55 protein-coding genes and 2 tRNA genes are annotated in these 53990 nt (G+C 40.7%); 33 read left to right on the forward strand and 24 right to left on the reverse strand.

Annotated elements, in window-relative coordinates; genetic code table 11:
* Nucleotides 1-430: SPOR domain-containing protein (locus tag ACHSBP_RS09135; protein ID WP_395388668.1), on the forward strand; the 430-nt coding region annotated here is incomplete at its 5' end.
* 77 nt (nucleotides 431-507) lie between these two features.
* Nucleotides 508-1344, forward strand: coding sequence for a Dam family site-specific DNA-(adenine-N6)-methyltransferase (locus ACHSBP_RS09140; protein WP_010562134.1), 837 nt, complete (start codon nucleotides 508-510; stop codon nucleotides 1342-1344).
* On the opposite strand, the gene ACHSBP_RS09145 is transcribed toward ACHSBP_RS09140, so the two are convergent.
* Together ACHSBP_RS09145 and ACHSBP_RS09150 are read right to left on the reverse strand one after the other, a co-directional pair.
* Nucleotides 1341-1511, reverse strand: coding sequence for a DUF2970 domain-containing protein (locus ACHSBP_RS09145; RefSeq protein WP_010562133.1), 171 nt, complete (start codon nucleotides 1509-1511; stop codon nucleotides 1341-1343). The genes ACHSBP_RS09140 and ACHSBP_RS09145 overlap by 4 nt on opposite strands.
* Nucleotides 1512-1522: 11 nt before the next feature.
* Nucleotides 1523-1834 (reverse strand): hypothetical protein, encoded by a 312-nt coding sequence (locus ACHSBP_RS09150; RefSeq protein WP_010562132.1) that lies wholly within the window; start codon nucleotides 1832-1834, stop codon nucleotides 1523-1525.
* A 229-nt stretch (nucleotides 1835-2063) separates the two neighbouring features.
* On the opposite strand from ACHSBP_RS09150, the gene rpe reads away from it, so the two are divergent.
* From rpe to speD, 10 genes are all read left to right on the forward strand, one after another.
* Nucleotides 2064-2738, forward strand: coding sequence for a ribulose-phosphate 3-epimerase (gene rpe / locus ACHSBP_RS09155; RefSeq protein ID WP_010562131.1), 675 nt, complete (start codon nucleotides 2064-2066; stop codon nucleotides 2736-2738).
* A gap of 96 nt (nucleotides 2739-2834) precedes the next feature.
* Nucleotides 2835-3839, forward strand: a complete 1005-nt coding sequence (gene trpS, locus ACHSBP_RS09160) for a tryptophan--tRNA ligase (protein WP_010562130.1) — start codon at nucleotides 2835-2837, stop codon at nucleotides 3837-3839.
* A 65-nt stretch (nucleotides 3840-3904) separates the two neighbouring features.
* A complete protein-coding gene (locus ACHSBP_RS09165; protein WP_395388669.1) occupies nucleotides 3905-4489 on the forward strand; it encodes an anthranilate synthase component II in 585 nt (194 codons plus the stop codon).
* A gap of 11 nt (nucleotides 4490-4500) precedes the next feature.
* Nucleotides 4501-5661 (forward strand): HDOD domain-containing protein, encoded by a 1161-nt coding sequence (locus tag ACHSBP_RS09170; protein WP_010562128.1) that lies wholly within the window; start codon nucleotides 4501-4503, stop codon nucleotides 5659-5661.
* Nucleotides 5662-5973: 312 nt separating this feature from the next.
* A complete protein-coding gene (locus tag ACHSBP_RS09175) occupies nucleotides 5974-7179 on the forward strand; it encodes an aspartate aminotransferase family protein (protein WP_010562127.1) in 1206 nt (401 codons plus the stop codon).
* Between the two features lie 60 nt (nucleotides 7180-7239).
* Complete coding sequence (astA, locus tag ACHSBP_RS09180; protein WP_010562126.1) at nucleotides 7240-8262, forward strand: arginine N-succinyltransferase; 1023 nt, start codon at nucleotides 7240-7242, stop codon at nucleotides 8260-8262.
* 19 nt (nucleotides 8263-8281) lie between these two features.
* A complete protein-coding gene (gene astD, locus ACHSBP_RS09185) occupies nucleotides 8282-9748 on the forward strand; it encodes a succinylglutamate-semialdehyde dehydrogenase (RefSeq protein ID WP_010562125.1) in 1467 nt (488 codons plus the stop codon).
* A 321-nt stretch (nucleotides 9749-10069) separates the two neighbouring features.
* Nucleotides 10070-10408, forward strand: coding sequence for a DUF3802 family protein (locus ACHSBP_RS09190; protein ID WP_395388670.1), 339 nt, complete (start codon nucleotides 10070-10072; stop codon nucleotides 10406-10408).
* 91 nt (nucleotides 10409-10499) lie between these two features.
* A complete protein-coding gene (locus tag ACHSBP_RS09195) occupies nucleotides 10500-10904 on the forward strand; it encodes an OsmC family protein (protein ID WP_010562123.1) in 405 nt (134 codons plus the stop codon).
* Between the two features lie 97 nt (nucleotides 10905-11001).
* Nucleotides 11002-11814 (forward strand): adenosylmethionine decarboxylase, encoded by an 813-nt coding sequence (gene speD / locus ACHSBP_RS09200; RefSeq protein ID WP_010562122.1) that lies wholly within the window; start codon nucleotides 11002-11004, stop codon nucleotides 11812-11814.
* Between the two features lie 42 nt (nucleotides 11815-11856).
* Here speD and ACHSBP_RS09205 read toward each other — a convergent pair whose 3' ends face one another.
* The 7 genes from ACHSBP_RS09205 to cutA all read right to left on the reverse strand — a co-directional run bounded on the left by ACHSBP_RS09205 (nucleotide 11857) and on the right by cutA (nucleotide 17201).
* Complete coding sequence (locus tag ACHSBP_RS09205; RefSeq protein ID WP_157813512.1) at nucleotides 11857-12009, reverse strand: hypothetical protein; 153 nt, start codon at nucleotides 12007-12009, stop codon at nucleotides 11857-11859.
* 304 nt (nucleotides 12010-12313) lie between these two features.
* Nucleotides 12314-12390: transfer RNA gene (locus ACHSBP_RS09210), tRNA-Ile, on the reverse strand.
* Between the two features lie 193 nt (nucleotides 12391-12583).
* The gene (accC, locus tag ACHSBP_RS09215; RefSeq protein WP_010562121.1) at nucleotides 12584-13924 is read right to left on the reverse strand and encodes an acetyl-CoA carboxylase biotin carboxylase subunit; all 1341 of its coding nucleotides are present in this window, start codon (nucleotides 13922-13924) and stop codon (nucleotides 12584-12586) included.
* A 21-nt stretch (nucleotides 13925-13945) separates the two neighbouring features.
* Entirely contained in the window at nucleotides 13946-14404 is a 459-nt protein-coding gene (accB, locus tag ACHSBP_RS09220; protein WP_395388671.1) for an acetyl-CoA carboxylase biotin carboxyl carrier protein, read from the reverse strand.
* Nucleotides 14405-14444: 40 nt separating this feature from the next.
* Complete coding sequence (aroQ, locus tag ACHSBP_RS09225; protein ID WP_010562119.1) at nucleotides 14445-14885, reverse strand: type II 3-dehydroquinate dehydratase; 441 nt, start codon at nucleotides 14883-14885, stop codon at nucleotides 14445-14447.
* A 193-nt stretch (nucleotides 14886-15078) separates the two neighbouring features.
* Nucleotides 15079-16884, reverse strand: coding sequence for a protein-disulfide reductase DsbD (locus ACHSBP_RS09230; RefSeq protein WP_395388672.1), 1806 nt, complete (start codon nucleotides 16882-16884; stop codon nucleotides 15079-15081).
* A complete protein-coding gene (gene cutA, locus ACHSBP_RS09235; protein ID WP_100914188.1) occupies nucleotides 16884-17201 on the reverse strand; it encodes a divalent-cation tolerance protein CutA in 318 nt (105 codons plus the stop codon). Before cutA ends, ACHSBP_RS09230 begins: the two co-directional genes overlap by 1 nt.
* A gap of 180 nt (nucleotides 17202-17381) precedes the next feature.
* Here cutA and ACHSBP_RS09240 point away from each other — a divergent pair, with 180 nt between their 5' ends.
* From ACHSBP_RS09240 to ACHSBP_RS09265, 6 genes are all read left to right on the forward strand, one after another.
* Entirely contained in the window at nucleotides 17382-17885 is a 504-nt protein-coding gene (locus ACHSBP_RS09240; protein WP_395388673.1) for an FxsA family protein, read from the forward strand.
* Between the two features lie 121 nt (nucleotides 17886-18006).
* Complete coding sequence (locus ACHSBP_RS09245) at nucleotides 18007-18294, forward strand: co-chaperone GroES (protein WP_010562115.1); 288 nt, start codon at nucleotides 18007-18009, stop codon at nucleotides 18292-18294.
* Nucleotides 18295-18344: 50 nt separating this feature from the next.
* Nucleotides 18345-19991 (forward strand): chaperonin GroEL, encoded by a 1647-nt coding sequence (groL, locus tag ACHSBP_RS09250; RefSeq protein WP_010562114.1) that lies wholly within the window; start codon nucleotides 18345-18347, stop codon nucleotides 19989-19991.
* A 943-nt stretch (nucleotides 19992-20934) separates the two neighbouring features.
* A complete protein-coding gene (gene ltrA / locus ACHSBP_RS09255) occupies nucleotides 20935-22593 on the forward strand; it encodes a group II intron reverse transcriptase/maturase (protein ID WP_395388674.1) in 1659 nt (552 codons plus the stop codon).
* Between the two features lie 64 nt (nucleotides 22594-22657).
* Entirely contained in the window at nucleotides 22658-22864 is a 207-nt protein-coding gene (locus tag ACHSBP_RS09260; protein WP_395388675.1) for a hypothetical protein, read from the forward strand.
* A 290-nt stretch (nucleotides 22865-23154) separates the two neighbouring features.
* Nucleotides 23155-25530, forward strand: coding sequence for a PAS domain S-box protein (locus tag ACHSBP_RS09265; RefSeq protein WP_010562113.1), 2376 nt, complete (start codon nucleotides 23155-23157; stop codon nucleotides 25528-25530).
* A 9-nt stretch (nucleotides 25531-25539) separates the two neighbouring features.
* On the opposite strand, the gene ACHSBP_RS09270 is transcribed toward ACHSBP_RS09265, so the two are convergent.
* The gene (locus ACHSBP_RS09270) at nucleotides 25540-27954 is read right to left on the reverse strand and encodes an EAL domain-containing protein (RefSeq protein ID WP_395388676.1); all 2415 of its coding nucleotides are present in this window, start codon (nucleotides 27952-27954) and stop codon (nucleotides 25540-25542) included.
* A 294-nt stretch (nucleotides 27955-28248) separates the two neighbouring features.
* Here ACHSBP_RS09270 and ACHSBP_RS09275 point away from each other — a divergent pair, with 294 nt between their 5' ends.
* Nucleotides 28249-28743, forward strand: coding sequence for a DUF3016 domain-containing protein (locus ACHSBP_RS09275; RefSeq protein WP_010562111.1), 495 nt, complete (start codon nucleotides 28249-28251; stop codon nucleotides 28741-28743).
* 30 nt (nucleotides 28744-28773) lie between these two features.
* On the opposite strand, the gene ACHSBP_RS09280 is transcribed toward ACHSBP_RS09275, so the two are convergent.
* Nucleotides 28774-29088: a hypothetical protein gene (locus ACHSBP_RS09280; RefSeq protein ID WP_010562110.1), complete on the reverse strand. Its 315-nt coding sequence runs from the start codon at nucleotides 29086-29088 to the stop codon at nucleotides 28774-28776.
* Nucleotides 29089-29129: 41 nt separating this feature from the next.
* Entirely contained in the window at nucleotides 29130-29423 is a 294-nt protein-coding gene (locus tag ACHSBP_RS09285) for a hypothetical protein (protein WP_010562109.1), read from the reverse strand.
* 69 nt (nucleotides 29424-29492) lie between these two features.
* Here ACHSBP_RS09285 and ACHSBP_RS09290 point away from each other — a divergent pair, with 69 nt between their 5' ends.
* Nucleotides 29493-29699 carry a hypothetical protein gene (locus ACHSBP_RS09290; protein WP_010562108.1) on the forward strand — a complete coding sequence of 69 codons (207 nt, stop codon included), beginning with the start codon at nucleotides 29493-29495 and terminating at the stop codon, nucleotides 29697-29699.
* A gap of 102 nt (nucleotides 29700-29801) precedes the next feature.
* Here ACHSBP_RS09290 and epmB read toward each other — a convergent pair whose 3' ends face one another.
* Nucleotides 29802-30821: an EF-P beta-lysylation protein EpmB gene (epmB, locus tag ACHSBP_RS09295; RefSeq protein ID WP_395388677.1), complete on the reverse strand. Its 1020-nt coding sequence runs from the start codon at nucleotides 30819-30821 to the stop codon at nucleotides 29802-29804.
* A gap of 42 nt (nucleotides 30822-30863) precedes the next feature.
* On the opposite strand from epmB, the gene efp reads away from it, so the two are divergent.
* Nucleotides 30864-31433: an elongation factor P gene (gene efp / locus ACHSBP_RS09300; RefSeq protein ID WP_010562106.1), complete on the forward strand. Its 570-nt coding sequence runs from the start codon at nucleotides 30864-30866 to the stop codon at nucleotides 31431-31433.
* Between the two features lie 75 nt (nucleotides 31434-31508).
* Nucleotides 31509-32480 (forward strand): elongation factor P--(R)-beta-lysine ligase, encoded by a 972-nt coding sequence (gene epmA / locus ACHSBP_RS09305; protein WP_395388678.1) that lies wholly within the window; start codon nucleotides 31509-31511, stop codon nucleotides 32478-32480.
* 68 nt (nucleotides 32481-32548) lie between these two features.
* Here epmA and ACHSBP_RS09310 read toward each other — a convergent pair whose 3' ends face one another.
* The 5 genes from ACHSBP_RS09310 to ACHSBP_RS09330 all read right to left on the reverse strand — a co-directional run bounded on the left by ACHSBP_RS09310 (nucleotide 32549) and on the right by ACHSBP_RS09330 (nucleotide 36372).
* Nucleotides 32549-33769, reverse strand: a complete 1221-nt coding sequence (locus ACHSBP_RS09310; RefSeq protein WP_395388679.1) for a methyl-accepting chemotaxis protein — start codon at nucleotides 33767-33769, stop codon at nucleotides 32549-32551.
* 28 nt (nucleotides 33770-33797) lie between these two features.
* Entirely contained in the window at nucleotides 33798-34307 is a 510-nt protein-coding gene (locus ACHSBP_RS09315) for a hypothetical protein (RefSeq protein WP_395388680.1), read from the reverse strand.
* A 42-nt stretch (nucleotides 34308-34349) separates the two neighbouring features.
* Nucleotides 34350-35045: a glycerophosphodiester phosphodiesterase family protein gene (locus tag ACHSBP_RS09320; protein WP_105170285.1), complete on the reverse strand. Its 696-nt coding sequence runs from the start codon at nucleotides 35043-35045 to the stop codon at nucleotides 34350-34352.
* 269 nt (nucleotides 35046-35314) lie between these two features.
* Nucleotides 35315-36187, reverse strand: a complete 873-nt coding sequence (locus tag ACHSBP_RS09325) for a DMT family transporter (protein WP_395388682.1) — start codon at nucleotides 36185-36187, stop codon at nucleotides 35315-35317.
* A 109-nt stretch (nucleotides 36188-36296) separates the two neighbouring features.
* A tRNA-Ala gene (locus tag ACHSBP_RS09330) sits at nucleotides 36297-36372 on the reverse strand.
* A 141-nt stretch (nucleotides 36373-36513) separates the two neighbouring features.
* Here ACHSBP_RS09330 and ACHSBP_RS09335 point away from each other — a divergent pair.
* The 3 genes from ACHSBP_RS09335 to ACHSBP_RS09345 are packed head-to-tail and all read left to right on the forward strand — an operon-like array spanning nucleotide 36514 to nucleotide 38181.
* Nucleotides 36514-37302: a class I SAM-dependent methyltransferase gene (locus tag ACHSBP_RS09335; RefSeq protein WP_395388683.1), complete on the forward strand. Its 789-nt coding sequence runs from the start codon at nucleotides 36514-36516 to the stop codon at nucleotides 37300-37302.
* Entirely contained in the window at nucleotides 37302-37700 is a 399-nt protein-coding gene (locus ACHSBP_RS09340; RefSeq protein WP_395388684.1) for a hypothetical protein, read from the forward strand. The genes ACHSBP_RS09335 and ACHSBP_RS09340 overlap by 1 nt, the downstream gene beginning before the upstream one ends.
* Entirely contained in the window at nucleotides 37693-38181 is a 489-nt protein-coding gene (locus ACHSBP_RS09345; RefSeq protein WP_395388685.1) for a prolyl-tRNA synthetase associated domain-containing protein, read from the forward strand. The genes ACHSBP_RS09340 and ACHSBP_RS09345 overlap by 8 nt, the downstream gene beginning before the upstream one ends.
* On the opposite strand, the gene ACHSBP_RS09350 is transcribed toward ACHSBP_RS09345, so the two are convergent.
* Nucleotides 38167-39309, reverse strand: coding sequence for an MFS transporter (locus ACHSBP_RS09350; RefSeq protein WP_395388686.1), 1143 nt, complete (start codon nucleotides 39307-39309; stop codon nucleotides 38167-38169). The genes ACHSBP_RS09345 and ACHSBP_RS09350 overlap by 15 nt on opposite strands.
* A gap of 158 nt (nucleotides 39310-39467) precedes the next feature.
* On the opposite strand from ACHSBP_RS09350, the gene ACHSBP_RS09355 reads away from it, so the two are divergent.
* The 6 genes from ACHSBP_RS09355 (at nucleotide 39468) to ACHSBP_RS09380 (ending at nucleotide 45016) form a co-directional block, all read left to right on the forward strand.
* The gene (locus tag ACHSBP_RS09355) at nucleotides 39468-40010 is read left to right on the forward strand and encodes a DUF2058 domain-containing protein (protein WP_010562096.1); all 543 of its coding nucleotides are present in this window, start codon (nucleotides 39468-39470) and stop codon (nucleotides 40008-40010) included.
* Nucleotides 40011-40308: 298 nt separating this feature from the next.
* On the forward strand, nucleotides 40309-40581 hold the full coding sequence (locus ACHSBP_RS09360) for a c-type cytochrome (protein ID WP_394228488.1): 273 nt from the start codon (nucleotides 40309-40311) through the stop codon (nucleotides 40579-40581).
* Between the two features lie 82 nt (nucleotides 40582-40663).
* Nucleotides 40664-41848, forward strand: a complete 1185-nt coding sequence (locus ACHSBP_RS09365) for an NAD(P)/FAD-dependent oxidoreductase (protein ID WP_395388687.1) — start codon at nucleotides 40664-40666, stop codon at nucleotides 41846-41848.
* A gap of 164 nt (nucleotides 41849-42012) precedes the next feature.
* The gene (locus tag ACHSBP_RS09370; protein WP_395388688.1) at nucleotides 42013-42951 is read left to right on the forward strand and encodes an HlyD family secretion protein; all 939 of its coding nucleotides are present in this window, start codon (nucleotides 42013-42015) and stop codon (nucleotides 42949-42951) included.
* Nucleotides 42948-43877, forward strand: coding sequence for an ABC transporter ATP-binding protein (locus ACHSBP_RS09375; RefSeq protein WP_010562092.1), 930 nt, complete (start codon nucleotides 42948-42950; stop codon nucleotides 43875-43877). The genes ACHSBP_RS09370 and ACHSBP_RS09375 overlap by 4 nt, the downstream gene beginning before the upstream one ends.
* Nucleotides 43874-45016, forward strand: a complete 1143-nt coding sequence (locus tag ACHSBP_RS09380; protein ID WP_010562091.1) for an ABC transporter permease — start codon at nucleotides 43874-43876, stop codon at nucleotides 45014-45016. The genes ACHSBP_RS09375 and ACHSBP_RS09380 overlap by 4 nt, the downstream gene beginning before the upstream one ends.
* Here ACHSBP_RS09380 and ACHSBP_RS09385 read toward each other — a convergent pair.
* The 4 genes from ACHSBP_RS09385 to recQ form a co-directional block, all read right to left on the reverse strand.
* The gene (locus ACHSBP_RS09385) at nucleotides 45013-46737 is read right to left on the reverse strand and encodes a BamA/TamA family outer membrane protein (RefSeq protein WP_010562090.1); all 1725 of its coding nucleotides are present in this window, start codon (nucleotides 46735-46737) and stop codon (nucleotides 45013-45015) included. The genes ACHSBP_RS09380 and ACHSBP_RS09385 overlap by 4 nt on opposite strands.
* 120 nt (nucleotides 46738-46857) lie before the next feature.
* The gene (locus tag ACHSBP_RS09390) at nucleotides 46858-48126 is read right to left on the reverse strand and encodes an amidohydrolase family protein (RefSeq protein WP_395388689.1); all 1269 of its coding nucleotides are present in this window, start codon (nucleotides 48124-48126) and stop codon (nucleotides 46858-46860) included.
* Between the two features lie 61 nt (nucleotides 48127-48187).
* Nucleotides 48188-48463: a DUF3630 family protein gene (locus ACHSBP_RS09395; RefSeq protein WP_010562088.1), complete on the reverse strand. Its 276-nt coding sequence runs from the start codon at nucleotides 48461-48463 to the stop codon at nucleotides 48188-48190.
* Nucleotides 48464-48478: 15 nt separating this feature from the next.
* Nucleotides 48479-50302: a DNA helicase RecQ gene (recQ, locus tag ACHSBP_RS09400; protein WP_010562087.1), complete on the reverse strand. Its 1824-nt coding sequence runs from the start codon at nucleotides 50300-50302 to the stop codon at nucleotides 48479-48481.
* Between the two features lie 158 nt (nucleotides 50303-50460).
* On the opposite strand from recQ, the gene rarD reads away from it, so the two are divergent.
* A complete protein-coding gene (gene rarD / locus ACHSBP_RS09405; protein WP_010562086.1) occupies nucleotides 50461-51351 on the forward strand; it encodes an EamA family transporter RarD in 891 nt (296 codons plus the stop codon).
* Here the strand turns inward: rarD and ACHSBP_RS09410 are convergent.
* On the reverse strand, nucleotides 51338-52570 hold the full coding sequence (locus ACHSBP_RS09410; RefSeq protein WP_010562085.1) for a response regulator: 1233 nt from the start codon (nucleotides 52568-52570) through the stop codon (nucleotides 51338-51340). The genes rarD and ACHSBP_RS09410 overlap by 14 nt on opposite strands.
* Before the next feature lie 291 nt (nucleotides 52571-52861).
* Between ACHSBP_RS09410 and ACHSBP_RS09415 the strand changes: the two genes are divergently transcribed.
* Nucleotides 52862-53797, forward strand: a complete 936-nt coding sequence (locus tag ACHSBP_RS09415; protein WP_010562084.1) for a porin — start codon at nucleotides 52862-52864, stop codon at nucleotides 53795-53797.
* Nucleotides 53798-53990 lie beyond the last annotated feature (193 nt).

Genomic DNA, 53990 nt, shown 5'->3' on the forward strand with positions numbered 1-53990 from the left:
GCAGCCAGAGCAGCAGCCAGAGCAGCAGCCAGAGCAGCAGCCAGAGCAGCAGCCAGAGCAGCAGCCAGAGCAGCAGCCAGAGCAGCAGCCAGAGCAGCAGCCAGAGCAGCAGCCAGAGCAGCAGCCAAAAAACTTAACCGGTAACGAGTGGTTTATTGCACAGCCAGCAATTTATTTTACAATTCAGCTTATGGTGGTGCGCGATCTAGAAGTGATATCTCAAACAGTTGAAAACCTGAATTTAGATAACACACATATATTTGAAATAAAGAGCAATCAAGCTACCCTACATGGTTTAACGTATGGCTTATACAGCTCAATGGCAAAAGCACAAAAAGCGAGAGTAGAGCTACCAGCAACGCTTTTAAACCAGGGCGCGTTTGTCAAATCAGTAGGTAAAATTCAACAGCAAATTCAAGCAAATAACTAAAGCCATAGTTTACTAGTGTGAGCTAGTGTAGAATAGCTGCCCTCGACGTGAATTATAAACAATAAATACCAGCTAGCATGAACAAAAAAACACGCGCATTTTTAAAATGGGCAGGCGGCAAATACAGTTTAGTTGAAGAGCTTTCTAAGCGCTTACCAACAGCAGATACGTTAGTTGAGCCTTTTGTTGGTGCTGGTTCTGTTTTCCTAAATACGCAATTTAAGCATTATATTTTGAATGATATTAATGCAGATCTCATCAATCTCTATAATGAATTAAAAGATAATCCAGATGAGTTTATTGCCGATGCGCGGAAATTGTTTGTTGATGTAAATAATGATGCTGATGTTTACTATGAGTATCGTAAACAATTCAATGCGTCATCAGATGCCTATGAGCGTGCGATTCTATTTTTATATATGAATCGTCACGGCTACAACGGTCTTTGCCGTTATAATAAAAAAGGCATATTCAACGTACCATTTGGCAAATATAAACGCCCTTATTTCCCTGAAAATGAATTGTATTTTTTTGCAGAAAAAGCGCAGCAAGCGACCTTTACGTGCTTAAATTACGAAGAAGTATTTCAAGCTATTCCGGAAAATGCGGTTATTTATTGTGATCCTCCTTATGTTCCCTTAAGTAAAACTGCGTCATTTACTAGTTATGCTAAAGGCGGTTTTGATCTAGACGATCAAGCTAACCTTGCTAACTTGGCTGAAAGTCAGGCGTTTAACCAAGGTAATTCCGTTTTAATCTCTAACCACGACACGTTATGGACACGTAAAATTTACGCGCAAGCGAGCCTTGATGTGATCCAAGTAAAGCGCACAATTAGTCCGAAAGGAAATAAGCGTAATAAAGTGGGTGAATTAATGGCGTTATACAAAGCTGACGTGGACTACGAGATTTAACTAACAACCAGCTGAACAACAAACGTAATTGTTAAAATAAAGGCGACTGTTAGTACAATCCCAAGCACAATTAAGTACCTTACCGATAAGTTTTTGAAGTGATGATGTTGTCGCTTGCTACTCTGTACGCCAAATAATGCAGCTAAAACGGCTTGTAAATACTGCATTATAACGATCCTTATCTTATGTGCGTTGAATAATTCGCTTGTGTTTCTTTTTTACCTGACTCAAGCAGTTCAAGTAAGTCTAGATAATGAAATTGAGAACTGCGACTTTTTCCAATGAACCAAGAAAACCAGCTTTGATTCGCGGCCCGAGCTTGGCAACTGCCTGTAGGGAAATATTCAGTACTCGCGACTTGGAGTTTTGAAGGGCAGTTGCAGCCGTGTGATGTGGTGTTACTTTTTGCAATTAATGAATACGAAGCTGCAGAAAACACCGTAATAGTTGTTGCCAACACTGTGTGTTTTATCCATTTGCTAAACATCATGTTCTGCCTCTTCCAATTAGTAACATGACTAAAGCTTAACCAAGTTTTGGGGACAAAACAACGGTAATTTAACGCAAAATACAACTACTCCATCTCAAATTATGTTATAAATGTTAACCATTTGTAAAGGTGAATTTTAAGAAAAAATAGGTTACAGTATGTGCTGCTTGTAATTGAGCAATTCTCTCTTCCCGTTCAATGTGTTAACAAAAAAATTTGAGGTAGTGTTATGTCGCAGTTTTTAATTGCACCTTCTATTCTGTCAGCTGATTTCGCGCGTCTAGGTGAAGAAGTCGACAATGTTTTAAAAGCTGGTGCTGATGTGGTGCATTTCGATGTGATGGATAATCACTACGTACCCAATTTAACAATTGGACCAATGGTGTGTAAGGCACTACGTGATTACGGAATTGAAGCACCGATTGATGTGCATTTAATGGTAAAGCCAGTTGATACACTTATTCCAATGTTTGCCGATGCAGGTGCAAGCATAATTACATTCCACCCAGAAGCAAGCGAGCATGTAGATCGTACACTTTCATTAATCAAAGAACATGGTTGCAAAGCAGGCTTAGTACTAAACCCAGCAACACCGCTAAGTTGTCTAGAATATGTTATGGATAAACTAGACGTTATTTTATTAATGTCAGTTAACCCAGGTTTCGGTGGGCAAAAATTTATTCCAAATACGCTTGATAAGCTGCGCTCAGTTCGCAAGTTGATAGACCAATCTGGCTACGATATTCGCTTAGAAATTGATGGTGGTGTCAATGTGAATAATATCGCTGAAATTGCAGAGGCGGGCGCAGATATGTTCGTTGCAGGTTCGGCAATTTTCAATCAAGCTGACTACAAGCAAGTAATTGATCAAATGCGTGAACAACTGTCTCACGTAAAATCTTAAAAAATGTGAAATTCAGGTCGACAAATGCTTGCTTCCAATCTTGAAGCATTTAAAATTGTCGGCCTTATTTGTAAATTAAATTAGTAAAGGAAAATCATGACAAAGCCTGTAGTGTTAAGTGGCATTCAGCCCACCGGCGGTATGACAATTGGTAATTATATCGGTGCCATTAACCAGTGGCTTAAATTACAAGAAGATCATGATTGTTACTTTATGCTGGTTGATTTGCATGCGCTTACTGTTCGTCAAGAACCTGAAGTGTTAAAGCAACGTGTATTAGATGGTATTGCGCTTTATGCTGCGTGTGGCATTGATCCTGAAAAATCAGCGCTATTTGTCCAATCACAAGTACCAGAGCATGCACAGCTTAGCTGGGTGTTAAACTGTTATGCACAAATGGGTGAGCTTAATCGCATGACGCAGTTTAAAGATAAGTCAGCTAAAAATGCGAATAACATTAATGTTGGCCTATTTAGTTACCCAGTATTACAAGCTGCAGATATTTTGCTGTATCAAGCGGATCAGGTGCCAGTGGGTGAAGATCAAAAGCAGCATTTAGAATTAACGCGCGATATCGCAACACGCTTTAATAATTTATATGGCGACGTATTTAAAATTCCAGAGCCATACATTCCGGAATTTGGCGCGCGCGTGATGAGCCTGCAAGATCCAACTAAGAAAATGTCAAAGTCTGACGACAATCCAAATGGTTACATCATGTTATTAGATGAGCCTAAAAAGATTGAGAAGAAGCTTAAGAAAGCCGTTACCGATTCAGACGAGCAAGCACGCATTTATTTTGACCCGCAAGAGAAAGCCGGCGTTTCAAACTTATTAACCTTGCTTTCTGTGGCAACTGGCAAATCGATTGAAGAGCTTGTACCTGCGTACGAAGATAAAATGTATGGCCACCTGAAAAAAGACACAGCTGAAGCTGTGGTTAGCATGATTGAGCCGATTCAAACGCGTTTTAAAGAAATTCGTGAAGACCAAACATTGCTTAACAGCATTATGAAATCTGGTGCTGAAAAAGCAGGTGCGCGTGCAGAAGCAACGCTTAAATCGGTTTACAATGCGTTAGGTATGATCCCACGCCCATAATCTTGGCCACATAATGCCAAGCAAGAGCCAGGTTTAGCCTGGCTTTTCTATACATAGGTGCATCCATGTTGTTAATGATCGATAACTACGATTCGTTTACTTATAACTTAGTGCAGTACTTCCAGCGCCTTGATGTTGATGTGAAAGTGGTGCGCAATGATGAGCTCTCAGTTTCTGAAATAGCCAAGTTAAAACCGCAATATATTGTTATTTCACCTGGCCCATGCTCGCCAAACGAAGCAGGGATTTCGCTTGATGTTGTGCATCAATTAAAAGGGCAGCTGCCAATACTCGGAATTTGCCTTGGTCATCAAACGATCGCGCAAGCGTTAGGTGCGAATGTGGTGCGAGCAAAGCAAGTAATGCATGGTAAAACATCAAAAATAATCCATACTAATCAAGGTGTATTCACTAACTTGCCAAACCCATTGGAGGTTTGTCGCTATCACTCTTTAGTTGTTGAAAAGCAAGGTTTACCAACAGAGTTAAGTGTGACGGCGTGGAGCGTGGATACAGATGGACAACAAGACGAAATAATGGGTCTCAAGAATGAGAGCTTGGCATTAGAAGGGGTTCAATTTCACCCTGAAGCCATTTTAACGCAATCTGGATTAGCACTACTAAACAACTTTTTAACTACGTATCGGTAATCGTTTTTTACATGAATAAAGCGACAAAGCAAAAATGGCAAGCAGAAATGCTAATTGGTCGATTTCATGACTTATTGTTGGGTCAGCAGTTTGCACAGCAGCAAATTGGTTATATTCATACACTCGATGTTAATTACGGTGAGCCTCTACCGGTACGAAAGCTGTTAGAAGTTGAGCAGGTTGCAGCAAAAGCCCGTGAAAAACAAGACTCTCGTAACCATCAATTTATTGCCGATGTAAATGCTGATCTGCACCAGCAAATCGAAGATGAAATTGATAAGTGCATGGATAATGTTGAATACATTTATAAAGAAATTATTCAAATTCAAGACAATATTCCTGCAACCTTGGACATTTTGGCGGTTAAATCAGCCTCGGTTGGCCGTATCGACCCACTTATCACCGATTTACATTGGTTAGGTGAGGAGATCCTTAAGTTTATTAATTTGCCACAATACCGCCCTGAAAAAGACCCAGCTAAAGCGGTAAGAGTCGATAACCCGTCGCTTGCGCTGCGTTATATCGGCCTTGAAAATTTAAAGCTGATTGTACCGACATTCTCATTAAAGCACTGGACACCTCACAGTACTGCGCCATTCCAAATGTTAAAACGCAAGCTATGGGAAACCGGTATGGCTGCGGGAATTGCATCACGTAGTTTAGCTGAAGAAAAGGGAGAAGATGGCTACAAACCATTCGTACTGGGAATGTTTCATGGTTTAGGAAATATGGCGTTAATTCGTCTCTATCTTAGACTATTTGATGCGCTGTGGGAGAAAAATTCCCGTGAAGCGCGCGAAAATGGTAATAAAGATCGCCATACCGCGCTCTCAGAAATAAAACCTGAAGCCTTATTTTTACGAAACCTGATGGTAGAGAAAGGCGCGCGTTTGTCCTGTAAGTTGATAGAGCATATGAGCTTAAAATACCTTCCTATTGCGCAGGCTATGCATGATATCGCCGAGAATAAGCCATTTGATGAGTGTTTACCGTTAGCGCAAACAGTATTGAAAGGGCGCGCATACAGTTATTATAAGTTTTTACAAAAACATAGCTTAATCGAACCCGACGAAGCAAAAGCGCTGTTTACGCATTATCAATTTAGCGGTAAAGAACTCAAATTACTAGCAAGTACCAGCTTACAGAATCTGCAATTACGCATTGAGCGATAATTATCCTTACTTTTTTCGTAATTTTTTACGCCTATTCATGCAATGTGAATAAATTTCACTAAACAAAGTAATTCACTAGCTTACATAGTGAAGTTTGGTAGAAGATAGGTGTGTTAAACAAAATAGTTATTCATATAACATGAAATATTATCCGAAACCCTTGTATTTAAAGGTGTTAGGGCTATTTTTAAGGAAGACAGTAGGGGAATTTTCTGGAATAATGTCAGTCCGAATTTTGCCCGATTTAGCGGGCTTAGGTAACACAAAAGTGTAATAAAACCTTGTGTACCGAAAAATTAATGAGGAGTTAAAATGACAGTTTCAAGAGCATTATTTGACCAAGTAATGGTACCTAACTATTCGCCATCAGCGGTTATTCCGGTTAAAGGTGAAGGTTCACGAGTATGGGATCAACAAGATAACGAGTATGTCGACTTTGCCGGTGGCATCGCGGTTAACTGCTTAGGTCACTGTCATCCAGCGCTTGTTTCAGCATTGAAAGAGCAAGGTGAAAAATTATGGCACCTTTCAAATGTATGGGCTAATGAGCCAGCACTTCGCCTAGCTGAAAAGCTAACTAAAGCGACATTTGCAGATAAAGTATATTTTGCAAACTCAGGTGCAGAAGCTAACGAAGCTGCACTAAAACTAGCACGTCGTTGGGCACTTGATAATTTTGGTGCTGAAAAATCACAAATTATTTCATTTAATAAAGGTTTCCACGGTCGCACATTCTTCACCGTAACTGTAGGTGGTCAAGCGGCTTACTCGGATGGCTTTGGTCCTAAACCTGGCGACATCGCGCACGCTGACTACAACGATTTAGCGTCATTAGAAGCGCTTATTTCAGATAACACCTGTGCAGTAATGCTTGAGCCACTACAAGGCGAAGGTGGTGTTGTAAGCCCAACTAGCGAATTTATGCAAGGTGTACGTGCGCTATGTGATAAGCACAATGCGTTACTTATTTTTGATGAAGTACAAACTGGTGTAGGCCGTACAGGCGATTTATACGCTTACCAGGGCTTAGGTGTAACACCTGACATTTTATCTACAGCGAAAGCGCTAGGTGGTGGTTTCCCAATTGGTGCTATGCTTACAACAACTGAGATTGCTAAGCACTTAAAAGTGGGTACGCATGGTTCGACATACGGCGGTAACCCGCTTGCATGTGCAGTAGCTGAAGCGGCATTTGACACCGTTAACACAAAAGAAGTACTTGAAGGTGTAACGGCTAAAGAAGCACTTTTCAAAGAGCTACTTGCAGAAATTAATGCTGAATACAACGTATTTGCAGAAGTACGTGGTAAAGGCTTGCTACTTGGCTTAGCGTTAACTGACGAATACAAAGGTCGCGCAAAAGAGTTTATGACAGCAGGTGTTGAGCACGGTGTGATGGCGCTTGTTGCCGGTGCAGACGTAATTCGCTTTACACCATCATTGGTAATTCCAGAAGCTGATATCCGCGAAGGTATGGCTCGCTTTGCAAAAGCAGTAGCACAGGTTGTTAAAGGCTAAGAGCAAAGACAGAAAAGCAGCATTTGGCTGCTTTTCTTAATTTTAATATAGGGGCTACTAATGATTATCGTTCGTCCGATTAAAAGCTCGGATTATCCAGCTTTAATGAAGATAGCTGAAGATTCAGGTCATGGCTTCACGTCTTTGCCACAAAATGAAGACCTGCTTAAGCGCAAAATCGCGCGTTCAGAGCAAAGCTTTAGCAAATCAGTCTCTCATCCTGAGGATGAGGGTTATTTGTTTGTAATGGAAGATTTGGCGACTGGCGAAGTTGTCGGTACATCTGCAATTGAAGCGGCAGTTGGCTTAGATGATGCCTTTTACCATTATCACTTAAGCAAGGTGATCCACTCGTCGCGTGAACTTAATGTTTACAAAGCAGTAGATATTCTTACCTTATGTAATGATTACACTGGTGCAACAGAGCTATGTACTTTGTACCTACAAGATCATTACCGTCAAGGTGGAAATGGTAAGTTATTATCAAAAATGCGCTTTATGTTTATGAATGCGCATGCAGAGCGCTTTGCTAGTAAAGTATTAGCTGAAATGCGCGGTGTATCTGATGAAAACGGCGAAAGCCCGTTTTGGCAATGGTTAGAAGAGCACTTCTTCTCAATGGATTTTCCAACGGCAGACTACCTGACAGGTATTGGCCAGAAAGTGTTTATTGCTGAATTAATGCCAAAATACCCAATTTATGTAAATTTACTTAGTAAAGACGCACAAGCGGTAATTGGTCAGGTACATGATAAAACCCGTCCAGCAATTGAGTTATTAAAAAGCGAAGGCTTCACGTTTAACGGCTATGTAGATATTTTTGATGCAGGGCCAACGGTAGAAGCAGATATTAGTAATATCAAAACAATCCGCGATTGCCAAAACCGCACTGTGGTAATTGGTGATATGGCACAAGGCTCAGAGGCAAGTTTTATGCTGTCAAACCACAAGTTGGTTGACTTTAGAGCGTTACTATCGACAATGACCTTGGATGCAAACAGCGAGACAGTTACTTTGTCTGCTGAACTTGCAAATGCGCTACATGTTTCAGAAGGTGATGTGATCACTATCGCACCACTTTAAATAGTTAGGAGAAATTGAGATGACTCACGCCGCTCAGTTTATAAATGGCCAGTGGTTAGCTGGTGAAGGAGCTGAATTCAGCTCGTTAAACCCTGCAAAAGGGGAAGTAATTTGGTCAGCAACGGCTGCAACAGCAGGTCAAGTTGACGCAGCAATCAACGCAGCACGCGAAGCGTTTTATAGCTGGACAGATTTAACATTTGAACAGCGTTTAGAGATTGTTAAAAAGTTTGCTGAACAGCTTGCTGAAAATAAAGATGCGCTTGCCAGAGCCATTGCACTTGAAACGGGTAAACCGCTTTGGGAAACAGCAACAGAAGTTGGCGCAATGATCGGCAAAATCGGTATTTCTGAAAAAGCGTATTTAGAGCGCACAGGTACTGTTGAAAACCCGATGCCTCAAGGCCGTGCTGTAATTCGTCATAAAGCACACGGTGTTGTTGCGGTATTTGGTCCTTATAATTTCCCTGGTCACTTGCCTAACGGTCACATTGTTCCTGCATTACTTGCTGGTAACACAGTTATCTTTAAGCCATCAGAACTAACCCCTATGGTTGCCGAGTTAACTCTGCAATTGTGGGAGAAAGCGGGTCTACCTAAAGGTGTAATCAACCTAGTTCAAGGTGAAGTTGAAACAGGTAAAGCGCTAGCATCTCATCGTGGTATTGATGGTTTATTCTTTACTGGTTCATCGCGTACTGGTCATTTAATTCACCAGCAATACGGCGGTCAGCCAGGTAAAATTTTAGCGTTAGAGATGGGTGGTAATAACCCACTAATCGTTAAAGATGTAGCAGACACTAAAGCAGTTGTTCACGATATTATTCAATCAGCGTTTGTATCGAGCGGTCAGCGTTGTACATGTGCACGTAAGTTATTCTTACCTGCAGGTGAACAAGGCGATGTGATTTTGTCACAGCTAATTGAAGCAACTAAAGCAATTAAAGTTGGTTTTTACGACGATGAAGATCAACCGTTTATGGGTTCAATGATCTCAGAAGCCGCTGCTAAATCAATGATGGATGCACAAGCTCAGCTTCAATCTCTTGGTGGTGAGTCACTAATTGAAATGACACATACTGCGGGCACAGGTTTTGTTACACCAGCGATTATTGAGTGTTCAAATATTGCTGATTTCCCTGATGATGAGCATTTCGGTCCATTGTTAAAAGTGTTCCGTTACACTGATTTCGATGCAGCAATCGATAAAGGTAACGATACAGACTATGGCCTTTCAGCAGGCTTATTAAGTGATAATGCAGCTGATTACGACCATTTCTTACGTCGTATCAGAGCGGGTATTGTTAACTGGAACCGTCCAATTACCGGTGCTTCAAGTGCCGCACCATTTGGTGGTATTGGCGCATCAGGTAACCACAGAGCAAGTGCATACTATGCAGCTGATTACTGTGCATACCCAGTTGCTTCGGTAGAGCTTGAAAAAGTAGCGATGCCAGCAACATTAAGTCCAGGCATTAAAATTTAGTAATAAGTTTTAACTATAAAAGCAGCGCAAGCTGCTTTTTTTATGTCTATAGTTATTGGAAGAAAGGTGATACCAATTTACTTAAATAGCTCACTTTTTTTGGCGAGTTAGCTGTAGAGTGAGTTGCGCTGAAATGTATTAATGTAGCCTCACTACGTTAAAAAGTTTCGCAATGTGAGCATTTGAGTGAATCAGTGTTATAGCTAAACACATAGTGAGCAGAGTTGGTATTAGAAGTAATAAAAAAGTGCAGGGTAGTATTTATTTAACTAATCTGCTTAAAATAGTCATATCAAATACACGTAGTAGGTAGATAAATAAATGGTAATTGATCAGCAAGGTTATGATGAGCTTATCATGTACTTAACAGAACACTTATCCTTGTTCGAAAAGCCAGGAGAAGTTCGATCAGGCGCGCCTACAGTAATGGCATTGATTGAAGATGATATTGCTGAGCAAATTATTAATTTTTGCATGCAGCATGAAGACTTAAGTGTTGATGACCGCAGTGTGATTATGCGTGAAGTTGACGGTATTGTGTACGATCTACAGGAAGTGCTATCGGGCGTTGTTAATCAACCTGTTACGATTGAACAACATGCCTTTATTGATGAGTTTTCAGGGCTTGTTAAAAACTTATTTGATTCAGCTGTTTCCTAGTTATATTCACACTGTTAGTTAGCGCTTTTTATTGCTATCTTGTGTTGCTTACATACAATCGTTTGTAGATTAATAAACAAGAGTGTAAACAATGCAAGCAAATGTGAAATGGGTCGACGGAGATACCTTCGTTGGGCTTTCTAACTCGGGCCACAATGTGGTGTTTGATACAGGCAGTGATAGCGCTGCGCCAAGCCCTATGGAAATGGTTTTAATGTCAGCAGGCTGCTGCTCTTCTGTTGATGTTGTTAGCATTTTAAACAAAGCAAAACAAAACTTTTCCAACCTTGAAGTAAAGCTCTCTGCAGAGCGTGCAGAAACAACTCCACGAGTTTTTACTAAAATTAATCTACACTTTGTAGTTACTGGTAAAGATGTGTCTGAAAAGCATCTTTCACGTGCAATTAGCTTGTCGGCTGAAAAGTACTGTTCAGTAGCACTTATGCTAGATAAAACAGTCGATATTACACACAGTTACGAGATCATTGAAGAATAGCAAAAATAGTACTTTTGCGTGGGGGGATTTTCATATAAAATCCGCCCTCTTCAAAAGCGAAATCGCGATTATTTTATACAATTGAGGGTGGTTTATAGTGCCAAAGCCATTTAAAAAGCTAAAGTTACACGGTTTTAATAACTTAACAAAAAGCCTTAGTTTTAGTATTTATGACGTGTGTTATGCAAAGACACCACAACAACGTAAAGAATACATTGAATACATTGATGAACAGTACAGTGCTGAACGCCTAACCGATATTTTAGGTGAAGTAGTTGATATCATCGGTGCAAATATTCTAAATGTTGCTCGCCAGGACTACGACCCTCAAGGTGCTAGTGTAACTATTCTTATCTCTGAAGAGCCAGTAGCCGATGCGACAGCTCAGCAAGAAGAGCCAGGCCCATTACCAGACTCAGTTGTTGCACACTTAGATAAAAGCCATATTTGTGTACACACATACCCTGAGGAGCATCCTCATGACGGTATTTGTACTTTCCGAGCGGATATTGAAGTATCAACCTGTGGTGTTATCTCACCACTTAAAGCGTTGAACTTTTTAATTCACTCATTAGAGTCTGATGTTGTGACAATCGATTATCGTGTGCGCGGCTTTACGCGTGACGTAGATGGCAAAAAGCACTACATTGATCATGATATTCATTCAATTCAGAACTTTATGACTGAAGACACGCAAGACGCGTATCAAATGATTGACGTGAACGTATACCAAGAAAACTTGTTCCATACCAAAATGATGCTTAAAGAAACCGATTTAAATGCGTATTTATTCGGTATTACAACAGATGATTTATCTGAAGCTGAGCAGCAGGAAATTCGTCACAAGCTTTCACGCGAAATGCATGAAATATTCTATGGTAGAAATTATCCAGCAGACTCTGCATTTTAAAAAAGGCGCTTGAAGCGCCTTTTTTATTCCAATAACCTAGTATTACTCTGGTGGCTTAGTTGGTCTTTGAGGTTTATCTTTTGGATTTGACGCCATAATTTCCGCACCACCAACATCTGAAAGTATTGCGCCTGTATCCATAGCAATGCCACTCGCTTGTAACTGCAGTGTGAAATATAGAATTAAGCTTATCATTCCGCATCCTTATTATAAATTCTGTTCTAAATGTTTGCTGCTACCCGAAAAGAGTACTTAGTTGTTATCTAAGTAAATTTATACTTGCTCATTTTTTGTTCTGCGTCTACATCTTAATCAACTGAAATATAAACAAATGTAAATGGATTGTTATTTTTGTTACCGAATTGAGGTGGTTGATAGTCGTAGTTAAATATTTCTACTAAGCAGATAAAAATGATTTGAAAACACAAATTGCTAGACGATTTACAGCATTAGGGTGCGAATATTTGAGAGTGTTATTACGTTTTGCAACAATAATAAATGGTGGCCCCACCTGGACTCGAACCAGGGACCTAACGATTATGAGTCGTGTGCTCTAACCAACTGAGCTATAGGGCCATTTAAGACGCGTTAGTTATAGTTACTTAATGACTAAGCGGTGAGAAGTATAAGAACTTTTAATTGCCTTGTCACTAGCCAATAGGGTAAAAAATGTATTTTATTAATCAATTGATTATTAAATGTTCGCAACTGTACAAGTCAAAATTAGCGAAATAAAAAAGCCAGCAGCTGCTGGCTTTTTTCTAAGGATTTACAACCCTAATTTCTTCTCTAAATAGTGGATGTTTGTGCCACCATTATGGAAGTTTTCATCAGCAAGAATTTTCTTGTGAAGTGGGGTGTTGGTTTTTATACCATCAATTACAAGCTCGTTCAGTGCGTTTTTAGCACGTGAAATCGCTACGTCACGGTTTTCACCGTAAGTGATAAGCTTACCAATCATTGAATCGTAATGCGGTGGGACTGAGTAGTCAGCGTAAATGTGGCTGTCCCAGCGAATACCTAAGCCGCCAGCAGGATGGAATCGTGTGATTTTACCTGGTGATGGAATAAAGGTTTCAGGGTCTTCCGCATTGATACGGCATTCAATCGCATGGCCGCGAATAACAATATCATCTTGAGTAATTGATAATGGTTGGCCTGCTGCAATTTTTAGCTGTTCTTTAATCAGATCGATGCCTGTAACCATTTCCGTTACTGGGTGTTCTACCTGAATACGTGTATTCATTTCAATAAAGTAGAACTCACCATTTTCGTATAAGAACTCAAATGTACCTGCACCGCGGTAGCCAATTTCAACACATGCACGTGTACAGCGCTCACCAATGTTTTTACGCATTTCTGCTGTAATACCTGGTGCTGGTGCTTCTTCTACCACTTTTTGGTGGCGACGTTGCATTGAACAATCACGCTCACCTAAGTGAACCGCATTACCTTGACCGTCAGCAAGTACTTGAATTTCAATATGACGTGGGTTTTCAAGGAATTTCTCCATGTAAACAACGCCATTATTGAAGAATTGCTTCGCCTCTGTTTGCGTTAATGCAATTGAATCAATTAGCTCTTCTTCGCTACGCACTACACGCATACCACGACCACCGCCGCCGCCAGCAGCCTTGATGATTACTGGGTAACCAATGCGTTTTGCGATTTGCTTGTTGCGCTCGCTGTCGTCTGTAAGTGGACCATCAGAACCTGGAACACAAGGAACACCGGCTTTACGCATAGCGTCGATTGCTGAAACCTTGTCACCCATCATGCGAATAGTGTCGCCTTTCGGGCCAATGAAAATAAAACCACTTTGCTCTACTTGATCAGCAAAGTCAGCATTTTCTGATAGGAAACCGTAGCCTGGGTGAATTGCTACAGCGTCAGTTACTTCTGCCGCCGCAATGATACGTGTTGTATCTAAATAGCTTTCAGATGCAGGTGGCTTACCAATACAAATGGTTTCATCTGCAAGTAAAACGTGTTTTAGGTCTTTGTCTGCAGTTGAGTGCACAGCAACAGTTTTTATACCGAGCTCTTTACATGCACGCAGCACACGCAGGGCGATTTCGCCGCGGTTTGCAATTACAACTTTATCTAACATAAGGGTTGCCTTCTGCGTGTGTTATTCGATTACAAATAGAGGTTGGTCGAACTCAACAGCATCTTCGTTATCTACTAAGATCGCTTTAACAACACCCGCTTTATCAGATTCAATTTGGTTCATCATCTTCATTGCTTCTACGATACATAATGTGTCGCCAACACTTACTGTGTCGCCAACTTCTACGTATGATGCCGCTTCAGGTGAAGATGCGCGGTAGAATGTACCTACCATTGGTGATTTAACTTGGTGGCCTAAAACAACAGCAGGTGCTGCTGATTCTTCAGCTGCAACAGGTGCCGCTGCCGGAGCTGCTACTGGCGCAGCAGCAGGAGCCGCAGCGTAATGAACTGGAGCAGCCATTGGTGCAGAGCTATGACGATTAATACGTACCGACTCTTCACCTTCCGTGATTTCTAATTCAGCAATACCTGATTCTTCAACAAGTTCAATAAGCTTTTTGATTTTGCGAATATCCATTCTAACGACCCGCCTTATAATATTTTATTTAAATGTGTGTTTAGCGATCGGCCAAAATAGTGTCTAATGCCATTTTGTAACCGTTCGCACCAAATCCGCAAAGAACGCCTTTTGCAACATCACTAAAGTAGGAGTGATGGCGAAACGCTTCTCTTTGATAAATATTTGTCAGATGTACCTCAACAAAAGGAATCGCCACACTGAGTAATGCGTCGCGCAGTGCTACGCTGGTATGCGTAAATGCGGCAGGGTTAATAATAATAAAATCAACCTGCTCAAATGCTGAATGAATCGTAGAGATTAATTCGGCTTCGCTATTACTTTGAAAGTGCGTCAGTGCCACGTTGTTTGAATCTGCGTACTGAGTTAAGTGTTGCATTATTTCAGCTAATGTTTGCGCACCGTATATTTCAGGTTCGCGTTTGCCCAACATGTTTAAATTTGGGCCATTTAATACTAAAACTCGTAAACGTGCAGTCATCTTTCGTGAACTTCCTATTAAATCATTGAGGTTTGCTATTTTTTGTAAATTCCACGTTTAACTTAAGGTTTGTCGTGGTAAATAGCAAGTTTTTCTCACGATGGCGTATTATTATAGAGAGTTCGCAGAATATAGCAGCAAAATACTGGTCTAATCAGCAGGGGAGGATGGTTTGCTGATTAGACCGAGGTAGTTAGAATTTACTAGAAAGGGCGTTTAAGTGGGTTGAAAATTCATCAGCACTTTGAAAACCAGTAACGCGATGGTCAGGTAACTCTTTGCCTTGACGGTCAAAGAATAAAATTGTTGGCAAGCCGAATACATCAAAGCGTTCCATAAAGGCGATAGTGGTATCATTAGATTCCGTTAAATCAGCTTGAATTAACACATAGTCTTTAAACGCTGCTTGCACATTAGCAGCTGGGAAAGTGTACTTTTCGAACTCTTTACAAGCAACACACCAGTCAGCGTATAAATCAAACATCACAAGCTTTCCTTGTGCTGCTGCTTTAGTCACTTCTGTATCCAGCTCTTCTAAGTTAGTAACGTGAATAAACTGGCCGTGTACATCCGCAGATGTGTTTGCTGTTACTTTCGCTGAGTCTGATGGCCAAATTTGTTGGCTAATTGACGTAAGTGCACTAAATACCATGACAAACGAAACTAACCAGAGCGCAGTTTTGCCTTTGTTATTTGTAGTAAGAGTATGCCAGTAATAAAGGTAAACACCGGTTACTAATAATAAGCCTGAACCAATCATTACAATAATATGCCAAGGTACGATGCGCTCTAATAAAATCAGCGGCACCATTAACATAATAAAGCCGAATAAGGTTTTTACTTGCTCCATCCAAGCGCCCGCTTTTGGTAATAACTTACCGCCAGAGGTACCTAACAATAGCAGTGGAATACCCATACCAAGGCTTAGCACATAAAGCGTAATGCCACCGACAAAGTAGTCGCCACTTTGTGCAACATATAATAATGCAGCAGATAATGGCGCCGTAGTGCATGGCGAGGCGATTAAACCAGACAATACACCCATCATAAATACGCCTAGGTAGTTGCCCGATTTTTGGTTATTCGATAATTGCGTTAAGCGCGTCATCCAACTTTCTGGCAATTTGAATTCATATAAGCCAAACATTGAAAGTGCTAACAACACAAACAAAATACTAAAGCTAATCAGTACTGCAGGGTGCTGAATATATCCTTGTACTTGACCGCCAAGTGATGCTACCACTAAACCAAGCAGCGCATAGGTAATCGCCATACCTTGCACATAGACAAATGATAATGTGAACGCGCGTTTAGTTGATAACCCTTGTTGGCCTGCAATTAAGCTTGAAAGAATAGGGAACATTGGGAATACGCACGGTGTAAAGGCCAGTGTTAAACCCAATGCAAAAAAGATGGCTAAATTAGTTAGTAAGCTTTGCTGGTTTAACTTATCAGTAAGTGATAACTCACCGTTAGATTCAATTGATGGCGTTACAGGTGCTTCTGAAATACTATCGTTTGTAGTTTTGTCAGCTGATGAGCTTTGGAAAGCCGTTAGTGGAATTTCTACAATGACAGGTTGATAACACAGCCCCGCTTCTGCACAGCCTTGGTAGCGCACTTTTACGTAAGCACCCTCTATTACATTATCGAGTTTAGAGACTGTAGTGAGCTCATTAAAATACACTTGCGTTTTACCAAAGTACTCATCTTCGTGGTCAGTACCTTTAGGTAATTTTGGCAGTGTTAAATCAGCACCTTTGGCAACAAATTCTAGCTTTTCTTTATAAAGGTAATAACCATCAGCAATATCCCAGCCTATAAATAAGGTTGAGCCTTGCTGATCAAAATCGATTTTAAATGCTTCATCGACCTTTAAAAACTGAGGTTGATTGGTTTTTATAAGATCATTAAAGGTGGTATTGGCGTTTGCCGGTTGACCTAAAAAGGCAAAAAGCGTGTTTAGTAACAACACACAGCCAAAAGTTATAAAGCGCATTACGCGAGTACCTCATCTATCCAACTAAAATATTCGTCATTGCCATCAGTGATATTAATCACTTGAATTTCAGGCACATCATACGGGTGGATCTGTTTTAATGTGTCGATTAATACGTGAGTTTTTGCTGCTTGGGTTTTTATAAACAGCTTAATTTCCGTATCGTGTGCCATTTTACCTTGCCACATGTAAAAAGATTCAACTTGCGGTAAGACATTTACACAGGCAGCAAGTTTCTTTGTGAGCAGTGTTTTTGCAATGGCATGTGCGTCATCTTTTGTTGCACACGTTGTTAGTACTAATTGATAATTAGCCATACTGAACCTTCAGAAAATGTGTAAGTCTCACATTTTATACATTAAATATCATGAATGATCATTAAAACAGGGTGATTAGATAACAGCGAAAAGGTTGATTCTTTAAGCTGTATTTTTCCTAAGCTTGAATTAAGACCTGAAAACCCCAATATTCATTTCATCTATTTTTAAGGAAGCGCTATGTTTAAAGCCTTATTTTTTCTTTTTATTGTTATCCCGATTGTTGAAATAGCTCTACTTATTCAGGTAAGCGAAGTGATTGGTGGTTGGAGTACCATTGCGCTTGTTATTGTAACGGCTTTTGTCGGTGCTAAATTAGTAAAACAACAGGGAACAGATGCGCTGAAAAACGTGCAAGTTCAAATGGCGCAAGGGCAAATGCCGGCAGAAGAGTTGTTTGCGGGCTTATGCGTGATTATTGCCGGTGTGTTGCTATTAACTCCAGGTATTATGACCGACGTCATCGGCTTTTTATTATTAACACCAGTTGTGCGCAAGCGCCTTGCGGCTAATTTAATGTCGCAAGCGAAAGTAAAAATGACCAATCCGCAGCAAGGTGGTGGCTTTTATTATTCATCTTTCACACACACTCAGTCACCTGAGCGTGAGCAATTTACTGAAACACATATTCAATCAAATAAACCGTCTAATACATTAGAGGGTGAGTTTGAGCGAAAAGACTAAAAAATTTGCAATAAACCCCTTGGGATCTATTTTTTAATCCCCATAAATTGCATAACTAACTTTTTTGGGCCTTTAGGCCTTATTTCTGAGATAGAAAATTAAATCAGGAGAAAAACCCATAATGAACATTCGTCCATTACATGATCGCGTTATCGTAAAGCGTCTTGAAGAAGAAACTAAATCAGCAGGCGGTATCGTACTTACAGGTTCGGCTGCCGAAAAATCTTCACGTGGTGAAGTTGTTGCAGCGGGCAATGGCCGCGTGTTAGAGAACGGCGAAGTGCGTGCACTAGAAGTTAAGGCTGGTGACACAGTACTTTTCGGCTCTTACGTAGAAAAAACTGAGAAAATCGACGGTCAAGAATACTTGATCATGCGTGAAGACAATATCTTAGGTATTGTTGGTTAATTTTTCGTTTTTAAATTATCGGTTTTAACAGAATTTTAAGGAATTAAATCATGGCAGCAAAAGACGTACGTTTTGCAGGTGATGCTCGCGCTAAAATGCTAGCGGGTGTAAATGTATTAGCAGATGCAGTTAAAGTTACACTTGGTCCAAAAGGCCGCAACGTTGTTTTAGATAAGTCATTCGGCTCACCAGTAATCACTAAAGATGGTGTATCAGTTGCAAAAGAAATCGAGCTTGAAGACAAGTTCGAAAACATGGGTGCACAAATGGTTAAAGAAGTTGCATCTAAAGCAAACGATGCAGCGGGTGACGGTACAACGACAGCAACAGTACTTGCACAATCAATCGTAAATGAAGGTCTTAAGTCAGTAGCTGCGGGTATGAACCCAATGGATCTTAAGCGCGGTATTGATAAAGCAGTTGCAGCAGCGGTAGAAGAGCTTAAAGCGCTATCTGTTCCATGCGCAGACACAAAAGCAATTGCACAAGTTGGTACTATTTCAGCTAACTCAGACACAGAAATCGGCGACATCATTGCAAATGCAATGGAGCGCGTTGGTCGTGAGTCAGGTGTTATCACTGTTGAAGACGGTCAAGCACTTGAAAACGAACTAGACGTTGTTGAAGGTATGCAGTTTGATCGCGGTTACTTATCGCCTTACTTCATCAACAATGCTGAGAAAGGTGTAGTTGAACTAGATAGCCCATTTATTCTACTTGTAGATAAAAAAGTATCTAATATTCGTGAGCTTCTACCAACACTTGAAGCTGTTGCAAAAGCAAGCAAGCCGCTACTTATTATTGCTGAAGACCTAGAAGGCGAAGCACTAGCAACACTCGTTGTTAACAACATGCGCGGTATCGTGAAAGTTGCAGCGGTTAAAGCGCCTGGTTTTGGCGACCGTCGTAAAGCAATGTTACAAGACATCGCTATTCTTACTGGCGGTACAGTAATCTCTGAAGAAGTCGGTCTTGACCTAGAAAAAGCACAGCTTGAAGATTTAGGTTCAGCGAAGCGCGTTGTTATCACTAAAGATGACACTACAATTATCGATGGTGTTGGTGAGCAAGGTGCAATCGACGCACGTGTTAACCAAATTAAAGCACAAATTGAAGAAGCAACATCAGACTATGACAAAGAAAAGCTACAAGAGCGCCAAGCTAAACTAGCTGGTGGTGTTGCAGTAATTAAAGTAGGTGCTGCGACTGAAGTTGAAATGAAAGAGAAGAAAGACCGCGTAGAAGATGCATTACATGCAACTCGCGCAGCGGTTGAAGAAGGCGTTGTACCTGGTGGTGGTGTTGCACTAGTACGTGTTGCAAGCAAAATCGAAAGCCTAACAGGTGATAACGAAGACCAAAACCACGGTATTAAAGTTGCACTACGTGCAATGGAAGCACCACTTCGTCAAATCGTTTCTAACGCAGGTGATGAAGCATCAGTAGTTGTAAACGCGGTTAAAGCAGGTGAAGGTAACTACGGTTATAACGCTGCAACTGGCGAATACAGCGATATGCTAGAAATGGGTATTCTTGACCCAACAAAAGTAACGCGTTCAGCATTACAATTCGCAGCATCAATTGCTGGTCTTATGATCACTACAGAAGCTATGGTTGCTGAAATCCCTCAAGATGCGCCAGCTGCACCAGATATGGGCGGTATGGGTGGCATGGGTGGCATGGGTGGAATGATGTAGTGCGACGAGAGTCGTGCTGTGCTACCGTAACTTGTTGATATAATAAAATATATTAATGGGTTGTGGTCCTTGCTTTAAAGGTAGGTGAAACCTTTAAAGCCACCTAAGAGCACTTTAGGTTAACACTCTATGTGTATGCTCTAACTGTATAATGATCAGGATGATTGTTTTGTCAGTTAACCTAGCTTCAATCTAAATGAGCCAACTATTAATTTAGTTGGCTTCATTCACTTAGGTTTATTTATAAGCCTATCAATAAGCGCAGCGACATAAGCTGCTTTGATGATTGTCTGGCAAATCGCCAATGATCAGACCTGTTATTCAGCTAACAGTAGCCTAGGGTTAGTGCGTTTGGAGTAATCCGCTCGTGCGAAGCTACCTGACAATGTACCTCTGTTTCAGCACTAAAACCGTGAGGAATTAGTGGTAATGAGTAATGACAACTTATTACGGGGCTAGGCTAGTTGGTATGGTTAACTTATGTGAACTACTCATAAACACCGTCAACCGCAATAAGCGAAACGTCATTGTAACGCTTAAACCAAAAGGTGTGTGATTAGTTACTCCTTTTACATCTGGGAGTACGCTGATATGTGATCACCGGTGGATTTGTAGAACCTAACCCAACTTTGTCATCAAAGTGGAACTCGGTAAGCCCAATAACTTGCCTTTTTGGCAGGCTGATCGTAAGAGAAGCTGTTGAGTTAGTGGGTATAGGAGGTGAGAAAAAGCGAATGTTAATCTGTAATGGATTAAATAGGGATTCAAAATTTGTCCCAACTGGAAACAGTGCTGACTTCTCACTGGTCTTTAATCGTGTGAAAGCCTGTAAAGCTTTCAATAGTTGCGTTCATCCCATTGGGAGAAAGTTATTTTCTCCCAATGGGAGTATATTAATTTTCTTCTTCTAAGCGATGAATAATTAACTTAGGAGAATAGCAAGATGAGTCAAGAACGTAAGTTCGTTGTACCTGCGTTTTCCCACCAAGCAACAAGTTGGCATACCTTAGATTGGTATTCACTTGAACGTAAGGTGAGAGAGCTACAAGTACGGATCGCGAAGGCGACTAAGCAACAACAATGGCGTAGGGTGAAAGCTCTGCAACGTATGTTGGTGCGCTCGTTTGCGGCTAAATGTTTAGCAGTTAAGCGAGTAACTGAAAATCGAGGCAAACGGACTGCTGGTGTCGATGGGGAGTTATGGAGTACACCTGAAAGTAAGTGGCGAGCAGTTTTTCGATTAACGCGCAAAGGCTATAAGCCTAAACCGTTAAAGCGAGTGTATATTCCTAAAGCGAATGGCAAACGCCGTCCACTTGGGATACCGACTATGTTCGATAGGGCGATGCAGGCTTTATACCTGTTAGCACTAGAGCCTGTGTCGGAAACAACCGCTGATCGAAACAGCTACGGCTTTCGCCCAATGCGTTCTACAGCTGATGCGATTGAGCAATGCTTTGTTAATCTCAGCCGCAAACATTCTGCTAAATGGGTGTTAGAGGGCGACATTAAAGGGTGCTTCGATAACATTAGTCATGACTGGTTACTTGCCAACATCCCGTTGGATAAAAAAGTGCTGGGAAAATGGCTAAAAGCGGGGTTCATGGAATCTGGTAAATTGAACTCTACAGATGCTGGAACACCACAGGGAGGGATTATCTCTCCCGTGTTGGCCAATATGGCGCTTGATGGCTTGGAAGCGGTATTGGAATCTCATTTTGGGAAGAAGAATACTAAAGCTAGCTATAAGACCAAGGTCAATTACGTGCGATATGCAGATGACTTCATTATTACTGGTATCTCACAAGAGTTACTAGAAGATGAAGTAAAACCTCTCGTTGAAGCTTTTATGGCTGAGAGAGGACTGACGCTATCGCCAGAAAAAACGGTGATTACACATATTGATAAGGGGTTCGACTTTTTAGGGCAAAATTTACGTAAGTACAACGATAAGCTTTTAATTAAGCCGAGTCGCAAAAATCTGCGCAATTTGCTTCATAAAGTCAAAAGCATAGTAACAAGTAACAAAACCGTTACTGCAAGTATGCTGATAGCGCTGCTTAATCCTGTTTTACGGGGCTGGGCTAACTATCACAGACATGTAGTAGCGAAAGAAACTTTTAACTATGTGGATTATCGGGTTTGGAAAATGTTGTGGCAATGGTGTCGTAGACGTCATGCGAATAGGCGCAAACGCTGGATTAAGGCAAAGTACTTTAAAACAGTAGGTAAGCGAAATTGGACATTTTCTGGTACGACGATTGATGGTTTTGATAAGCGATTAATCTATACCAATGATACCGTGATAAAGCGACATACTAAGATAAAAGCGCAAGCAAATCCGTACGACTTAGCATTTGAAGAATACTTTGAGCAGCGCCTTGAGCGAGCTTGGCGTGATTCAATGCAAGGTCAACGGAAAGTGCTGATGCTTTGGCTCAGGCAGAAACATTGCTGTCCGATGTGCCGTCAGAAAATAACCAAAGAAACAGGGTGGAATATCCATCATATTGTGGAAAGGGTCAAAGGCGGTTCGGATGACTTGAGTAACTTAGTTATGTTACACCCCAATTGTCATAGGCAATTGCATACAAATTTATAAATAGGGTTGAAAAACTAGATATAGGAACAAGATTATAATTATATCAATACAGGAGGCTTTATTTATGGGTGGCAGTGTAATGGAAAAAATCAATAAAGCGATGGAAAGTCAAAATACCGATATGAAAATGGTTATAATACCCTTCATGGAGGGAGAGGCTAATTTATCAGAACTTTATGAGTGCCGGTCAATTCTAGCTCAGGTCAATCCACCAATTGACGCTGAAATAGAACCATCAAATGGTGGTTTTAATTTTATCGTTAGGTGGTAGTTTTAGTCGCTGGTCTGTACTTAGGTATAGACTTATAAAGGCTTGAGCCGTATGCGGGGAAACTCGCACGTACGGTTCTTAGGGGAGGGGTAGCCAGTAATGGTTGCTTCTTACCCGACATTCATCTTCCAAGTTACCTACTTGTCAAAAAAGCCAGCGCAATGCGCTGGCTTTTTTATTGCGTTAAAAAATTGATTTAACTTATAAAGTTACCAATACTTTATCAAGTCGTACAGGTGATTGTTAGCATTAGTTCTAAACCTACAGTGAACGGATATCAGGAGTGTGGGGTGACAAAGTCTCGTAAAATTAGCCTTATTTTGTTGTTGTCGTTAATGTGTAATCTTTTTGTGTTGGGAACAACGTTTTTTAATTCACAAAGTTTAAAAAAAGAGCAAGCGACGCTGTCACAAGTTATTACTGTTAACACTGAATTGTTAATTACGTTGCATGAGTTAGAGCGTACGGTTGGATATTCTGGATTTATCCATCACTTCAAAAATTACATTATTCGTCAACAACGTCATTACTTTTTTGGTGCGCAATCTAGTTATAAAAAAGCGAAATCATTGATTGAAGAAATTCGTCATCTGTCATCAGAAAAAGACGTGCTAGACAATTTGATGCTACTTGAATCAACGCTTGATGAATATAATGAAAACTTAGAAAAACACTTCTCAGTACCTCAAGAGTTATCAGTATCCGAATTAGATAAGCTGGTAAAAATAGATGACACCATTGCTGCGAGTGCAGTAAACAACATCGTTGAGAAAGTACTTCCGAATATCAGGGGGTCAAATCAGGTGTTTTTAAATCGCATTGAGACACAGCTTTTCTATAGTTACTTAATATCAGCGATGATTTGCTTGGTTATTATCGTATTTACAGGATTAGTTATATGGCATATCAACAAATTAAACCAGTCGGTTGGCAAATTTGGAAAACTGTTTGATGCATCGCCAGACGGTATAATTCACGCCGATAATCGCGGTAAAGTGCTAGCTGCAAACCATGCTGCGCAGGCGCTATTTGGTTATTCGCCAAGTGAATTCTCGGAAAAATTTATTGAAGACTTAATGGCTCGGGAATTAAAAGAAGCACATCAGGGTTATCGTAAAGAATTTACTAAACAAACACAGTCTAAAAATATGTTGGATCGGCGCAGCGTTTACGGAATTGACAAGAAAAACCAACGGATCCCATTGCAAATAGCCATTGGCAGTTTTTTAGAAAATGATGAGTTTCAAAGTGTCAGTATTTTAAGAGATATGCGAGAGATCGCTGGGCTCAATCAAGAACTAAAGTTTCTTAGCTCTATTATTAATGGTTTGTCTTCATATGTTGTGATTATTAATGAACAAGGTCAGGTGATTACAGCTAATTATGATTTGCAAAATAGTACGAATAAACAACATATCGAGCTTACAAATACACAGGCATGGCAACGTGATCCAACCACTAAAAAACAGCTACAAAACGCTATTGAGAAGCTGAAAAGCACAGGTGTCGAACAGCGATTTGATAGTCAAATTTGGGTCGATGAACGGTTTTACAAAGTTGATGTTGTGGTTGCCCATTTGGATACTAAGGCTGAGACGGGGTCTAATATTATTTGTTCTGCACATGATATAAGCGAGCGAAAGTATTTTGAGCAGCAATTACTTGAGAATGAAGAACGTTTCAAGCTGGTTGTAAATCACGTGTCGGAGGGAATTATTTTGTTCAACCAGCAAGGGCGTATTGACTGGTTGAATGCTAAAGCCGTTGTGATGCTGTCACCGTTTACACAGGGATTAAGCCCCTGTAATTTTATTGATGTATTTACCGAAAAAGATCAGCAAGAAATCGCCACTATAATAAATGATCTAACCACACAACACCCAACAAGCGAACCATTTCAGGCGCTACTTGCATTAGATAACGAATCGTTACCCGTTGAGGTGTGTATTACGCGTTATGCAGATAATATGGAAATCAACTATTTGGCAACAGTGTCGGATGTTTCGGAGTTATTAGCGGCAAATGATAGACTCAGCAACATGCTTGAAGAGAAAAGTATTTTGCTCAACGAAATTCATCACCGCGTAAAGAATAATTTACAAGTGATAACCAGTCTATTAAAGCTGCAACAACAGCATGTGCCAGAAAGTGCTGCAAACGAGTTACTAGCCTGTCAGCAGCGCATACGTTCAGTTGCGCTGGTACATCAATTGCTCTACGAGCAAGAGAATAGTTCTAAAATTAACTTTGTAGAGTACACTGCTAAGTTAGCACAATTAATCTTATTAGATGGCATTAACCACGCCCCTTACAAGGTAGAACTTCAGCTACCTAGGCAAGCGATATATTTGCCAATTAGTATTATGGTGCCGATTGGCTTTGTTATAAATGAAGTACTAACAAATATTCAAAAGCATGCGTTCCCAGAAGGTTCAGAAAAAGGGTTGATCACAATTTTTGCTGAAGAAGCGGGGAAAGGGCTGGATTTATTAATCAAAGATAACGGAACCGGCTTTGATATAGAGCAGTTTAATCAAGCTAGTTCACTTGGTCATACGCTTATCGGATTATTTACAAAACAGGCAAATGGCACAATTAAGGTTGAAAGTGAGCTTGGCAAATACTCTCACTTTCAGTTTCATTTTGACTTGTCGTATGTAAAGTAATTTATCGATTTATTGTTCATCTACTGCAAAGTGTTGCTCAGTCTCGCTATGCAATTGACCACCTAGCAGCGACAAAAACAGTGATAATGGCATGGGCTTAGCATGATAAAACCCTTGCTGATGAATAGCTGGGTCTTGTGCGAAATACTCGCTTTGTTTTGCAGATTCAATGCCTTCTACAACAACTTTATAGCCTAGGGACTTGCTTAAGTTCACCATGTGTTCGCACACTTTTTGTGCTTTTCTATCATCAGGGATCCCTTCAATAAACACTCTGTCGATTTTTAATATATCAAGATCAAACTGTTGCAGTAGTTCTAGTGACGAGTAGCCGCGGCCAAAGTCGTCTAGTGCGATGGAAAAACCAATTTCTCGTAACCGTTCAATATTTTTAACTGCTGGAGTATCAGTTAACGCTGTTTCGGTGATTTCTAATGTTATGTTGTTAGGTGAAACTTGCTTACAGTTAATAATCTCCTCGAATTTTGCCGGCAAAGACGGGTGCGAAAGTTGCTTAGCAGATAGATTTAAGCCTAGCTTTATATCAGTAAAGCCAGCGTTACTTAAATGTTCAATCGCATCGCATACTTTTTTTAGCATGAGCTCACCAAGTGGAAAAATAAGCCAGCTTGATTCTGCGATTGGAATAAAGTCATTAGGCGAAATAAATCCCGTTGCTTTATCACGCCAGCGGCAAAGCCCTTCAGCGCTTGATATTTCACCTTTATAATCAAAAATGGGCTGTAACCAAAGTTCTAGCAGCTCATTTTCAATGGCAAGTTTTAACCCTTGCTCTAAAAACAATTGGTACTGAGCTGAGCTTCCCATATCTTCTTGGTAAAAACGAAAATCATTTTTACCGCCATTTTTCGCTGCGTACATGGCGATGTCTGCGCGTTTCATCAGATCAGATGTATCGCTAATAGTATCGTCCCACTGGGCAATACCAATTGAGCATGTGAGTGAAATAGAAACATCTTTGCATTTAAATGGTTCTGAAATTGCTTTGTTTATTGAGTTAGCAATTTTACTAACATCGTTGGCTGTGAGCTGGCCATCTAACATCAATACAAACTCATCACCACCATGACGTATCATAATGTCAGAGGAGCGGAATATATGCTTAAGTCGCCATGCAAACTCGGCCAAAAGTACATCACCGTATGAATGCCCGTAGGTGTCGTTAATCAGTTTAAAAGAATCAAGGTCAATAAACATCAGCGTAAACTTACCTGAGTCAAAGAACTCTTGAGGATTAGCGAATGCGCGATTCATGTAAGTACGATTGTACATACCGGTTAGTTCATCGCGATAGGCTTGGTATTGTAGCTTACGCTCAGCCATTTTTAATTCCGATATATCGGTAACTATCATTACCAATTCATCACTTTGGTCTTGATGTGATATTAATTTGCCATTAACCAGCGCGTAAAATAATTCGCCAGATTCAGTTTTAAAAGTTTCTTCTCGTCGTGAACAGAGGTCTTCCCACGGCTGTTGGTTAATATCTTCAGCGCGCTCTCGCTTTACAATGTTGTGATATTTTTTATTGATCAATTGAGATAGCGGGTACCCAATTAATTTGCAAAAAGCGGGGTTTGCTTTGGTAATTTCACAGTTTTTATTGAGTACTAAAATACCATCTGCAATATGGCTGAATACAGACTTTGATACTTTTAACTCACGAATGTAGGTTTCAGTCTCGGTAACGTCTTTCATCGCCCCAATTGGCGTATCGCCACCTTGCAGCTTGATATCGCTGGTATAGACTTCGAACCAATATTGTTCATCACTAAGTGGTGATTGAACTCGGATTTTTTGATTGGATTTTTGCCCGTCTTTTAACAGAGATTCAACTTTCCACTTATCTTGCTCATGTACCATGCTAATAAATTCATTAAGTGGCAGTGGGCTTAAATGACCGAAGTACTTTTGCAGCATTTCGGTACCAGTAAATACTAAATGTTCTGCTTCGGGGTTGTATTCCCATACGTTTAGGTTGGCAGCTTCAATTGCGAGTTTAAGGCGTGCTTCCGATGAGGTTATTTCATCTTCATAGCGAAAACGATTAAGTGCAGTTTCAATAACCGCCCTTACTTCTCTAAGGTTGTAGGGTTTTACAATATAACCAATAGGGTTGGCTGAATTGGCTGATTCGATAATGTCATCGTTGGCATATGCAGTCACATAAATAATAGGTATATTTTTAATGGCATTGATTTTTTTGGCCGCATTTATACCGCTGCCGCCCGATTCAAGATTAATATCCATTAAAACAAGGTTTGGGTTTTTCTCTGTGAACAGGGCGAGTGCCTCATCTTCACTATTTGCAATTCCCACAACCTCATAACCTAGAGACTCAAGCTCGATCTTAAGGCTTAATGCAACAATCTGTTCGTCTTCAACAATTAATAACGAACTCATAACTCTATCCTTTTAATTAACTTATACCTGTCGCTACTATGTCTAATTAAGCGAATTAATTATCGACATCCTTTTAAGTTTAGTTGGTTTAAAGTGATTCTCAAATTTATGCCACTAAAACTGATTTAAAACATACCTTTGCCGATTAACCATAATGCTAATCGAGAGTTATTTTTTACAATAATTATGAAAATATTATGTGTTAAGCGTATATTAAGTGTCAGGATAGATAATAAATATAAATTGATATAGCGAGTGACCCTTTACACTTGCCAGTTCTCTAGGAGCATACTAATGAAATTAGCTAAGGTACTATTATTAAGTGTTGTAACAATTTCACCGCTTTCAGTATTTGCAGGTGAGGCAAGTGTAACGTATGGGAAATTTAACGATTTCACCGACGTGCGTGCGGCAAATGAAACACGCGGTGGTTATCACAAACGAATCGAAAAGCAATTTACCAAGCATTTTCAGGAGTTAGCTAAGAAGTTGCCTGAAGGCTATAAGCTCGGAGTGACAATCAACGATATCGACCTCGCTGGCGATGTTCGTTTTGGCGGTGGCAGAGAAATGCGTATCGTTAAACCAATTCATTTTCCAAAGCTTAAATTTAGTTATGCGTTAACAGATGCCAATGGCAAGCTGGTGGATAAAGGCGATGCTGAATTAAAAGACATGAGCTTTATGGACAAAATTCGTCGCGGTCGAGACGAAGAATTTATGCACGAAAAGCGCCTTATTACAGATTGGTTTGAAGATCAGTTATTGTCAAAAATTGATGCTAACTAATCATTAGTCATTTAAGAAAAAATAGCGGTACTATAATAGTGCCGCTATTTCTTTGTAGAGTTTACTTGCTTGGGACTCAGTTAAGTTTCCAGCTGCTTTAGATTGACCTATTGAGCTTGAGACTCTCACAACATCACTGCTAACTTGTACTGGCTGCTGCCGATTAATCAACTCTGATTGTTGCTGCCTCTCTCTTGCAGCATCAGAAATCTTTACGACGTCTTGAGTGAATTCACCGTAAATTGAACTAGCCGATACCTTCTCACTCAGGGATGAGCTTTTACTTGACTGTATATTACTTAAGGTAATTTCTGTACCTGCAGTAAGTGGCGTAGCAATCGACATAACAAAATATGTTCAGGATGTGTGCCTAAATTATAGTCAATTTATTTGAAGCTGGCTAATAATTGATGCAAATGCTGCATCTTTATTACGGTGCTTTTAAGTATCGCTTGGTCAATATCATCTTGCGTTGATAAGCTCTCTACATCACTTGCAACTTCTAGCACGTAAGGTTTGAAGCGCTTTGCTTCGATAGTAAAACCACTTTCGCTGTTAAACAAGGTTGAGAATTTACCTTTGCCTTGTTGTTGTAAGGAATCTAATTTGCTATCTGCATCAATAGCTTGGCGATATAATACTTTTAGATTGTTGTTTAGTTCTGAAATAACCGAATTCATAGTATAAAATAACTAAAGATTAAATATAAATTGCCGATATGATAGCACAGTTAACTGAGGTGAGTGACCATGCAGATTTCAAGTCCAGTTCAAAATGTAACAGCAAATGCAGATAGTTCAGAAGTAATTAGTGCCAAACTCGTCAAGAATCAGGTTATAGCCCAAGGGCAACAGGCGTTGGCTTTGATTGATTCAGCCGCAATGCCTGCGCAAACACAAAATAGAGCTAGTTCACCAACAACAACACTCGGTAATAATATCGATGTCTACGTTTAATGGCTGCATTGTTGTTTGTTAAATTGGGCGGTTATCGTTTGTTGTTAAACGATTCTATCGCCTAGGGCTATCGTTTAACGCTACCACTAATTGAAAAGCCACCTAAAAATCGTAAAGCCCTAAATCTAATGGCGTTTTACTTTTTTCTCCGCCAACTTCACGTACTAGTTTGGGTACTAAAAAGCCGGGCAACTCAGTCAATAATTCACGATGTAATGCAATTGCCTGGGCATCGGTAATTGCAAAGTGGTGGGCGCCTTGTACTTTGTCTAACACGTGCAAATAATACGGTAATACATCCGCTTCAAATAAACGTTCAGAAAGCGAAATTTGTGCTGCTACCGTGTCATTAATGCTTTTTAATAATACCGCTTGATTTAATAAGGTATATCCCGCGCGTTTTACAGCGATAAGCTGCTTTTTTAATGCGTCGTCAATTTCATTCGCATGGTTAATATGCGTTACTAAAATCAATTTGAGCCGAGTGTGAATGGGAATTGCTAAAAATGCTTCCGTAATACGTGCAGGGATCACCACCGGCAATCGTGAATGAATGCGCATGCGTGTGACATGGTTAATTGCTTCTAGCTTCTCAATAAACCACATTAGTGCTTCATCATTAGCCATCAGCGGATCGCCACCACTTAAAATCACTTCGTTTATTTCAGGATGCTTTGCTATGTAATCAAGAGCACTCAGTAAGCTTTGTTTATTTTGGTGATTATCTTGATAAGGGAAGTGTCTGCGAAAGCAATAGCGGCAGTTTACAGCGCAACCACCACGAAAAATAAGCAATACTCTCGATTTATATTTGTGCAGCAGGCCCGGAGTTTGGTTGTTTTGCTCTTCTAATGGATCGCTTGTGTAACCTGAGTGTGTTTCAAACTCATCCGCAAGTGGTAAAACTTGTTTAAGTAATGGATCGTTTAGATTGCCTTTTTCCATTCGTGATACAAATGGAAGTGGTACTCTCATAGCAAATAGCTTTCTCGCGGCAATGTCGTCTGATAAATTTTTTGAGTCAATTTCCAGTAACTTAAGCAGTATTTTGGGGTCGGAAATGGCATTTGCTAATTCTTTTTGCCAGTTAGTATGCAAATTTGCTTCAATTCTTTGTATCATTAGCCGATCAATTATGTAAAAAATTTTGCGATAGAGGAAACGATGGCGAATTATAGCACCAATGAGTTCAAGGGCGGCCTAAAATTTATGTTAGATGGCGAGCCGTGTTCAATTCTTGAAAACGAAGTTGTAAAACCGGGTAAAGGCCAAGCATTTAACCGTGTAAAGGTACGTAAACTTATCTCTGGTAAAGTGTTAGAAAAAACATTTAAATCAGGTGAAAGTGTAGAAGCTGCAGACGTTATGGATATCGAGCTAGATTATCTATACACAGATGGCGAGTTCTGGCATTTCATGAATAACGAAACGTTTGAACAGGTTGCTGCTGACGAAAAAGCAGTTGGCGATAGCGTTAAATGGTTAGTTGAAAACAACACATGTACCATTACTCTTTGGAACGGTAACCCAATCTCAATTACGCCACCAAACTTTGTTGAGTTAGAGATCACAGATACAGATCCTGGTCTTAAAGGTGATACTGCTGGTACCGGTGGTAAGCCTGCTACCTTAACAACAGGTGCGGTTGTACGTGTTCCTCTGTTTGTTCAAATTGGTGAAGTAATCAAAGTTGACACACGCTCTGGCGAATACGTTGGTCGTGCGCAAAAATAAATTTTGATTTTATTTCGAAGAAAATCCCAGCGCTAGCTGGGATTTTTGTTTACGCCATAATTAAGAGTAACCATCATGACAGTCCAATGGCAGCCAAGTGCATCAATCGAAAACTTAAACGCGCGGGCAAAAATCATTAAAGCAATTCGTGAATTTTTCTACCAAAGAAATGTAATGGAGGTAGAAACGCCAAGTTTATCGCAGGCAAGCGTTACCGATATTCACTTAGCAAGTTTTAGTACTCAGTTCGTCGGCCCTGGGTTTGCTAAAGGCCTACCACTCTATCTGCAAACATCGCCGGAATTTGCTATGAAGCGATTGCTTGCCGCTGGCTCTGGCGCGATTTTTCAGTTGGCAAAAGCGTTTCGTAACGAAGAAGCAGGCCGTCATCATAATCCAGAATTTACAATGTTGGAGTGGTATCGACCTCACTTTAACGCAGCGCAATTAATGGATGAAATTAATGACTTAATGATGAGTTTATTAGGGTGTGGATCAGCAGAGCGTATCACTTATCAAGACGCTTTTTTAACGCATTTAAACTGTGATCCACTCACCGCATCTATCGAAGAGCTTTCTGCGCTTGCCGCTGAGCAAGGGTTTGAGCATATTGCCGCACAAGAAAACGATAAAGACACTTTGTTACAGCTATTATTTTGCATGTGTATTGAACCCAAAATAGGTCAGCAAGCCCCTTGTTTTGTTTATCATTTCCCTGCATCACAAGCGGCACTCGCTAAACTAAATGGCGCAGATCCTCGCGTTGCTGAGCGTTTTGAACTGTACTTTAAAGGTATGGAGTTAGCTAATGGCTTCGATGAGCTTACTGAGGGCTCTGAGCAGCGACAGCGCTTTGTTGATGATAATCAAAAGCGAGCATCGCAAGGTTTACCAGAGGTTGCAATTGATGAGCGATTTTTAGCGGCGCTTGATTATGGTTTGCCACAGTGCTCAGGTGTAGCGTTAGGAGTGGATAGGCTAATTATGTTGGCACTTGGCGCCGAGCGTATATCAGAGGTATTAGCTTTTGATGTTGAGAGGGCTTAACCCTCTCTTATCAGTGCTAGTTTTGAAAGTATCAAAACTAGCACTGGTATGGTAATCCGTCGCTTAGGCTAAATAAACTGTTCGAGATCTTTTTTGGTATCGGATGTTTGACACTGCAGTTCTCTACTATTTTCATTGGCGTTAGTAATTTTATCTTTCGCCATATGGCCGAGCTCGACAATTTGTTGTACCGAGGAATGCGTTTGTTGTTGTGTATGTTCCAGCTGATGCACGGCCGCAACAATTTCTTGTAACTGAGATTGGTTACTTTCTAGCTCTTTAGTCATTTGGCTAAACACATCATTAGTATTTGCTATCGAATTTTCAGCACTACTCGATTGCTCAATCAATTGCTCAGTTTCGCGGTTTGTTTCACCAACAAGCGTATTCATTTGATTAATAAAATCATTAATTTGGCGAGTTGCATCGTTAACTTTTACTGACAGTGAACGCACTTCATCTGCTACCACTGCAAAGCCACGACCGGCTTCACCTGCGCGTGCAGCCTCAATTGCGGCATTAAGCGCCAGTAGGTTGGTTTGGTCTGAAAACTCTTCTACCATAGTGAGGATTTTTCGAATGTTGTCTGAGTTTTCTTTTAAACCACCCACGGTTGTTGCGAAGCTACCTAGTAATTCGGTCATGCGCTGAATTTTAGTTACTAGATTACCAATTTCATTAGCGGAGGTATGAACTTTACTCAGGTTTTCAACATTCGCATCAAAAGTCATTTGGGTATTTTGTGAAATTTGATTTAGGCTTTGGCTAACTTCTTCACTGGCGGTAAAAATTGTATTACTAAGTGCTAGCTGCTCTTCACCAATACGGTTGGTTTCAGTCATCGATTTAGTTACGTTTTGATTGGTCATTTCAGCAAGTTCAGCTTTTTCATACACCTGTTTTAATAATGCTTCTAAACGCGAAACAAAGGTATTGTACTGTTCGCTGAGTTCACGAAATTCATCAAAGGTAAACTGGGGTAAATGGGTTGCTAAATCAGCGCCTTTCTCATTGATATCTGTCAGTGTTTTCTTTAGTGCATTGATCGGGCGTACAATTAAAAAGTGCATGTAAAAGCAGGTAAAGAAGAAACTGCCAACACTGATTAACGCGATAAACCAATAGCTCATATCAATCTGGCCATTATCAGTCAGCTCTTGGTACAGCCAAATTAACGTAATAACTTGAAAGGCAAACAGAAAGCTCAAATTGCCAAAAATTTTGCGTGTTAGTGTAAAGAAAAAGGTTTTTTCAATTTTTTCGTATAATTGCATATATAAAGAACTCATTTTGCATGCCTTAAATGACCTTTACCCTTTAAAAAAGCTCAACATCATCATCGTGCTGTTGTTGTTCTAATTGATGATGTAATTCAAGCGCTTGCTGTTTGGTTTTACCATCCATAATTGCTTGAAAAATTTGATGTTCAGATTCCATTGAATAACTATTTTTTAAATGGGTGCGCAATCCTTGCCATTTATCTTCATCGGCTAAGTTATCATTATCTTGAATCAAATGGCTCAATTGATCCATCGTTTGCTGAATATGTGACAATTGTTGTGTCAGTCTATCGTAAAACTGAAATGCCATAACCCCATTGTTTACACTGTGCTGTATTTGTTGGTGTAATTCATCTAATTTCGACGAAGTGCTTTTTTCATTTTCAAGTTTGCTGCAAATGTTCGCAAGGTTTTGAAAAACTTGGCTTAACTCTAATATATCTCGATCGCTTTGATTCAGGCTTAGCGATAATTGCGTATTGCATAAAAGGAGTAGGCGAGATGCTTCACTGCGAAAGCAAAATAAATCTTGCTGTTGTTGGTCCATTAAATGCCCCTAGGTAACTAAGCTATATGCTTATAGTTAGGATTATTTTTGCAACAGAAAGCTTTGTGCTTTAGAGGGGTAATTAGTAAAAATGCCATCTACACCAAGCGCAAGCATATCGTCAATGTCTTCCTGTTTATCTACAGTATAGGCAAAAACCTTTAAGTTTCTTGTTTTTGCATCGGCAACGTACTCGCAGTTGATAAAATTTTTATCCACATGCACGCTGTAGGCATTTAATCGTTCAGCAAATTCACAATACCCCAGCGGAATAGAGCCGGTTAATGCACCTATTTTTACCCAAGGCAATTGTTGTTTAAGCCATTTTAGCTGGTGATGGTCAAAAGAGGAGATTAAAAGATTTTCACGTGTTAGCAGCCCTGATTGAACTTGTTGTTCGATTAGTTTGACTAGCTTATCCAGCGCGAAGGTGTGTTTGAGCTCTAGGTTTAATAACGTTTGATTATTAACCCATTGAAATACTTCTTCAATGCTTGGTACGGTTTGTCCGTTACCGGCATCATATTGTTGCACTTCGGCAAGTGTAAGTTTGTTAACTTTTCCTCGCCCATTGGTTGTTCTGTCAAGCCAAGTATCGTGAATAACGGCAAAACCATCGAGTGTACTTTGTAAGTCAATTTCAATGCCATCAACACCCAATTCCAACGCCGCTAATATCGCTGAGCGTGTGTTTTCAGGATACAAACCACTGGCGCCTCGGTGGGCAAAAACTTTCATGTACTAACCCTTTTTGCTCTTAGTCAAAAGTTTATCTCGCACTCAACTTACCACAGCTTAACGGTTAAATTGCACAATTACTTTGAAATCAATCAAGATTTCCTACATTTGTTAAAAGCTAAATCGTAATTCACCTTATAAGCTAATCATGCTAGCTAGGCTGTTTGCCCATAGCGTGCCCGCTTACCTGTACTAAGCAATAGCTATAATTCAGCTTTGCAGGGCATTTATTGATTTTTGCTCACAGGCTTAACAGAACTAGTATTTTATTATTTTGCTGCCTTAGCTTGTTTGTTTACTAAGTAAGTTTCAAAAAATGCGCCACTAATCACCAGCGAGCCACCTATTAATGTCGTCAGTGTAATCTTTTCGTGCAACAGTAAAAAGGCAAAAAAACTAGCATATAAAGGCTGCAAGCATGAAATTAAGCCTGCGGTTTTAGCACTTAAATGAGCAAGGCTTGCGGCAAATAAAGCATGAGGGGTTGCGGTAAACACTACACCAACAAGTAAAAGTAAATAGAGGTCGTGTTGCGAAACTTGGCTAAGAGGTACTTCAACAAATGCGCATAACATTATGCTTGCAACAAGGGTTTGATAAAGCATCGTTTGCGGCCCCGAGTAACCCATAAAAAAGCGCTTGTGCAGAATATTGCGCAGGGCAAATAAAAAGCCCGAGAACATGCCTGTTACTATGCCAAGGGTAACTTGATTACCAAGGTTTGCTTCCGGTACAAGCAAGTAAATCCCAAGTAACACCATCATGGCAATAAACACATCTTGCATATGAGGTAGGCGCTTTGAAAACAGTGGCTCCATAAAGACGGTCATCACAGGGTAGGTAAAAAATGCGATGATGCCTATGGTGATGCCAGCCATTTGCATACCAGCAAAATAAGTCACCCAATGTAGGCCTACAACCACGCCAAGGATCAAGGCTACACCGTAATCTTTGGTTTGTTTTAATAAAATAGCTTGGCGTGTAAAAAACAAAAAAGCACACAAAGCAATTGCTGCGACGGCAGTACGGTAAACGGTTATATCTAGCGCATTAAGACCAATTAATTTGGCAAACAGTGCAGTGCCACCAAATAATAAAACGGCAGAGTGTAAAAAGGTTAAGCTTTGCTTCTCAGGGGACATAATAAGCAGAAAAAAGAATAATTTGCTGCATTATATCAAGATAAATTTAGCGAGAGATTTTTATTTGAAATACTTGGTATTGAATTTAAAAATAAGAGAGGTTGGAAAGTGGTGGAGCTAAGCAGGATCGAACTGCTGACCTCCTGCGTGCAAGGCAGGCGCTCTCCCAGCTGAGCTATAGCCCCACATTCCAAAAAAGGACATTCAAACCATGTTGCGTTTGAACGGGCAGAACTTTAATTTTTTTTCTGTCACTGGTCAAGTATTTTTTGTAGCATAAAAGATAATTTTCGCTTGTTTGCACATTAATTGTGCGAGAGAGACCAATGGATATTAAAAACTATAACAATCATGCATGGAATAAACAGGTTGAAGCAAATAATGAGTGGACTCAACCTGTCACGACTGAACAAGTAGACGCGGCACGAAAAGGTGAGTGGTCAGTTGTTTTAACACCACATAAAAGTGTGCCTCATAACTGGTTTGGCGATCTTAAAGGCAAAAAAGTGCTTTGTCTTGCTTCAGGTGGTGGTCAGCAAGGGCCTATTTTAGCGGCTGCGGGTGCTGATGTAACCGTATTTGACTTATCTGAAAATCAACTTGCGCAAGATGCGCAGGTTGCCAAGCGCGATGGCCTAACGTTAACAACCGTTAAAGGTGATATGACAGACTTGAGCTGTTTTGAAAATGAAAGCTTTGATTTAATTTTCCACCCTTGTTCTAATAATTTTGTGCCTGATATATCTGGCCTTTGGGCAGAAGCTGCTCGTGTATTAAAAGTAAACGGGCGTTTACTAAGTGGCTTTATCAATCCCGCAGCGTATATATTTGATTGGTTTGAGGCTGAAAAAGGCATTACTAAAGTAAGGCACAAGTTACCCTTTAGTGACATTAATAACTTAACCCAAGCAGAACTGGCATTGCTAAAAGAGCAAGATGAGCCACTGGTGTTTAGTCATTCATTTGAAGAGCAAATTAAAGGTCAGCTAGATAACGGTTTAGTGTTGGTAGATATGTTTGAAGATGATTGGCATTCAATGGCGTTTTCTGAATATTTTCCGCCAACCATGGCGTGTTTAACAATTAAGTTGCCACAAGCAGTATGGAATCCTTAATGAAACAAATAATTATAACGGTGCTGAGCGCTACTGCGTTAATTGGCTGTGCGAAGTCGGCACCAGAGCCTGAAGATTTTGAGATAGTTAATCAACAGCTAAGAACGATAACAGGCAATGATGGCGCTAAGTTATTTTCATATTTAGTCACGGTAAAGGCGGGTTCACAAAAGCTCATAAATAAAAAGCGTCAACTGACAAAGTCAGAGATTAAAAAATTACTAAAGCAAGAGAACTTTGTCGACTCATCATCACTTAAACTCGATCTTGAAGATAAAGCAGCACTGCAACTTGACGCTGAATTAAAAAAGAAAAACTACTGCCAAGATAGTTATCAAATAGAAGAAGTTAAATGGCGCGACTACAGCGTAAGATTAAGCGGGCGCTGCGATGACTGATATTGCGTTTCTTGAAAAGGTATTCAGCGAGCTGGCAATTGACTGTGAAAAAATATCACATCCGCCGCTACATACTGCAGTAGAGGCAGATCGTCTGTTGTTGGAACGCCCCGGAACGCGCTTAAAAAATTTATTTTTACGCGATAACTACGGTAAACGACATTTTTTGCTCATTACGTCACCTAATAAACAGGTCGATTTAAAAGCCTTATCAAAATCACAAGGATTGTCACGTTTGGGCTTTGCCTCAAATGAACGCTTGGCGAAATATTTAGCGGTAAATCCGGGGTGTGTTTCCATGTTGGCGCTTTTAAATGATGCGGAAAATGCGGTGCAACTATGGGTGGACGATGCGATATGGCAATCTGATTTGTTTCACTGCCATCCATTTGATAATACCCAAACTTGGTTAATGCAGAAAAACGACTTACTTAAAGTATTTGAATATTCCAATCACAGTGTTGAGTTAGTGAGTTTGTAAGCGTTTAAATTTAGCTACCAGTAAGCCTGAAGCCACACACATCAGTAGCAAGGTCATTAAAAACGCACTTTTGCCAGCGTGCTGATAAATAAGCCCTGGCAAAAATGACCCCAGCGTACCGCCACAATAATAAAAAGATACATACAGCCCATTAGTTAGCGAGCTGGGCGCATAGCTGATTTGGTTAAGTAATGCGGAGGCGCTGGCATGAATAATAAACATCGCCCCACAAAACACCGTAAAACCGATAAAAAAGAGCGGAAACGTGGTTGAAAATAAGCTTGTAATACTGAGCGCATATACCACAAAGCTAATCACTAGTAAGTTAACTTTACCTTGTGTGAGGTTTTGCAAACGGGTGCTTAATAATGAGAAACAAGCACCTAATAGATAGCCTGAATACACCAAACCAATATCTTTTGAGCTGGTAAACTGATAATCGTTTTGCAAAATAAAAGGTAAGTAATTTAATAGCGCAGTAAAGCAGAAAAACATGCCAAATACGGCGCAATAAAGGTACAAAGTGCTGCCTTTAGTTACCTTGTGTAGATTCTCTTTAAGTGATGCCGGTACGTTTCTTTGGCCGACATAATCACGCACTTTTTTATTGGCAAGACTAAGTGATAACAGCACTAATATAATTGCGAGCAAATAAAAATAAACCTGCCAATGGGTGTATTCGCTTATTGAAGCGCTGACAACGCGTCCTAAAAATCCACCTGCAATTGTGCTTAAAATATAACTTGTGACTGCTTTACTCAAAAAGCTGTAGCGATAATGTTCGCCAATATACGAGGTCATTGCGGTGAGCGCTGCCGGCAGTAGTAAACCTTGAAGAAATCGAATAATAAGTAATTGCTGAAACGTTTGCGATAAAGGTAATAACGCACAGCTAATACCCAATAAAAACAATGCTATTTTTAATAATGAGAGAGAGTTTATACGAAGTAGTAGGTAGCCATAAACTAATGGTGCAACCGCCAATGGCAGCATAGTTACTGTCATTAGCAAGCCCGCCTGCGCAGACGTTAAATGGTATGACTTTGCCAGTAAAGGCAAAATTGGCTGTGGTCCATATAATACAAAAAACGTAAAGACCGAGCACAAAAGTAAATGTATAAACTTCATGGTGAGAGAGGGTTGTTTATAACGGCCAAATTGTACCGTATTTTTAATTGCTTAACCTTAGTTTAAGCTAACTTTTCCTTGATTTAAGTTATGCTGGCTTCACATCTGGTGAATGGCTGTTATAAAATAACGCTAATACTTTTATAAGAGAATTAATCATGGGTTCATTACAAGATCAGTTGCTAAAAGCAGGCCTTACTACTGAGCATAATATGAAGGTTGCTAAATCAGAAAAGCGTAAACAAAACAAAAAGAAGAAGAAAAAAGGCGCAACCAGTAACCCAACCGATTTGCAAAAGCATATTGAGCAAACTAAAGCTGAGCAAGCTAAAAAAGCAGCTGAAGTAAATGCGCAGAAGCAGGCCGAACTAAAAGAAAAAGAGCAGGTAGCTCGCGTTAAACAAATTCTAGAGCATCATAACCAAGATGAGATTAGTGGTGATGTTACCTTTAACTTTACCTTTGAAAGCAAAATCAAAGAACTTGAAGTTAATGAGATTACTCACAAACAACTGGTAAAAGGTTTGTTGGCTATTTGCTATTTAGAGGGCAAGTTCTATGTACTACCTGATGAACCTGCACGCAAAATTGCTGAGGTAGACGAAAAGTATATTGTACTGCATGCCGAGCCGGAAAAAGATCAAAAGGATGAAGATGATCCTTACGCAGACTTTGAAATACCAGATGACATCATGTGGTAATCCACTGTGTAAAAAATGCCTCATTTTATTGAGGCATTTTTATTTGTGGTTAAGTAAATAAATTTGATCAAACGCAAGGTAACGTTCGCTTAGCGACTCAATCTTGCATGCTTGTTTGTTTTTTATACTGTTTTATCTTTACAAAACAGTATGAAAGTGGTCTACAATAGGTTAGTGCGAGTTTAACTTGTTGATTCAACAGTATATTGCAATTGAGAATTATTTACCGTCGAGATGGAATTATAATATGAATAAACTTTCAAAAACGCTCAGTGTAGCGGCTTTAACACTTGTGGGCATGGCGTCAGGCAATGCAATCGCAGCGGATGGTGCAGCACTTTATACAGCTAAAATGTGCCAAACGTGTCATGGGGCTGAAGGTAAAGCTCCAATTATGCCACTTTATCCTAAACTTGCAGGTCAAAACAAAGAGTACGCTCTTGCTCAAATGAAAGACATTAAATCAGGCAAGCGCAACAATGGCATGGCTTCTGCGATGAAAGCAATGGTTGCTAATGTGACTGATGAAGAGCTAGAAGCAATTGCTGATTATTTATCTAAAGTAAAATAATTACTTTATTGATGCAAAAAGCCGCAGATGCGGCTTTTTTTGTTTATAATGCGCGGCCAAAATAGCGAAGCGGGTAATAAAAATGGTTCAGGTTGATGTATTGGTTATAGGTGCGGGTGCCGCTGGTTTAATGTGTGCCGCACAAGCAGGTTATCGTGGACGCTCTGTAACCGTGATTGATATGGGTAAAAAACCGGGCCGTAAAATCCTGATTAGTGGCGGCGGCCGTTGTAATTTTACCAACGAAAATGCCTCGCCAGAAAATTATCTTTGTACAAATCCCCACTTTGTTAAATCGTGTTTAAGCCGTTATACCCAACATGACTTTATTGAACTCGTTGATCGCCATGGTCTTGCCTACCACCACAAAACACTCGGTCAGCTATTTTGCGATAACTCAGCGCAAGATATTGTCGATATTTTATTAACCGAATGCGAATGGGCAGGGGTGACAATCCAACTTCGCCAAGAAGTACTGAGCGTGGAAAAAACCGAAAGTGGTTTTACCGTAATAACCAGTGAAACAAGCTATAGCTGTGAGTCGCTGGTGGTGGCTTCTGGTGGTTTAACCATGCCAAAACTAGGCGCTACACCAATCGGTTATAAAATTGCAGAGCAGTTTGACTTAGATGTATTGCCAACAATGGCTGCTTTAGTGCCATTTACGCTGCATCAACACGATAAGGCGCGTTTTGAAGCTTTATCGGGCATTAGTGTACCGAGTATTGTAACTGCTGAAGATGGCACACAGTTTAAAGAAAATATGTTGTTTACCCACCGCGGCTTATCGGGGCCAGCAATACTGCAAATTTCATCATTTTGGCGTGCGGGTCAGACAGTATCAATTAACCTGTTACCAGAGCTAGAGCTTGCGGGGGAAATTCATACACAACGTCAATCTAATGGTCAAAAATCGCTTAAAAATGTGCTTGGAAGTGTATTGCCAAAGCGTTTTATTGAAATTTTAGTAACTGGTGGTGATATTCCAGATAAAGCGATTAATCAGTTATCTCACACTGAAATTGAACAATTATCTAATTTTATTCATAACTGGAAAATAAAACCTAATGGAACAGAGGGTTATAGAACCGCTGAAGTGACTTTAGGTGGTGTAAATAGCGCTGAATTAAGCTCTAAAACATTTGAAGCGAATAAAGTTAAAGGGCTTTACTTTATTGGTGAAGTGACCGAAGTCACCGGCTGGCTCGGGGGCTATAATTTCCAGTATGCATGGAGTTCAGGTTGGGCGTGCGGCCAAGCCTGTTAAATAAATTAAGTTCAGTTTCAACCCTCCATTCTATATCGAGCAAACTTGATGTAAGCCACGTTTGCTCATTAAAAACATGCCTTTCACAATTTAAATAGTTTATTTTTCACGCTTTTTTGTTAGCTTAAAGACTCGCCTTTATTTTTGATAGGGAGTTCAGGCAGATGAAAGCGTGGCTTAGTATTTTCGTGTTTATTTTATTAGCTGGGTGCAGTGATGAGCAGAGTGTTGCTCTTGGCACGTTAGAGCGAGATCGCATAACCCATTCGGCAACAGTCAATGAGGTATTAATTGCGTTGCCAGTAGCGCGTGGCAGTATGGTTAAACAAGGGGATGTGCTAGCGCAATTAGATAATACTAAGCAATTAGCCCGTGTTGCCAAAGTGAAAGCCGATTTAGAGTCTGCGAATGCACATTTTATTAAACTTAAAAACGGTGCCCGCGAAGAAGAGGTGGCAAGAGCGCAAGCCACGCTTGCTGCTAATAAGGCTAACTTAGTAGAGGCGCAGCAGAACTACCACCGTGCCGTAGAAATTGTGGCAAAAGACCTCGCACCTAAAATCAGCCTAGACAGTGCAAAAGCCAATTTAGACGCAGCAACCGCCAATGTTGAAGCGGCAAAGCAGCAACTAACCGAACTTACTAACGGCACGCGAGTGGAAGATTTACAAGTCGCCGCAGCAAATGTTAAAGCCCAGCAAGCGTTACTTAGTGCAGAAGAAAAATTACTAAGTGAACTTAATATCACCGCAACCCGTGATGGCCTTTTGGATAACTTACCTTGGAATTTAGGAGAGCGTGTTACCTTAGGTAGCCCTGTTGCGATTGTGCTTGCGGGCGAAGCGCCTTTCGCGCGCATTTATTTGCCACAACAAGCGCGGGCAAAATTAAAAGTGGGCGACAGCCTAACAGTGACTATTGCCGAGCAATCAGAGCAAATGAATGGCACTGTACGTTGGCTTTCCCATGAAGCCGCTTTTACTCCGTACTATGGTTTAAATCAGTATGACCGTACCCGTTTAATGTATCTTGCTGAAGTCCAATTACCAGCAAAATACCAAGATTTACCCTCTGGTTTGCCAGTTGAGGCAAGGCTACCATGAGTGACGCGGTTATAAATGCTAATGGATTAACCAAGCAGTTTGGTGAAGTAATCGCTGTTAATCAGCTTGATTTAACCATAAATAAAGGTGAAGTTTACGGCTTTTTAGGGCCAAATGGTTGCGGCAAAACCACGGCCATTCGTATGCTAACCGGGCTTTTAATGCCCACAAGTGGCGATGTTTCGGTACTTGGTTTATCACTACCAAAACAAGCTAACTTACTACGTTATAAAATTGGATATATGACGCAAAAATTCTCACTTTATGATGATTTAACCGTAGCGGAAAATCTTGCGTTTTTAGCGGATGCTTACAGTTTAAAAGGAAAATATAAACGTAGTCGTATTGATGAGTTGTTAGCAATTTATGACTTAGCAGCAAGAGCAAATCAACTTGCCGGTAGCATGAGTGGCGGGCAAAAGCAGCGCTTAGCCCTAGCTGGCGCCACAATTCATAAACCTGAGTTACTTTTTTTAGATGAACCAACCTCAGCAGTAGACCCTGAAAACCGCCGTGATTTTTGGGAGAAGCTATTTGATTTAAGTGAGTTGGGCACGAGCATTTTGGTTTCAACCCATTACATGGACGAAGCCGAACGCTGCCATAAATTGGCAATTTTAGAAAAAGGCATTAAACGCGCCGATGATTCGCCCGAACAGTTAATGGCTAATCTAAATTGCCAAGTTGTTGAAGTAGAGGTGAACAATTCGCGCAGTACTAAACGCAGCTTAGAATCACTTACGCACATTCATTCTGCGACTCAGCTTGGCGCAAGACTTAGGGTACTTGTTGATAATTCAGTTAATGATGCTGAAACATGGCTTTTACAATTTGACGATGTAGTAGCCGCTAAAGCGGTGCGCCCGAACCTTGAAGATGTGTTTGTTAGCGTAACGGGGGAGCGCAATCGGGAGCAAACGATATGAATCTATCTCGTATTTTTTCGATTGTTAAAAAAGAGCTGCTTCAGCTAAAGCGCGACAAAACCACCTTTGCTATGGTGGTGATGATCCCCTTAGTGCAGTTGTTATTATTTGGTTTTGCGATTAATACGCAAATTCGTGATATTCCCGTTGCGGTGGTAGATCTAAGTAATTCGGCGCTTGGCCGCGTACTCACACAAACGGTTGAAGCCAGTCAAACGGTTAAAGTGGTTGCTAAATATCCCAGTGTTATTTTGGCGGAAAAGGCTATGGCGCAAGCGAAAGTAAGAGCCGTTTTGGTTATTCCGCGCGACGTTGCTGAGCGTCTTTCTCGCCATCAAGCACTTGGCAGCGCAACGCCAAATTCAAGTAATTACCAGCTGGTTAGGCCGATTGGACAATGGCTGGTGGATGGTTCAGACACTATGATCACAGGCGCAATTAAAGGGCTTGCCAATATGCCGCTCGGTGAACTTATGAAGCAGCCTGTTAATCGTCAAGTCACCACCTTTGCGGTAACGCCATATTATAATCCTGCCCAGCGCAGTGTAGTGAATATTGTGCCAGGGTTAGTTGGCGTAATTTTGACTATGACCATGGTGATGTTTACCTCAGCGGCAATTGTGCGCGAGCGAGAGCGGGGCAATTTAGAAATGCTGATTAACACGCCAATCAGCTCATTTGAGTTAATGCTTGCGAAGATTATTCCGTTTATTTTTATTGGCGCACTGCAAGTAACCATTATTTTATCGCTGGGTTATTTAGTATTTGATGTAAAAGTTGTGGGGTCGCTATTACAGCTTGCGCTGATGACCTTGTTGTTTATCTCAGCTAGCTTGGTATTAGGATTAATCATTTCAACCATTGCAAAATCCCAACTGCAAGCCATGCAATTAACGGTGTTTGTGTTGTTACCGTCTATTTTACTCTCAGGCTTTATGTTCCCGTATGAAGGCATGCCGGAAGTCGCGCAGTATATTGCCGAAGGCTTACCTGCAACCCATTACATTAGAGCCATGCGGGCGATTGTACTGCGCGATGTGGAAGTGAGTGATATGACCTATGATGCCCTTTGGTTAATGGGTTTTACGTTAGTTGGTTTGATCATTGCGTCATTGCGGTTTAAAAAGCGGTTAGACTAAAAACGGTTTTTTACTTTAATCACCCATTGTACTGTATCTATTTCGTCATCTTTATCGAGCGGGAAGGCAAGGTCGATATGAATGACGGTTTTTGCAGTTGCACGGCTTGGCGCAAGGCGTAAGCCAATGCCTGCGTCTTTTAAAAATTGGCCATTTTCGCCGTTGTTTTTATCGGGGAACCAAGCGCGGCCTACATCAAAAAACACAGCCCCACCCACTTTAAACAGTTGCAGTAAGTGATACTCCCAGTAATAACGCTTTTCAAGATTGAGCAACACAGAGCGGTCGCCCATTTGGTAATGAAGTGGGTAACCTCTAAGGCCTGTATCACCGCCTAGAGTCAGTTGTTGATCGGCTGTTAAGTTGCCACCATAGCGCAGTGAAAGATTAGCAAACCATGCGCGATAGCTGCTGCTATTGTAGAGAAAATTAGTATCTAAGTAAGCGTGTAAGTTTTCGCTTTTTTGTTGCTCTGTGTTCCAATAACCATGTACCCCCGTGTACAAGCGCCACAGCATACTATCATTTAAATGAAACGCTTTTGCGGCGCTGGCTTCAAGCACAACACGGCTATCGTCATCAGCAAGGCTTTCGTCTGAATAGCCAAGTCGGGCAAATACATTCCAACCTAAGTTTAAATCTTCGGTGCGGCCAATTGAGTCGAAGTTACTCAAGGTAATGTATCTATCTTCAATTAGCTGATAGCCAAGCCAAGGGTAATTAAGTGAGCGATCTTTGGCTAACGGTAAAGTGGTTTCAGCGATTTGTTCAAACTTAAAATCTTCTTGTTGCCAGCCTACAAGCCAACGGTTAGTCCAGCTGCCCAGCTTACTGCCTTGGCCATAGAATACTTGGTTAATTTGATTCTCTTGTTTGAATTCCGATACCACATCACCGCGATAATAAAGTGGCAACTCTTTTGTATCATCTAAGGTAACAGCACCATAACTTTGCTGTGATGCGAGTGAATAAAAGGGGAGTTTAAAGTCTAAATAGACGCGTTCACCATCGTCATTATCACTAAATTCAAAACGGCTACGATAACGGCTGCCCCATATATTTGGGTCATCATAGATAAAAGTATAACCAGTGCGGTCGGCATCGCTGCGCCAGGAAAGCGAAACGCGTTTACCTAAACCAAGCAAGTTTGTATCGCGAAAACCAAGTTGCGTTTTATCCTCGCCGCCGCTGCGGCTATAGCTTATTTCTGGAGTGAGTGTCCACAACTCTTTGGTGGTGATAGTAACCACAATATTGTCGTCACAATCACGTTCAGCTTCAATTTTAGCATCGTATAAATAGCGTGCATCACGCAAAATACGCTCTGATTCGCGTAGCAGTTGTTGGTCGTATTTATCACCTTGTTGAAACAGCAATTGCTGCAAAATAACGTGTTCTTTGGTGACGATATTAAGTGTATTTAAACCACGAAATAAAAAGTTATCTTCTTTAGGGTTGTTAGTATCAAAAATATTATGTCGAACGAGTCGAATATCACTAATAATCGCATTGGGGGCATCGGGAAGTTTGGAGTTATCAATGCTTTCAATATCAAAGTTACTTTTACGATCTTTTGGCTGATCAGCAAGCCATTGGCATTGGCTTAACGAAAAAATGTCCGTCTTGGAAGTGGCGTCTGCTTGCGCTGCGCAATAGCCATAAAATGGCACGAAAACAAGGCAAAAAAGTGCGCTAAAACGGCTAAATTTTAATACTGACATAACGCTCCTTTTTACTTGGATTTATTTTAATTCTATACCATTAATTTTAGTCTTGCAGAAATTAAAGCAAATAAAAAGCAGCCAATGGCTGCTTATAACTAATTAAAATATAATAATTTATTACTTAACTACTTGGCCTGAACGCATCACGAAAGTGACGTCCATTAACTGCTGTATATCCTGTAATGGCGAGGCTTTAGTGGCGATAATGTCGGCAAATTTACCGCTTTCGATAGTGCCTAGCTGATTTTCCAAACCAAGTAACTTTGCGCTGTTTATGGTGGCCGATTTGAGCACTTGTTTTGCTGGCATTCCGGCCTCAACCATCAGTACAGCTTCACGCGCGTTGGTACCGTGTTTTGATACCCCACTGTCGGTGCCGTAAGCAATGTTCACACCGGCTTTATAGGCATTAAAGAAATTACCTTTCATATCGTTGCCAACACGGATCGCTTTGGCTTTTATCGCATCACTCATAAAGTTTGAGTTATTAGCCATTTCAACAACGGTTTCACCAGCAAGCAAAGTAGGCACCAAATACGCGCCGGTTTTCTTGAACAGTTTATAGGCTTTTGTGCCTGCGTAAGAGCCGTGCTCGACACTGGCAACACCGGATTCAAGAGCGGCAATAATGCCATCTTCTTGGTGAGCGTGCGCAGCTACTTTTCTGCCCATGGTGCTTGCAGCCTTAACCACTTGATTAAGTTCATCGTCTTCCATTTGTTGGCCTGTACCGGTTGCACGGTCTGTTAACACGCCGCCTGTAGCGGCAACTTTAATCCAATCGGCACCATATTTTATGGCGTGACGCGTCGCTCGGCGACAATCATAAGGGCCATCGCAGGTAGTTTTTTTAGCAAATTTGTCCAGCATTTCATGGTGCACGCCACTGCTATCAAGGTGACCACCAGTTATCGCAACGCCACCTGCAGCAATAATGCGCGGCCCTTCAAGCCAGCCTTTGTTTATGGCATCACGCAGGGCATACATATATTGTGGATCGGACCCAAGATCGCGCACTGTAGTAAAACCGGCTTCTAAGGTTTTTTTGGCGTAATGGGCACTGCGCATACCGATTAGTTCGGGTGATACTTTGGCAATTTCTGCGTCGTTGTCTGGCCCTAATTCAAACTGCAAATGCACGTGCATATCCATTAAGCCTGGCATTACAAAGCTGTCAGATAAGTCGATCAGTGTTTGCTCATTACTGGCTTGTTGAAAACCGGCCTGAATACTGACGATTTTGTCGTCTTCAATAATAATAGTTTGCTTTGAAAGTGGCGTTTTATCGGCGTGAACCATTAGTTCGCCTGCGTGAATGAGGGTTTGTGCTGCAAAGCAGTTTGGAACAGCGAATAGGGCGAGCGTGAGTAACGATTTTTTAAACATGGCTATTGTTCTTATTGTTTTGTTTTACCTCACGCTAGCATGGTGAAAAGTAATGTCAAAACTAAAGCGATGAATAGAGCTCGGGTAATAATTCAAGATCTTGCTGACTGTCGCTATTAATCCAAATGCTTTGACTATAGTGTTCAAAGTTTAAATTAAACGAGGTGTTTTTAAATTTGAAGCGCATTAAGTGACGGTCGGCACCTTGTTCAAACTCTAACGATGAAATTGCATCATTGTGAAGATAAATACTTGCCCACAGCTCAAATTCTTCATCATCTGGCAGTTCAACAGGGGTAATTAAAATATGGTCTGAGAAAAGGACTTTGCTAGTCATTATATGCTCCAATAATTAGCTGGTTAAATGCATACGAATGGCATTCATAAAGTAGGCGCCATATTTATTGAGTTTGGTAAATCCAACACCTGATACTTTCAGGAATTCGGCATCGCTGGTTGGCATCTTTTGCGCCATTTCAGCAAGCGTAGCATCACTGAATACCACATAAGGTGGTACATCTTCCGCGTCAGCCAGCTCTTTACGTAAGCCGCGAAGTTTGGCGAATAGCTTTTTATCGTAGTTAAAGCGTGCAAGTTTGTCTTTGTAAACGTGTTTCACTTCAAGTCGCGGTTCGGCTAGTTGCAGGGCAAAATCACCTTTTAATACTGGGCGAGCTGCTTCGGTTAAGCGTAAGCTAGATGATTGCGTGATATCTTGGTGCAATAATCCGTGGTGAATAAGCTGACGCAAAATACTCAGCCAATATTCAACCGATTTGTCTTTGCCAAGGCCAAACGTTGAAAGTTGGTCGTGTTGGTTTTCGCGAATACGAATGGTATTGGCGCCGCGTAATACTTCAATCACATAACCCATACCAAACTTTTGCTCGACGCGATAAACACAACTTAATGCTTTTTGAGCCAGTTCAGTTCCATCAAATTGTTTTGGCGGATTTAAACAAATATCACAGTTTCCGCAAGGCTTACCTTGATACTCAGAAAAATAATTAAGCAGTATTTGGCGGCGACAGGTTTGTGCTTCAGCAAAGCTGGCCATGGCATTAAAGCGCTGCTCTTCTACCTTACGACGTTGCTCATCGGGAATATCATCAAAAAAGCGTTTTACGCGTGGTACATCGGCAGGGTCAAAATACATAATGGCTTCGGCTGAGAGGCCATCACGGCCTGCGCGACCGGTTTCTTGATAGTACGACTCGATGTTTTTAGGAATATCGTAATGAATAACAAAACGCACATTCGGTTTATTAATTCCCATGCCAAAGGCAACAGTCGCCACGACTATATGAATATCGTCCCGCGCAAAGGCGTTTTGCACAAATGAGCGCTGTTCATTTTCAAGCCCAGCATGATAAGACGCAGCGTTATAGCCTGCATCAACGAGCTTTTCAGCTATGTCGTCAACGCGCTTTCGGCTTGAGCAATAAATAATACCGCTTTGCCCTTTTTGCTCTTTTAAAAAGCGCATCAACTGACTAAGCGGTTTGAATTTTTCTTCAATGGTGTAACGGATATTGGGGCGGTCAAAACTGCCCGTATAAATATGGGCATTAGTAAGACCCAGTTGCATCACGATATCGTTACGCGTGGCAATATCTGCCGTTGCAGTGAGTGCCATAATAGGAATATGGCTAAAGCGTTGTTTAAGTTGCCCTAAGCGATAGTAGTGAGGTCTAAAATCATGGCCCCAGTGAGAAACGCAGTGCGCTTCATCTATGGCAAATAAACCAATATTTAAATGCTGTAAGCGGGTACTAAAATCGTCAGTAAGCAGTCGCTCAGGTGCTACATATAAAATTTTAATTTGGCCTTGGTGCAGGCCTTGATAAATTAATTGCTGCTCTTCGCGCGATTGGCTGTTGTTAATGTATGCCGCTGCAACACCTTGTGCTTTTAGCTGTGCGACTTGATCTTGCATGAGGGAAATAAGCGGCGAGACCACAATGGTAATACCGGGTAACAGTAATGCAGGTACTTGATAACATAATGATTTACCACCACCGGTTGGCATCAAAACCAAACAATCTTGACCTGCAAGCACTGCGTCAATGACTTGCTCTTGCCCAGCACGAAATTGCTTATAGCCAAATACTGAACTTAATACGCTGTGAGGCGTTTGTTGCTGCATTACTGGTTGGGTCGCTTGTTGATTTTCCATTACATTAAGGTGTATTCGATTGGCATTATGTTATCTGCATTGACTTACAAAGCATGCGATTTAGCGAGCGCTAATTCTAAAGTCTTTTTATCGCGCTGTCTTTACTTAAATTGAGCAGATCCCTAAACTGGCGCTCCCTGAGTTGTTGAGTGATTGATATGCAAAGTCAAAAGCAAGGCGTTATTTTTGCCATCGCTGCATTTTTAATGTGGGGGCTCGCCCCAATTTATTTTAAGGCAATAGATCATGTTGCCGCGATGGAAATATTACTACATCGTGTGGTGTGGTCAGTTTTATTCTTATTAGTGATTCTTACGGTAGTTAAAAAATGGCGTTTGATTAAAAGTGCGTTGTTTAATGTTAAAACAGCAGGCTGGTTATTGCTGAGCGCTGCGTTACTTGGTTTTAACTGGGGGTTGTTTATTTGGTCGGTAAATAACAACCATATGTTGGATGCCAGCTTAGGTTACTACATCAATCCGTTGTTAAATGTGTTGCTGGGTGTGCTGTTTTTATCAGAACATTTACGCAAAATACAACTAGTTGCGGTCGTACTGGCGGTAACGGGCGTGGTAATTCAACTTATAAGCTTTGGTTCGTTTCCGGTTATTGCGTTTAGCTTAGCAAGCTCGTTTGCGCTTTATGGGTTAATTCGAAAGAAACTACCGGTCGATACCTTGCCTGGTTTGTTGATTGAATCGTTATTTATGTTGCCGGTAGCGCTAATTTATTGGTGGGGGTTGGACACACCAACCAGTGATTTAACCAGTAATAGCGTATCGCTTAATTTATTGTTAATTAGTGCAGGTATTGTGACTACGCTGCCGCTACTGTGTTTCACAGCGGCTGCGCGTCGTATTCAGTACTCAACTCTTGGTTTTTTCCAGTACATTGGGCCAAGTTTAATGTTTATTTTAGCAGTGCTGTTTTATGGTGAAACCTTTAGTGCTGACCGCATGGTAACGTTTGGTTTTATTTGGTCTGCACTTGCGTTATTTAGTTTTGATTCTTACCGTAACGCAAAGCGCGTAGCGGTTAACCCACAATAACGCGGTTTCTGCCTTGCTCTTTTGCTTGATACAGGCACAAATCAGCAAGCTTTAACACTTCGTCTGTACTCTGTGTATCTTTTACGGTAACCCCAATCGAAATGGTTACACAGAGTGTTTTACTGGCACAATCAATTTGCAGCTGGCTTACGGTTTCTCTAAATTGCTCAAGTAGTGCTTGATTGTCTTTGTGATTTTCATCTTTAAACAATACGGCAAACTCTTCACCACCTAGGCGAGCAACTAAGTGATCTTTGCCAAACATGGTATCAAATAAGCGTGATACTTCTTTTAGCACGATATCGCCAGCATCGTGGCCATAGTTATCGTTTACTGCTTTAAAATGGTCGATGTCGAGCATTGCTACTTGGTGTGCAAATTTTTGTCTTTTCAGTATGCTATTTGCTTGCTCAAAGAAGTATCGACGATTTGGCAGGCCTGTTAAATAATCCGAATTAGCCTGACGACGAATAGTGGCAATGTTTTCTTGCATATCTAAGTTTTGGCTTACGCGGCAATAAAACTCTTCTGGGTAAAACGGTTTTCGCAGGTAATCGTCAGCGCCATTTTTAAGAAAATTAGCCGATACGCGATTATCGTCGGTACCTGAAATACCAATAATTACTTTATCTTCAGAATTGAATTTTTCGCGAATTTTACGAGTTAAGGTAACACCGTCTATATTTGGCATTTCGTTGTCAGTAATAATGACTTTGATGTCATCGAACTGCTCAAGCTTTTCAAGTGCCGACATACCGTCTTCGGCTTCGGCTATTAAATATTTGTGTCTCAGCAAATAGCTTTTAATTAGTTTGCGCGTGTTTCTTGAGTCATCAACAATAAGTACACGCACGTTTTCATTGCGCGGCAAGCGTTTAAGCTGTGTTTCTAAGTAGGTATATGCTTGGCGACTTTCTTTAGTGATGTAATCAACAACTGGGTACTGCATTACAGTATCACGGGTTTTGTCGTCTAATTTCCCTGTCATTACAATCGTTGGGATTGATGCGCCAATCGTTAATGGAATGGCTTCACCATTTGATGCGTCGGGTAGAACATAATCAACTACAGCGCAAAAATATTCATTTACTTCAATTAAATTAATTGCAGCGGCAAGGCTATCGGCAATATCGACTTGATAGCCAATTCTAAGTGCAACATGACGTTGTATTTTAGAAATTGAGGGATTGTCTTCAATTAACAATAGTTTAGGCAGCACTGTACTTCATTATAGTTGTTTAAATTATAATTTTTAGTTTAGTGGTATAAACAAACTCTGTGAAGATATTTTGCTAATTTATTGTTCCTATACATAAACATGACAGCTAAATGTCACTTTTCTTAATGTGATTATTCTCGTTCAGGTGTTGTATTTGCTGGTGGGTGACAATTTGAATACAGAAAAATGAAAAAAAAGTTTCAAGTGTAATATTTCTGTCACGTATTGATGACACACTGCGCCTCGTTCAAATTGATTACAAATATATTTCACTCATTTAGAGGTTTTCACATGAAAAATGTTAAGGCTCCCCTTGCTTTATCTTTACTAGCTGCACTTTCAGCACCTGCAATGGCTGATGTAAACGTTTACGGTAAAGCGAATGTTACAGTACAAAATAGCGATGAAGGCGAAGGCTCTTTTACTGAAATTAAAAGCAACGCGTCTCGTTTTGGTGTAAAAGGCAGTGAGACACTTAGTGAAGAGTCAGGCTTAAAAGTTGTTTATAAGCTTGAGTGGCAAGTTGATATGTCAGATGCTTCAAACAGCAGTGATGACCATCTTAAGTCACGTAACCAGTACGTTGGTTTACAAGGCGGTTTTGGTGAAGTATTAATCGGTCGTAACGACACAGCATTAAAGCAATCACAAGGTAAACTAGACCTATTCAACGACCTTGAAGGCGATATCAAAAACGTATTCAAAGGTGAAAACCGTATGGGTGATTCAATTACTTATAAAACACCTAAGTTTAACGGTTTCCAAGTTATTGGTTCTGTAATTGCTGAAGATTCAGCTGACGCTGACAATGGTTACTCAGCAGCAGTAACCTATGGTGATAAAGGCCTTAAAAAATCTGCGATTTACGCATCTGTTGCGGTAGATAGCGAAGTAAAAGGTTATGACGTTGTTCGTGGTTCAATTCACGGTAAAGTAGCGGGCGTTAAACTAGGTGCAATGTACCAAACACAAGAAAAAATCGATGGCTCTGAGTCAGCAGATGGTTTCTTAGTTAATGCTGCATACAAAATTAACGACTACACATTAAAAGCACAATACCAAGTACTTGAGTTTGATGCGGATGCAGATGACAAAGTAGCAACGTCTGTTGGTGTTGATTACAAGCTTAACAAAAACGCTAAGCTATTCGCTTTCTACACTAAGCAAGAGAAAGACGAAACTACAGATAACGATTACCTAGCGATTGGTATGGAATACAAGTTCTAATCGAGCTTATATTGCTAACACTAGGGTCTGTTGACCTTTCAAGTTCGTTTTTGCAGCAGTTTGATAGGGTTTTATACAAGGCAGAGGCTGCGTGGCATAGTTATTCTATGTGAGCCAGCCGATAACACAGTAGAAAAGCCAATCAAGCGCTGCCGAACGGTTCTTTTGAGCGCACTTTTCTCATTGTTGCTCG

This window comes from Pseudoalteromonas sp. XMcav1-K (genome assembly GCF_044005875.1).
Classification (GTDB): Bacteria; Pseudomonadota; Gammaproteobacteria; order Enterobacterales; family Alteromonadaceae; genus Pseudoalteromonas; species Pseudoalteromonas spongiae.

What these genes read in the sequence shown, in the direction of transcription:
- ACHSBP_RS09205 (WP_157813512.1), bottom strand. Translation starts at nt 12,009, where the DNA reads ATGATAAGCTTAATTCTATATTTCACACTGCAGTTACAAGCGAGTGGC.
- ACHSBP_RS09325 (WP_395388682.1), bottom strand. Translation starts at nt 36,187, where the DNA reads ATGTCCCCTGAGAAGCAAAGCTTAACCTTTTTACACTCTGCCGTTTTA.
- cutA (WP_100914188.1), bottom strand. Translation starts at nt 17,201, where the DNA reads ATGGCTAATTATCAATTAGTACTAACAACGTGTGCAACAAAAGATGAC.
- ACHSBP_RS09285 (WP_010562109.1), bottom strand. Translation starts at nt 29,423, where the DNA reads ATGAATTCGGTTATTTCAGAACTAAACAACAATCTAAAAGTATTATAT.
- ACHSBP_RS09380 (WP_010562091.1), top strand. Translation starts at nt 43,874, where the DNA reads ATGAATCTATCTCGTATTTTTTCGATTGTTAAAAAAGAGCTGCTTCAG.
- ACHSBP_RS09165 (WP_395388669.1), top strand. Translation starts at nt 3,905, where the DNA reads ATGTTGTTAATGATCGATAACTACGATTCGTTTACTTATAACTTAGTG.
- ACHSBP_RS09195 (WP_010562123.1), top strand. Translation starts at nt 10,500, where the DNA reads ATGCAAGCAAATGTGAAATGGGTCGACGGAGATACCTTCGTTGGGCTT.
- ACHSBP_RS09170 (WP_010562128.1), top strand. Translation starts at nt 4,501, where the DNA reads ATGAATAAAGCGACAAAGCAAAAATGGCAAGCAGAAATGCTAATTGGT.
- ACHSBP_RS09370 (WP_395388688.1), top strand. Translation starts at nt 42,013, where the DNA reads ATGAAAGCGTGGCTTAGTATTTTCGTGTTTATTTTATTAGCTGGGTGC.
- ACHSBP_RS09140 (WP_010562134.1), top strand. Translation starts at nt 508, where the DNA reads ATGAACAAAAAAACACGCGCATTTTTAAAATGGGCAGGCGGCAAATAC.
- ACHSBP_RS09245 (WP_010562115.1), top strand. Translation starts at nt 18,007, where the DNA reads ATGAACATTCGTCCATTACATGATCGCGTTATCGTAAAGCGTCTTGAA.
- ACHSBP_RS09320 (WP_105170285.1), bottom strand. Translation starts at nt 35,045, where the DNA reads ATGAAAGTTTTTGCCCACCGAGGCGCCAGTGGTTTGTATCCTGAAAAC.
- ACHSBP_RS09315 (WP_395388680.1), bottom strand. Translation starts at nt 34,307, where the DNA reads ATGGACCAACAACAGCAAGATTTATTTTGCTTTCGCAGTGAAGCATCT.
- efp (WP_010562106.1), top strand. Translation starts at nt 30,864, where the DNA reads ATGGCGAATTATAGCACCAATGAGTTCAAGGGCGGCCTAAAATTTATG.
- ACHSBP_RS09310 (WP_395388679.1), bottom strand. Translation starts at nt 33,769, where the DNA reads ATGAGTTCTTTATATATGCAATTATACGAAAAAATTGAAAAAACCTTT.
- trpS (WP_010562130.1), top strand. Translation starts at nt 2,835, where the DNA reads ATGACAAAGCCTGTAGTGTTAAGTGGCATTCAGCCCACCGGCGGTATG.
- ACHSBP_RS09145 (WP_010562133.1), bottom strand. Translation starts at nt 1,511, where the DNA reads ATGCAGTATTTACAAGCCGTTTTAGCTGCATTATTTGGCGTACAGAGT.
- ACHSBP_RS09275 (WP_010562111.1), top strand. Translation starts at nt 28,249, where the DNA reads ATGAAATTAGCTAAGGTACTATTATTAAGTGTTGTAACAATTTCACCG.
- rpe (WP_010562131.1), top strand. Translation starts at nt 2,064, where the DNA reads ATGTCGCAGTTTTTAATTGCACCTTCTATTCTGTCAGCTGATTTCGCG.
- aroQ (WP_010562119.1), bottom strand. Translation starts at nt 14,885, where the DNA reads ATGACTGCACGTTTACGAGTTTTAGTATTAAATGGCCCAAATTTAAAC.
- astD (WP_010562125.1), top strand. Translation starts at nt 8,282, where the DNA reads ATGACTCACGCCGCTCAGTTTATAAATGGCCAGTGGTTAGCTGGTGAA.
- ACHSBP_RS09350 (WP_395388686.1), bottom strand. Translation starts at nt 39,309, where the DNA reads ATGAAGTTTATACATTTACTTTTGTGCTCGGTCTTTACGTTTTTTGTA.
- astA (WP_010562126.1), top strand. Translation starts at nt 7,240, where the DNA reads ATGATTATCGTTCGTCCGATTAAAAGCTCGGATTATCCAGCTTTAATG.
- groL (WP_010562114.1), top strand. Translation starts at nt 18,345, where the DNA reads ATGGCAGCAAAAGACGTACGTTTTGCAGGTGATGCTCGCGCTAAAATG.
- ACHSBP_RS09375 (WP_010562092.1), top strand. Translation starts at nt 42,948, where the DNA reads ATGAGTGACGCGGTTATAAATGCTAATGGATTAACCAAGCAGTTTGGT.
- epmA (WP_395388678.1), top strand. Translation starts at nt 31,509, where the DNA reads ATGACAGTCCAATGGCAGCCAAGTGCATCAATCGAAAACTTAAACGCG.
- ACHSBP_RS09290 (WP_010562108.1), top strand. Translation starts at nt 29,493, where the DNA reads ATGCAGATTTCAAGTCCAGTTCAAAATGTAACAGCAAATGCAGATAGT.
- ACHSBP_RS09280 (WP_010562110.1), bottom strand. Translation starts at nt 29,088, where the DNA reads ATGTCGATTGCTACGCCACTTACTGCAGGTACAGAAATTACCTTAAGT.
- rarD (WP_010562086.1), top strand. Translation starts at nt 50,461, where the DNA reads ATGCAAAGTCAAAAGCAAGGCGTTATTTTTGCCATCGCTGCATTTTTA.
- ACHSBP_RS09190 (WP_395388670.1), top strand. Translation starts at nt 10,070, where the DNA reads ATGGTAATTGATCAGCAAGGTTATGATGAGCTTATCATGTACTTAACA.
- ACHSBP_RS09385 (WP_010562090.1), bottom strand. Translation starts at nt 46,737, where the DNA reads ATGTCAGTATTAAAATTTAGCCGTTTTAGCGCACTTTTTTGCCTTGTT.
- ACHSBP_RS09365 (WP_395388687.1), top strand. Translation starts at nt 40,664, where the DNA reads ATGGTTCAGGTTGATGTATTGGTTATAGGTGCGGGTGCCGCTGGTTTA.
- ACHSBP_RS09395 (WP_010562088.1), bottom strand. Translation starts at nt 48,463, where the DNA reads ATGACTAGCAAAGTCCTTTTCTCAGACCATATTTTAATTACCCCTGTT.
- ACHSBP_RS09270 (WP_395388676.1), bottom strand. Translation starts at nt 27,954, where the DNA reads ATGAGTTCGTTATTAATTGTTGAAGACGAACAGATTGTTGCATTAAGC.
- accC (WP_010562121.1), bottom strand. Translation starts at nt 13,924, where the DNA reads ATGTTAGATAAAGTTGTAATTGCAAACCGCGGCGAAATCGCCCTGCGT.
- ACHSBP_RS09240 (WP_395388673.1), top strand. Translation starts at nt 17,382, where the DNA reads ATGTTTAAAGCCTTATTTTTTCTTTTTATTGTTATCCCGATTGTTGAA.
- ACHSBP_RS09150 (WP_010562132.1), bottom strand. Translation starts at nt 1,834, where the DNA reads ATGATGTTTAGCAAATGGATAAAACACACAGTGTTGGCAACAACTATT.
- ACHSBP_RS09175 (WP_010562127.1), top strand. Translation starts at nt 5,974, where the DNA reads ATGACAGTTTCAAGAGCATTATTTGACCAAGTAATGGTACCTAACTAT.
- ACHSBP_RS09345 (WP_395388685.1), top strand. Translation starts at nt 37,693, where the DNA reads ATGACTGATATTGCGTTTCTTGAAAAGGTATTCAGCGAGCTGGCAATT.
- accB (WP_395388671.1), bottom strand. Translation starts at nt 14,404, where the DNA reads ATGGATATTCGCAAAATCAAAAAGCTTATTGAACTTGTTGAAGAATCA.
- recQ (WP_010562087.1), bottom strand. Translation starts at nt 50,302, where the DNA reads ATGGAAAATCAACAAGCGACCCAACCAGTAATGCAGCAACAAACGCCT.
- ltrA (WP_395388674.1), top strand. Translation starts at nt 20,935, where the DNA reads ATGAGTCAAGAACGTAAGTTCGTTGTACCTGCGTTTTCCCACCAAGCA.
- ACHSBP_RS09360 (WP_394228488.1), top strand. Translation starts at nt 40,309, where the DNA reads ATGGCGTCAGGCAATGCAATCGCAGCGGATGGTGCAGCACTTTATACA.
- ACHSBP_RS09230 (WP_395388672.1), bottom strand. Translation starts at nt 16,884, where the DNA reads ATGCGCTTTATAACTTTTGGCTGTGTGTTGTTACTAAACACGCTTTTT.
- ACHSBP_RS09340 (WP_395388684.1), top strand. Translation starts at nt 37,302, where the DNA reads ATGAAACAAATAATTATAACGGTGCTGAGCGCTACTGCGTTAATTGGC.
- epmB (WP_395388677.1), bottom strand. Translation starts at nt 30,821, where the DNA reads ATGATACAAAGAATTGAAGCAAATTTGCATACTAACTGGCAAAAAGAA.
- ACHSBP_RS09390 (WP_395388689.1), bottom strand. Translation starts at nt 48,126, where the DNA reads ATGTTTAAAAAATCGTTACTCACGCTCGCCCTATTCGCTGTTCCAAAC.
- ACHSBP_RS09355 (WP_010562096.1), top strand. Translation starts at nt 39,468, where the DNA reads ATGGGTTCATTACAAGATCAGTTGCTAAAAGCAGGCCTTACTACTGAG.
- ACHSBP_RS09415 (WP_010562084.1), top strand. Translation starts at nt 52,862, where the DNA reads ATGAAAAATGTTAAGGCTCCCCTTGCTTTATCTTTACTAGCTGCACTT.
- ACHSBP_RS09335 (WP_395388683.1), top strand. Translation starts at nt 36,514, where the DNA reads ATGGATATTAAAAACTATAACAATCATGCATGGAATAAACAGGTTGAA.
- ACHSBP_RS09260 (WP_395388675.1), top strand. Translation starts at nt 22,658, where the DNA reads ATGGGTGGCAGTGTAATGGAAAAAATCAATAAAGCGATGGAAAGTCAA.